Source organism: Variovorax sp. dw_954 (assembly GCF_018449755.1).
Taxonomy (GTDB): domain Bacteria; phylum Pseudomonadota; class Gammaproteobacteria; order Burkholderiales; family Burkholderiaceae_C; genus Variovorax.
Window position 1 is genome coordinate 112,888 of sequence record NZ_JAAVVD010000001.1, and the last position, 56,120, is coordinate 169,007.

54 protein-coding genes (3 of these 54 cut by a window edge) are annotated in these 56,120 nt (G+C 64.4%); 31 read left to right on the forward strand and 23 right to left on the reverse strand.

Annotated elements, in window-relative coordinates; all coding sequences use genetic code 11:
• Window positions 1–17 carry the 5' end (the start) of a LysR family transcriptional regulator gene (locus tag HB681_RS00540; protein WP_213952796.1) on the reverse strand. The gene continues 880 nt to the left of window position 1, outside the view, so the window shows 17 of its 897 coding nt (coding positions 1–17); it begins with the start codon at window positions 15–17; its stop codon lies off the left edge, out of view.
• Here HB681_RS00540 and HB681_RS00545 point away from each other — a divergent pair.
• The 3 genes in view from HB681_RS00545 to HB681_RS00555 are tightly spaced (at most 46 nt apart) and all read left to right on the forward strand, a layout consistent with a single transcriptional unit that may run on beyond the window.
• Window positions 1–1,080, forward strand: the 3' portion of a protein-coding gene (locus HB681_RS00545) for a pyridoxamine 5'-phosphate oxidase family protein (protein WP_256734776.1). The gene continues 3 nt to the left of window position 1, outside the view; 1,080 of the gene's 1,083 nt are visible here — the last part of the coding sequence; the start codon falls outside the window, past its left edge; the stop codon is at window positions 1,078–1,080. The genes HB681_RS00540 and HB681_RS00545 overlap by 20 nt on opposite strands.
• A 46-nt stretch (window positions 1,081–1,126) precedes the next feature.
• Entirely contained in the window at window positions 1,127–1,987 is an 861-nt protein-coding gene (locus HB681_RS00550; RefSeq protein ID WP_213952797.1) for a hypothetical protein, read from the forward strand.
• Window positions 1,984–2,664, forward strand: a complete 681-nt coding sequence (locus HB681_RS00555) for a hypothetical protein (protein WP_213952798.1) — start codon at window positions 1,984–1,986, stop codon at window positions 2,662–2,664. The genes HB681_RS00550 and HB681_RS00555 overlap by 4 nt, the downstream gene beginning before the upstream one ends.
• 24 nt (window positions 2,665–2,688) lie before the next feature.
• Here HB681_RS00555 and HB681_RS00560 read toward each other — a convergent pair whose 3' ends face one another.
• Window positions 2,689–3,858 carry a cytochrome P450 gene (locus HB681_RS00560; protein WP_213952799.1) on the reverse strand — a complete coding sequence of 390 codons (1,170 nt, stop codon included), beginning with the start codon at window positions 3,856–3,858 and terminating at the stop codon, window positions 2,689–2,691.
• 108 nt (window positions 3,859–3,966) lie between these two features.
• Between HB681_RS00560 and HB681_RS00565 the strand changes: the two genes are divergently transcribed.
• The 3 genes from HB681_RS00565 to HB681_RS00575 all read left to right on the forward strand — a co-directional run bounded on the left by HB681_RS00565 (window position 3,967) and on the right by HB681_RS00575 (window position 6,546).
• Window positions 3,967–4,665: a winged helix-turn-helix domain-containing protein gene (locus HB681_RS00565; protein ID WP_213952800.1), complete on the forward strand. Its 699-nt coding sequence runs from the start codon at window positions 3,967–3,969 to the stop codon at window positions 4,663–4,665.
• 121 nt (window positions 4,666–4,786) lie between these two features.
• Entirely contained in the window at window positions 4,787–6,052 is a 1,266-nt protein-coding gene (locus HB681_RS00570) for a D-amino acid dehydrogenase (protein WP_213952801.1), read from the forward strand.
• The gene (locus HB681_RS00575) at window positions 6,049–6,546 is read left to right on the forward strand and encodes a hypothetical protein (RefSeq protein WP_213952802.1); all 498 of its coding nucleotides are present in this window, start codon (window positions 6,049–6,051) and stop codon (window positions 6,544–6,546) included. Before HB681_RS00570 ends, HB681_RS00575 begins: the two co-directional genes overlap by 4 nt.
• 14 nt (window positions 6,547–6,560) lie before the next feature.
• Here HB681_RS00575 and HB681_RS00580 read toward each other — a convergent pair whose 3' ends face one another.
• The 3 genes from HB681_RS00580 to HB681_RS00590 are packed head-to-tail and all read right to left on the reverse strand — an operon-like array spanning window position 6,561 to window position 10,624.
• Entirely contained in the window at window positions 6,561–7,898 is a 1,338-nt protein-coding gene (locus HB681_RS00580; protein WP_213952803.1) for an energy transducer TonB, read from the reverse strand.
• 6 nt (window positions 7,899–7,904) lie between these two features.
• Window positions 7,905–8,909, reverse strand: coding sequence for a J domain-containing protein (locus HB681_RS00585; RefSeq protein ID WP_213952804.1), 1,005 nt, complete (start codon window positions 8,907–8,909; stop codon window positions 7,905–7,907).
• Between the two features lie 2 nt (window positions 8,910–8,911).
• A complete protein-coding gene (locus tag HB681_RS00590) occupies window positions 8,912–10,624 on the reverse strand; it encodes a molecular chaperone HscC (RefSeq protein ID WP_213952805.1) in 1,713 nt (570 codons plus the stop codon).
• 230 nt (window positions 10,625–10,854) lie between these two features.
• Between HB681_RS00590 and HB681_RS00595 the strand changes: the two genes are divergently transcribed.
• The gene (locus HB681_RS00595) at window positions 10,855–11,577 is read left to right on the forward strand and encodes a Sir2 family NAD-dependent protein deacetylase (protein WP_213952806.1); all 723 of its coding nucleotides are present in this window, start codon (window positions 10,855–10,857) and stop codon (window positions 11,575–11,577) included.
• A gap of 70 nt (window positions 11,578–11,647) precedes the next feature.
• On the opposite strand, the gene HB681_RS00600 is transcribed toward HB681_RS00595, so the two are convergent.
• Window positions 11,648–11,860 (reverse strand): DUF3820 family protein, encoded by a 213-nt coding sequence (locus HB681_RS00600; RefSeq protein WP_213952807.1) that lies wholly within the window; start codon window positions 11,858–11,860, stop codon window positions 11,648–11,650.
• A 201-nt stretch (window positions 11,861–12,061) separates the two neighbouring features.
• Entirely contained in the window at window positions 12,062–12,430 is a 369-nt protein-coding gene (locus tag HB681_RS00605; RefSeq protein WP_213952808.1) for a translation initiation factor Sui1, read from the reverse strand.
• A gap of 12 nt (window positions 12,431–12,442) precedes the next feature.
• Between HB681_RS00605 and HB681_RS00610 the strand changes: the two genes are divergently transcribed.
• Window positions 12,443–13,723 carry a DEAD/DEAH box helicase gene (locus tag HB681_RS00610; RefSeq protein ID WP_213952809.1) on the forward strand — a complete coding sequence of 427 codons (1,281 nt, stop codon included), beginning with the start codon at window positions 12,443–12,445 and terminating at the stop codon, window positions 13,721–13,723.
• On the forward strand, window positions 13,720–14,043 hold the full coding sequence (locus HB681_RS00615) for a hypothetical protein (RefSeq protein WP_256734777.1): 324 nt from the start codon (window positions 13,720–13,722) through the stop codon (window positions 14,041–14,043). The genes HB681_RS00610 and HB681_RS00615 overlap by 4 nt, the downstream gene beginning before the upstream one ends.
• A gap of 383 nt (window positions 14,044–14,426) precedes the next feature.
• Here HB681_RS00615 and HB681_RS00620 read toward each other — a convergent pair whose 3' ends face one another.
• The 6 genes from HB681_RS00620 to HB681_RS00645 all read right to left on the reverse strand — a co-directional run bounded on the left by HB681_RS00620 (window position 14,427) and on the right by HB681_RS00645 (window position 22,336).
• Window positions 14,427–15,944, reverse strand: coding sequence for an AMP nucleosidase (locus tag HB681_RS00620; protein WP_213952810.1), 1,518 nt, complete (start codon window positions 15,942–15,944; stop codon window positions 14,427–14,429).
• Between the two features lie 25 nt (window positions 15,945–15,969).
• Entirely contained in the window at window positions 15,970–16,959 is a 990-nt protein-coding gene (locus HB681_RS00625) for a glycosyltransferase domain-containing protein (protein ID WP_213952811.1), read from the reverse strand.
• A gap of 78 nt (window positions 16,960–17,037) precedes the next feature.
• Window positions 17,038–18,411, reverse strand: coding sequence for a glutathione-disulfide reductase (gene gorA, locus HB681_RS00630; RefSeq protein ID WP_213952812.1), 1,374 nt, complete (start codon window positions 18,409–18,411; stop codon window positions 17,038–17,040).
• A gap of 54 nt (window positions 18,412–18,465) precedes the next feature.
• Window positions 18,466–20,586 (reverse strand): DUF6600 domain-containing protein, encoded by a 2,121-nt coding sequence (locus HB681_RS00635; RefSeq protein WP_213952813.1) that lies wholly within the window; start codon window positions 20,584–20,586, stop codon window positions 18,466–18,468.
• 128 nt (window positions 20,587–20,714) lie between these two features.
• Window positions 20,715–21,893, reverse strand: coding sequence for a PHB depolymerase family esterase (locus HB681_RS00640; RefSeq protein ID WP_213952814.1), 1,179 nt, complete (start codon window positions 21,891–21,893; stop codon window positions 20,715–20,717).
• A 14-nt stretch (window positions 21,894–21,907) separates the two neighbouring features.
• The gene (locus HB681_RS00645; RefSeq protein ID WP_213952815.1) at window positions 21,908–22,336 is read right to left on the reverse strand and encodes a CopG family transcriptional regulator; all 429 of its coding nucleotides are present in this window, start codon (window positions 22,334–22,336) and stop codon (window positions 21,908–21,910) included.
• Window positions 22,337–22,433: 97 nt separating this feature from the next.
• Here HB681_RS00645 and HB681_RS00650 point away from each other — a divergent pair, with 97 nt between their 5' ends.
• Complete coding sequence (locus HB681_RS00650) at window positions 22,434–22,886, forward strand: rhodanese-like domain-containing protein (RefSeq protein WP_213953287.1); 453 nt, start codon at window positions 22,434–22,436, stop codon at window positions 22,884–22,886.
• 270 nt (window positions 22,887–23,156) lie between these two features.
• Here HB681_RS00650 and HB681_RS00655 read toward each other — a convergent pair whose 3' ends face one another.
• Window positions 23,157–24,137: a zinc-binding dehydrogenase gene (locus HB681_RS00655; protein WP_213952816.1), complete on the reverse strand. Its 981-nt coding sequence runs from the start codon at window positions 24,135–24,137 to the stop codon at window positions 23,157–23,159.
• A gap of 47 nt (window positions 24,138–24,184) precedes the next feature.
• Here HB681_RS00655 and HB681_RS00660 point away from each other — a divergent pair, with 47 nt between their 5' ends.
• A complete protein-coding gene (locus tag HB681_RS00660) occupies window positions 24,185–24,958 on the forward strand; it encodes a type III pantothenate kinase (protein WP_213952817.1) in 774 nt (257 codons plus the stop codon).
• 39 nt (window positions 24,959–24,997) lie between these two features.
• On the opposite strand, the gene HB681_RS00665 is transcribed toward HB681_RS00660, so the two are convergent.
• From HB681_RS00665 to argE, 3 genes are all read right to left on the reverse strand, one after another.
• On the reverse strand, window positions 24,998–25,339 hold the full coding sequence (locus tag HB681_RS00665; RefSeq protein WP_213952818.1) for a hypothetical protein: 342 nt from the start codon (window positions 25,337–25,339) through the stop codon (window positions 24,998–25,000).
• 218 nt (window positions 25,340–25,557) lie between these two features.
• Window positions 25,558–26,823 carry a DUF445 domain-containing protein gene (locus HB681_RS00670; RefSeq protein WP_345944602.1) on the reverse strand — a complete coding sequence of 422 codons (1,266 nt, stop codon included), beginning with the start codon at window positions 26,821–26,823 and terminating at the stop codon, window positions 25,558–25,560.
• Window positions 26,824–28,041 carry an acetylornithine deacetylase gene (argE, locus tag HB681_RS00675; protein WP_213952819.1) on the reverse strand — a complete coding sequence of 406 codons (1,218 nt, stop codon included), beginning with the start codon at window positions 28,039–28,041 and terminating at the stop codon, window positions 26,824–26,826.
• A gap of 223 nt (window positions 28,042–28,264) precedes the next feature.
• Between argE and HB681_RS00680 the strand changes: the two genes are divergently transcribed.
• The 3 genes from HB681_RS00680 (at window position 28,265) to HB681_RS00690 (ending at window position 31,849) form a co-directional block, all read left to right on the forward strand.
• Complete coding sequence (locus tag HB681_RS00680) at window positions 28,265–29,485, forward strand: glycerophosphodiester phosphodiesterase (RefSeq protein ID WP_213952820.1); 1,221 nt, start codon at window positions 28,265–28,267, stop codon at window positions 29,483–29,485.
• 67 nt (window positions 29,486–29,552) lie between these two features.
• A complete protein-coding gene (locus HB681_RS00685; RefSeq protein WP_213952821.1) occupies window positions 29,553–30,752 on the forward strand; it encodes a M20 aminoacylase family protein in 1,200 nt (399 codons plus the stop codon).
• Entirely contained in the window at window positions 30,749–31,849 is a 1,101-nt protein-coding gene (locus HB681_RS00690) for a DUF2817 domain-containing protein (RefSeq protein ID WP_213952822.1), read from the forward strand. The genes HB681_RS00685 and HB681_RS00690 overlap by 4 nt, the downstream gene beginning before the upstream one ends.
• A 645-nt stretch (window positions 31,850–32,494) precedes the next feature.
• Here the strand turns inward: HB681_RS00690 and HB681_RS00695 are convergent.
• Window positions 32,495–33,619, reverse strand: coding sequence for an ABC transporter substrate-binding protein (locus tag HB681_RS00695; RefSeq protein WP_213952823.1), 1,125 nt, complete (start codon window positions 33,617–33,619; stop codon window positions 32,495–32,497).
• A gap of 52 nt (window positions 33,620–33,671) precedes the next feature.
• On the opposite strand from HB681_RS00695, the gene HB681_RS00700 reads away from it, so the two are divergent.
• From HB681_RS00700 to HB681_RS00710, 3 genes are read left to right on the forward strand one after another with little or no spacing between them, the layout of a single operon-like run.
• Window positions 33,672–35,738, forward strand: coding sequence for a molybdopterin oxidoreductase family protein (locus HB681_RS00700; protein ID WP_213952824.1), 2,067 nt, complete (start codon window positions 33,672–33,674; stop codon window positions 35,736–35,738).
• Complete coding sequence (locus HB681_RS00705) at window positions 35,735–36,865, forward strand: aminopeptidase (protein ID WP_213952825.1); 1,131 nt, start codon at window positions 35,735–35,737, stop codon at window positions 36,863–36,865. The genes HB681_RS00700 and HB681_RS00705 overlap by 4 nt, the downstream gene beginning before the upstream one ends.
• A complete protein-coding gene (locus tag HB681_RS00710) occupies window positions 36,858–37,163 on the forward strand; it encodes a polyhydroxyalkanoic acid system family protein (RefSeq protein WP_213952826.1) in 306 nt (101 codons plus the stop codon). The genes HB681_RS00705 and HB681_RS00710 overlap by 8 nt, the downstream gene beginning before the upstream one ends.
• A 122-nt stretch (window positions 37,164–37,285) precedes the next feature.
• On the opposite strand, the gene HB681_RS00715 is transcribed toward HB681_RS00710, so the two are convergent.
• Complete coding sequence (locus tag HB681_RS00715) at window positions 37,286–38,182, reverse strand: AraC family transcriptional regulator (RefSeq protein ID WP_213952827.1); 897 nt, start codon at window positions 38,180–38,182, stop codon at window positions 37,286–37,288.
• Window positions 38,183–38,342: 160 nt separating this feature from the next.
• On the opposite strand from HB681_RS00715, the gene HB681_RS00720 reads away from it, so the two are divergent.
• On the forward strand, window positions 38,343–39,587 hold the full coding sequence (locus HB681_RS00720; RefSeq protein WP_213952828.1) for a CaiB/BaiF CoA-transferase family protein: 1,245 nt from the start codon (window positions 38,343–38,345) through the stop codon (window positions 39,585–39,587).
• A gap of 15 nt (window positions 39,588–39,602) precedes the next feature.
• On the opposite strand, the gene HB681_RS00725 is transcribed toward HB681_RS00720, so the two are convergent.
• From HB681_RS00725 to HB681_RS00740, 4 genes are all read right to left on the reverse strand, one after another.
• Window positions 39,603–39,857, reverse strand: a complete 255-nt coding sequence (locus HB681_RS00725; RefSeq protein ID WP_213952829.1) for an acyl-CoA-binding protein — start codon at window positions 39,855–39,857, stop codon at window positions 39,603–39,605.
• Window positions 39,858–39,885: 28 nt separating this feature from the next.
• Window positions 39,886–40,719: a hypothetical protein gene (locus HB681_RS00730; RefSeq protein ID WP_256734778.1), complete on the reverse strand. Its 834-nt coding sequence runs from the start codon at window positions 40,717–40,719 to the stop codon at window positions 39,886–39,888.
• Window positions 40,716–41,393 carry a TetR/AcrR family transcriptional regulator gene (locus HB681_RS00735; protein ID WP_213952830.1) on the reverse strand — a complete coding sequence of 226 codons (678 nt, stop codon included), beginning with the start codon at window positions 41,391–41,393 and terminating at the stop codon, window positions 40,716–40,718. The genes HB681_RS00730 and HB681_RS00735 overlap by 4 nt, the downstream gene beginning before the upstream one ends.
• Before the next feature lie 108 nt (window positions 41,394–41,501).
• Window positions 41,502–41,966: a phasin family protein gene (locus tag HB681_RS00740; protein WP_213952831.1), complete on the reverse strand. Its 465-nt coding sequence runs from the start codon at window positions 41,964–41,966 to the stop codon at window positions 41,502–41,504.
• Between the two features lie 307 nt (window positions 41,967–42,273).
• Between HB681_RS00740 and rfbB the strand changes: the two genes are divergently transcribed.
• From rfbB to HB681_RS00805, 13 genes are all read left to right on the forward strand, one after another.
• Window positions 42,274–43,344, forward strand: a complete 1,071-nt coding sequence (rfbB, locus tag HB681_RS00745; RefSeq protein ID WP_213952832.1) for a dTDP-glucose 4,6-dehydratase — start codon at window positions 42,274–42,276, stop codon at window positions 43,342–43,344.
• On the forward strand, window positions 43,341–44,231 hold the full coding sequence (rfbD, locus tag HB681_RS00750; RefSeq protein WP_213952833.1) for a dTDP-4-dehydrorhamnose reductase: 891 nt from the start codon (window positions 43,341–43,343) through the stop codon (window positions 44,229–44,231). Before rfbB ends, rfbD begins: the two co-directional genes overlap by 4 nt.
• A gap of 31 nt (window positions 44,232–44,262) precedes the next feature.
• Complete coding sequence (gene rfbA, locus HB681_RS00755) at window positions 44,263–45,162, forward strand: glucose-1-phosphate thymidylyltransferase RfbA (protein WP_213952834.1); 900 nt, start codon at window positions 44,263–44,265, stop codon at window positions 45,160–45,162.
• Window positions 45,159–45,707 carry a dTDP-4-dehydrorhamnose 3,5-epimerase gene (gene rfbC, locus HB681_RS00760; RefSeq protein ID WP_213952835.1) on the forward strand — a complete coding sequence of 183 codons (549 nt, stop codon included), beginning with the start codon at window positions 45,159–45,161 and terminating at the stop codon, window positions 45,705–45,707. The genes rfbA and rfbC (HB681_RS00760) overlap by 4 nt, the downstream gene beginning before the upstream one ends.
• 741 nt (window positions 45,708–46,448) lie before the next feature.
• Window positions 46,449–47,498, forward strand: coding sequence for a CDP-glucose 4,6-dehydratase (rfbG, locus tag HB681_RS00765; protein ID WP_213952836.1), 1,050 nt, complete (start codon window positions 46,449–46,451; stop codon window positions 47,496–47,498).
• A 30-nt stretch (window positions 47,499–47,528) separates the two neighbouring features.
• A complete protein-coding gene (locus HB681_RS00770) occupies window positions 47,529–48,758 on the forward strand; it encodes a class I SAM-dependent methyltransferase (protein ID WP_218628100.1) in 1,230 nt (409 codons plus the stop codon).
• Window position 48,759: 1 nt separating this feature from the next.
• On the forward strand, window positions 48,760–49,299 hold the full coding sequence (gene rfbC, locus HB681_RS00775; protein ID WP_345944603.1) for a dTDP-4-dehydrorhamnose 3,5-epimerase: 540 nt from the start codon (window positions 48,760–48,762) through the stop codon (window positions 49,297–49,299).
• On the forward strand, window positions 49,296–50,216 hold the full coding sequence (locus tag HB681_RS00780; RefSeq protein ID WP_213952837.1) for an NAD-dependent epimerase/dehydratase family protein: 921 nt from the start codon (window positions 49,296–49,298) through the stop codon (window positions 50,214–50,216). Before rfbC (HB681_RS00775) ends, HB681_RS00780 begins: the two co-directional genes overlap by 4 nt.
• 200 nt (window positions 50,217–50,416) lie before the next feature.
• Window positions 50,417–51,568 (forward strand): glycosyltransferase family 1 protein, encoded by a 1,152-nt coding sequence (locus tag HB681_RS00785; protein ID WP_213952838.1) that lies wholly within the window; start codon window positions 50,417–50,419, stop codon window positions 51,566–51,568.
• Window positions 51,569–51,596: 28 nt separating this feature from the next.
• Window positions 51,597–53,144 (forward strand): glycosyltransferase, encoded by a 1,548-nt coding sequence (locus tag HB681_RS00790; RefSeq protein WP_213952839.1) that lies wholly within the window; start codon window positions 51,597–51,599, stop codon window positions 53,142–53,144.
• Window positions 53,141–53,983 carry a hypothetical protein gene (locus HB681_RS00795; protein WP_213952840.1) on the forward strand — a complete coding sequence of 281 codons (843 nt, stop codon included), beginning with the start codon at window positions 53,141–53,143 and terminating at the stop codon, window positions 53,981–53,983. The genes HB681_RS00790 and HB681_RS00795 overlap by 4 nt, the downstream gene beginning before the upstream one ends.
• A complete protein-coding gene (locus HB681_RS00800; RefSeq protein ID WP_213952841.1) occupies window positions 53,980–55,479 on the forward strand; it encodes a glycosyltransferase in 1,500 nt (499 codons plus the stop codon). The genes HB681_RS00795 and HB681_RS00800 overlap by 4 nt, the downstream gene beginning before the upstream one ends.
• Window positions 55,480–55,772: 293 nt before the next feature.
• Window positions 55,773–56,120, forward strand: the 5' portion of a protein-coding gene (locus tag HB681_RS00805; protein ID WP_213952842.1) for a class I SAM-dependent methyltransferase. It continues 1,071 nt past the right edge of the window; 348 of the gene's 1,419 nt are visible here — the first part of the coding sequence; the start codon lies at window positions 55,773–55,775; its stop codon lies beyond the right edge, outside the window.

The window sequence follows — 56,120 nt, forward strand, 5'->3', positions numbered from 1 at the left end:
GCCTTGAGGCGATCCATGGCTGCATTAAACCGGAAAGTGAAGGAGTGCACTGCGCCCAGAGGGATTCATCCGAAGGGCGAAAGAAAGAAGAATGAGCCCATCTTCTTCTTCTGCGGGGCGATGAACATCATGAACACTGCCGTCTTCGAATCCGACGCGCCATTCCACGAGGGCGAGAAGGCGCTGCAGGCGCATGCCGGTTCGCGCGACAAGCTGGAGGAGGTCGGCTCGCGCGTGATCCGCGAAGCGATGCCGGACCAGCACCGCAGCTTCTTCGCGCAACTCCCGTTCCTGCTGATCGGCCTGGTGGACCCTGAGGGGCAACCGTGGGCGTCGGTGCTGGCCGCGTCGCCTGGCTTCGTGCGCTCGCCCGACGACCGACACCTGGACATTGCGGCGCTGCCGCTTGCGGGCGATGCGGGCGGCGCATCGCTGACGGAGGGCGCATCGATCGGCCTGCTCGGCATCCAGCCGCACACACGTCGGCGCAACCGGGCCAATGGCATCGTCGAGCGCGTCCGGGGCGCTGGCTTCTCGGTGCGCATCACCCAAAGTTTCGGCAACTGCCCCAAGTACATCTGGCCGCGGGAGCCTTCGTTCGCTGCGCGCGCCGGCGCAACGATCCCGCCGGAACACGCGGACCGGCTGGACGCCGACGCCATGCGATTCATCGCGCAAGCCGACACCTTCTTCATTGCCAGCGCGCATCCGCAAGCGCGCTCACCCGGTGCCGCAAGGGCGCATGGCGTGGACGTGTCGCATCGCGGAGGCCCGCGAGGTTTCGTGCATGTCGTCGACGAGCGCACGCTGGTCGTGCCCGACTATCTTGGCAACTACTTCTTCAACACGCTCGGCAACCTGCTGCTGGCGCCGCGCGCCGGGCTGCTGTTCATCGACTACGACAACGGGGACCTCCTGCAAGTCGCTGCCGGCGTCAGGATCGTGGTGGATGAGAGGGAAGTCTCTGCATATCCGGGCGCCCAGCGCCTGCTCGTGATGGACGTCATGAAGATGCATCGGCTGCCGTTAGCACTTTCGTTGCGATGGGGTCAACCCGCATCGTTGCCACTGCACCCCTGAGGTAGATTCCCGGGCGATCCAGAAGCCAATGCCCCGGGAGGAAGTCTTGAGAGTCCAACGTTTGCTGGCGGCGGTCGTGGCCTTGTGCCTGGCCGGCTGTGCCCAGTTCCACAAACCCTTGTCAGCCGAGAACCGCCAGAAGATCAAGGCGGTCGATGTGCGCGTCGTCGTGGCGCAGGACGGGTTCATGTTCAGCGCCACGGCGCCGGGAGCATCCGCCGCGCCGGGCGGGCTGATTGGCGTCCTCATCGACGTCGAGGTCCAGAAGTCCCGCCAGAAGGGCATGGCCGCCGACATCCAGGCAATGGTGGACCCCTTGCTCGACATCGACTTCCGCAAGGAAGCGCGCGTCGCCTTGAAGCAGGCGACGGAAGCCGCCTTCCCATTGCGCCTTCAATCGGCCGAAGTGCTGTCCACGATGCCGGTGCCGCGCGAGCGCGACGAACGCATCGCCGCCACGGCCAAGGGCAATGCCTACATGACCTTGCTGGTGCAGTATTCACTGGAGCCGGGCCTGGGCGCCTTCACCACCCGCACCGGCATCAACCTCTGGCAGGACGGCCAGTCCGAGCGCTCGTACTACGGGAATGCGGTCTACCAGATGCCGCTGCCCGCGGGCACGCGGGCCGAAGTCCTCGGCAAGCTGACGGCGGACGACGGCCGCCTCTTGCGTTCGTACATGCGCGAGTCGATCACCGAGACCCTGCGCATGGTCGCACTCGACATCGATGCGCAAGCCAAGCCAGCCGCCGGCGCGGCGGAGCCGAAGAAGGAGCCGTTCAAGATGGTCGCCAACGGGATGCCGGCCACCTTGTCGGGCGTGCTGGTGGACCGTCGCGGCACGCGCACGATCCGCCGGGTCGACACCGTCGGCATGTATTCGGTCGAGCAGGTGGCCCAACCATGAAGGCGCTGCACTGCCTGACGATGGCTGCCGGAGCAGCCCTCCTGCCGTGCCTCGCGCACGCGTTCGATGCCGCCGAACCGCTCAGCATGGTCTACATGGCGCCGGTCGCGTCCCCGTCCACGCAGCGTCCCAACGGCCCACCGGTTGCGGACGCGCCGCAACCGGCCCGCAATTGCGCGCTCTACCTCGGAAAGATCGAAGACCTTCGATCCAACCCCGCCACGGTGGGCGCGTTGATGTTCGGCATCCACGCGCCGATGTATGTGGAGTCGATCCGCAGCGGTGACGTGGTGAAGTGGACGCACCAGGCACTGGAGTCGACGCGTGCGCTGGGCTTCCAGCCGCAGGACGGGGTCGTGGCTGCGCCCGATGCCGGCAACCAGGTCGGCGCCAGCTTCGGGCTGCGCCTGGCGCATGCCTGGTCCGCCGGCCTGAACCTCGTGTCGCACGTGGTGATCCAGGCCAGTTTCCAGACACCGGACGGCCCCGTCACGCGCCGCTATCACGGCATGGGCACCATCGGCAACTGGAACAACGGCAATGGCGAATACATGAGCGTGTTGAACGCGGCCATGGCCAACGCGGTGCAGAACTTCGCGACCGACGCCGGCAAGCTGTGCACCGACAGGCGCGCGCTCGCCCCGGCGCCGGGGCAGCCGGTGGCGTCGACGAACTGAAGCGTCCTTCGCATGGAGCCAGGCTCAGCGCGCGGCGACGACTGACGCACCGAAGCATGGGATGCGCCCATTGACCGAGACGCGGTAGTTCCATCCCGAAGTGCGGATCGAATTGAGATCGATGCCCTGTTCGATCAGCGCCTGCACGCCGCATGCCGCGAAGGTCTGCGCCAGCGCCTGTCCCGGGCATGCGTGGACGCCCCGCCCGAAGCCGAGGTTGCGTCGCGCGACGCGTTCGAGCCGTAAGGCATCGGGCTCGGCATTCAGCGCAGGATCCCGATTGGCGGCAGCAAGGACGACGAGCAGCGCATCGCCGGGACGCAGTGCTATGCCGGCCACCGTGCAGGCATCGGCCACGAAGCGGCGCGTGTTCTGCACCGGCGGGTCGTGGCGCGCAACCTCCTGCATGAGCAACTCGAAGCCATCGACCCGCGTGCCGACTTGAGTGGCAAGGCCGGCCTCGCGCGCCAGCGCCACCACGGCCTGGCCGATCAACCCGGCGGTACTGTCGCAGGTCTGCGAGAAGAGTCCGACAAGGTTGGCCAGCAGCGTGTCGGCATTCACGCTGGCGTCTTCGTGCGCCTGCGCCAGCACGGCGGCGAGCAGGCTGTCGGGGCGAGCCCGCCGGCCGGCCAGCAGCCGGCGGAGGCGATCGCCCAGGGACAAGGCCGCTGTGTCCGCCGCGTCGAACTGCTCGCGCGTCGACAGCGGCGACAGGCAGGCCGAGAAGGCGCGTGCATCGGCCACGATGCCCGGCCCGTCCTCCCCGTTGAATCCCAGCAGGTGCGCCAACGCGCGCAGCGGCATCGCGAACATCCATTCGTCGAGCGGACCACCGGGCAGGCGACGAGCCACGCGCAGGACTTCGTTGCGTGTGCCTTCCGGGTCCAACCCCGCCAGCGCCTTTTGCAGCATCCGCCGATGCACGGCATGCAGCGCGCCATCGTTCATGCGCACCAGTCGCCCGAACACCTCGCCCGCCGGACCGCCGGCGATCCCGCGCGGCACCGGCTCGGTCACCGGGCGTACGCGCAGTGCGGGATGCTCCAGCACCTCGGCCACGACGTCGGCGCGACTCGCGACCCACAGTTGCAGCGTGTCGTCGAAGGCGAGCGGCGGGCCTTGCCGCAGGGTCGCGTAGTACGGGTAGGGATCAGGATGCGTCACCGCATCGATGGCATTGGCAGGACTCATTGGGTAACCTCCGCGCTGCGGTGCGAGCGCCTTCGAAGCGGCCGGGCGGCGCTCATGGCGCGCATGATGCAGTTGTACCGGATTGCATGCTTCGGCTACCATCGAATCATGGATGACGATCCGGACGATCAAGCCGACACCCATCTGGCCCGCGTGGCCGCCGCGATCGCGGAGCCGGCGCGCTCGCGCATGCTGTGCAGCCTCATGGACGGCCATGCCCGCACCGCGACCGAACTGGCCACGGTCGGCGGCGTCGCGCCCTCGACAGCGAGCACACACCTTGCGCGGCTGCGCGAGCAGAAGCTGATCGAGTCGGTGGCGCAGGGCAAGCACCGCTACTTCCGCCTGGCCGGTGGCGACGTGGCCGCGGCGCTGGAAGGCCTGCTCGTCGTCGCCGGCGCCACGCGCAGCACCTTCAAGCCCAACACGCCCACGAAGCTGCGCGCCGCGCGCACCTGCTACGACCACATCGCCGGCGCGGCCGGTGTCGCGCTGCACGACCAATTGCTGGCGCAGGGCTGGATCGAGGCGGTAGCGCAGGGCGGCGCCTACGAACTCACCGCCAACGGTGCGCTGGCCCTCGAAAGCCTGGGCCTGGACATCGCCGCCGCGCGCCGGGGGCGTCGCCGCTTTGCCTGCGCCTGCCTCGACTGGAGCGAGCGCCGCCCGCACCTGGGTGGCGCGCTGGCCGCGGCCTGGCTGCAACTGTCGCTGCGACGCGGCTGGGTGCGGCAGGCGCTGGACGGACGCGAGCTCACGGTCACGGCCAAGGCACATCGGGAGATGCCGGAGTTGTTCGGTGAATGAGCCCCTCTACACTGGGAATGTGTGAACGAATCCGCCACGCCCGCGCATCCCGCCCGGGCACGCCGGCCTCATTCGCACCTTCCGACCCAACGCCCTCCCCGAGGCGCACCAAAGGAATCGAATGAAGGTTGTCGTCCTCGGCAGCGGCGTCATCGGCGTGACCGCGGCCTACCAACTCGCAGTAGCGGGGCACGAGGTGACGGTGATCGACCGCCAGCCCGCCGCCGCGCTTGAAACCAGCTATGGCAATGCCGGCGAGGTGTCGCCCGGCTATTCGGCGCCCTGGGCCGGGCCCGGCGTGCCGGTCAAGGCGATCAAGTGGCTGCTGATGCATCACCGTCCGCTGGTGGTGCGACCGCACCTGGATCTCGGCATGGTGCGCTGGGGCATGTCGATGCTGCGCAATTGCACGGCCGCGCGCTACGAGGTCAACAAGGGCCGCATGGTGCGGCTGGCCGAATACAGCCGCCAGTGCCTGGAAGAACTGCGCGACCAGACCGGCATCCAGTACGACCAGCGCATGCAGGGCACGCTGCAACTGTTCCGCACGCAAGCCCAGCTCGATCACACCGGCGCCGACATCGAGGTGCTCAAGCGCTACGGCGTTCGCTTCGAACTGCTCGACCGCGACGGCTGCGTGCGCCAGGAGCCCGCGTTGCACGGCGTGCGCGACAAGTTCGCGGGCGGCCTGCTGCTGCCGGGCGATGAAACCGGCGATTGCTTCAAGTTCACGCAGGCGCTGGCCGCGATGGCCGTCCAGCAGGGCGTGCAGTTCCGCTATGGCACGCGCATCCAGCGGCTCAAGTTCGCGGCGCAGCAGATCGATGGCGTGGTCACCGATGTCGGCACCGTCAAGGCCGACGCCTATCTGATCGCGCTGGGCAGCCACTCCCCGTTGCTGCTCGCGCCGTTGGGCATCCGCATCCCGGTGTACCCGGTCAAGGGTTACTCGATCACCGTGCCGATCATCGACGCCACCGGCGCCCCTGAATCCACCGTGATGGACGAGACCCACAAGGTCGCCGTCACGCGCCTGGGCGACCGCATCCGCGTCGGCGGCACGGCCGAGCTGGCCGGCTACACCCTCAAGCTGCACGAGGCGCGCCGACACACGCTGGAGCATGTGGTGACCGACCTGTTCCCGAACGGCGGCGACACCCGGCGCGCCGAGTTCTGGTGCGGCCTGCGTCCCATGACGCCCGACGGCACGCCCGTCATCGGCGCCACGCGCCTGTCCAACCTCTACCTGGCCACCGGCCACGGCACGCTCGGCTGGACCATGGCCGCCGGCACCGGCCGCGTGATGGCCGACGTGATCTCGGGCCGCAAGCCGGGCATCGACATGAAGGGGCTGACCATCGACAGATATCCAGGAGCCTATCGATGAGACGAGGTGAATTGCGGTTGGCGCTGGCCGCGTTGACGCTGGCGGCCACCGGCCTGCTCGGCGCCTGCGCCAGCGCGCCGCCGCAGTTGACGCCGGAACTGGTGGCCCACATCGGCTACCAGTCGCTCGGCCCGGAGATGAAGCTGAGCGACCAGATGCTGACCGTCTGGGTGCCCGCGCCGGCTCCGCCTGCCGACGGCACGCCGCCGCTGTCGCCAGAAGCCTTTGCCGCGCTCGTGGCCGCGTCGTCGCCGATGGTGTCCGACCTCGCCCTGGTCATGGCGCGCGGCGCCAGCGAGCCGATCAACCTCGCCATCGGCGGACCCGACAGCGCACTGGCCGCGCAGATCCTGCTGCGTGCCTTCCGCGCGCTGCCGGCGCCTGTGCCCTACCTGCGCATCGCCTTCGTCGGCAGGCCAGTGGAGGTCGGCGAACTGGCCGCGACGGCGTCGATGAAGGGCGCGGCATTGCGCTTCGAGATGGCGCCGCTGTAGCTTGCCGTTGCGCGCTACTTCCTGTCCTGCGTGAAGTTGATCGGCACGATGAACCAGGCGTTGATGGGCTGGCCATCCGGACCGCGCGCGGGAACAAAGCTCGCACCGCGAACGCCGTCGAGCGCGGCGCGATCCAGCTTGTCGTGGCCCGATGTCTGGAACACCTCGACCTCGCCGGGCGCTCCGTCGCGGCGGACCATCACCCGGATCAGCGCCTTGCCCGTTTCACCCAGACGCTGCGAGGCTGCCGGGTAGTCCACGGCCGGGGGACGTTTGTATTGCGCCGGCGCCATCGCAGCCGAGATCGCCTCCATGCCCGCCTTCAGGCCCTGTTCGCGCGCCACGTCCGCCGGGGTCCGAGGCTTGTTCGTGGTGGCATGAGGCGCCGCGGCCCCGGGCGCTCCGGCCGCTGGCATTCCGGCGGGTGCGCCAGCCACAGGCCTCTCCGGGGCCTTGGGCGCCGTGAACAACAACAGCACGAACGCAAGCGCCAGCATGGCAAGCAGGATCAGCCCGGGCCTGCGATCCACGATGCGCATCAGCCAATGCTGGGGTTTTTCCGGCGCTGGCGCGGGCCGCGCCGCGATCGCCTGCGCCTCCCATTCCCGCCACTGCTGGATGTTCCGCGGGTTGGTGATCACATGGACCAGGTGGGGGTACGCACGCGCGATGTGCTCGACGAACTGCATGTGCGTCATCAGGAACTGCACCTCCGGACGTTCGGTGCCTCGCAGCAGGCGCATCACCTTGTCCAGCGACAGGCGCAGGTCGGGCGCGTGCTGCTCGTACAGGTCGAGCTCGGTGACCACGCCGTCGACGACCTGCCCCGCCCGGCCGAATCCCTGCAGCCGCGAATGCTCCACGCGCCAGCGAAAGATCTCGATCGCGGCCGGCACGAGGAATTGATGCCCGGGCTGCCAGCCTTCGGCGATCAGCACCGCGATGCCGCCTTCGAACATCCAGCGTGCATCGAGGTCCAGCAAGCGCGGGTCGTCCAGCGCGGCATGCAGGCGGTCCTGCGCCATCCGGAGGTTGACCAGCGGCTGCGCGACCATCGAATGCGACAACGCGTGAAGCATCTCCTGCGCCGTGGCCGACGGGTCGGCGCGGGCCACCTCCGGCGCCATGACGGGCGCCATGACCGGCGGCGCGAACATCGGCTCTTCGCGCGGGCTGCGGACCCAATTCAACGCGGCTTCATACGCATCGCGCAGGGCCTGGAAGCCGCGCGGGTCGGCCTCCTGGTCGATCTGCTTGAGGCGTTGCGCATAGGAGCGGCGCACGTCGCGCTCCTGCGCGGCCGGCGACAATTCGAGTGCGGCAAGAAAGGAGGGAAGCGTTTCGCTGCTCATGCAAGCCTACCTGGCGACTTCACCGCGCGATGCGGGCGGCGTCTCCTGCGGTCCCTGCACCATCCGACCCTGCGCATCGTCGGCTGGAGGCGCGCCGACGCCCTGCGGCCGCGCCTCGCCTTCGGACAGCAAGGCCCATCCCAGCACGCCTGCCACCAGCAGCACGAGCAGGCACAACCCCACGACGCCGGCCCGCTTCCTGAACCTTTGCCAGGCCTCGGTGCGCGAACGGCGCGACGCCGCGAGACCGTCTTCCTGCCACAGCGTCAGGTTTGCGGTGTGCGTCACGACATGGAGCCAGTTCGGATAGCTTGCGACGACCTGCCGCATGAACTCCGTGCTGTAGCTCGCGTCGCCGCGCTTTGGCGGGGTCTCCCTGCGCAGGTCGCGGATCACGTTGCGCTGTTCCTCGCGCTGCGCGGGCGGCTGCGTCTGGTGGATTTCGAGTTCGCCGATGGCCTTGTCGATGATCGTGCCCGAGTGGCCGTAGGCCTTCAGCCGCGGACGGTCGGTGCGCCATTCGAAGCAGAGCACGGCCGGGCCGAACAGGTGCTGGTGGCCCGGCCGCCAGCCGTCCGCGAGCAGGTTGGCAATGCCGCCTTCGAAGGTGAAGCGCGCGTCCAGGTCCTGCAGCCGCGGATCGTCGAGCGCGGCGCGCAGGCGCAGGCGCGCGTCCTCGGTGTCCCGGGGCGGCTGTCCGCTCATGGAGACCTTGAACTCCTCCAGCATGGCGCGTGCGGTCGCCTGCGCATTGGCATGCTGCGACTGCCGGGCGCCCTCGGGCGTGGCGGGTTCCGCGAGTCGCTCGGGCTGCACCTCCTCGGCCACCCAGTGCAATGCGAACTCGTAAGCCTCGCGCAGTTCCTGGAAGGCCTCGGGCTGCGCCGCGGGCTCGATCTGCTTGAGCTGTCGCGCATAGGCGCCGCGGATCTCGCGCGCGCTGGCGTCGTTGTCCAGGCCCAGCACCTGGAGGAATTCCGGTGTCTCGCCCTCCAGGCGTCGAGTGGCCACGGTCAGTCGACGTCCATGATGTAGCCGTCCCGCTCGATGCGGTTCAGGTGTTCCTCGAGCTGCCGTTGCATCGACGCGATGGCGCGCTGCTGCTGGCCGGCGAGGGCATGCTCGAAGGTCGTGATCTGCGCGCCCAGCCATTCGCGCACCTCGCCACGAAGCTGCTGGTAGATGCGCTCGGCCCTCGCCATCAGGGTGCGGTTCTCCAGCGTGTCGCGCGGGTGGATCTTCAGCTGGGCCAGCGAGCGCAGGCGCTCGGCGATCTCCTGTTCGGTGAGCAGCCCGGGGTTGCCCTCGATCACCAGGCTCGATGTCTTCTGCGTCTTGCGCAGCGTGGCTTCCACCTGCAGCAGGCCGTTGACGTCGTAGGTGAAGCGTACCTCGACGCCGGCATCGTCGGTCGCGCCGCGCGGCATCTCCACGCGCAGGCGGCCCAGGTGCACGTTGTCCTTCACCATGCGCGCCTCGCCCTGGAACACGTTCAGGTCGACGAACTGCTGGCCCTGGGTCATGGGCAGGTAGGTCTTCACGCGGCTCACCGGCACCGGCGTGTTGCGCTCGATGATCGGGTCGAAATGGCCATGCGCGGCAATGGATTCGGACAGCCGGCGGCTGATCTCGACGCCCAGGGAGTAGGGCGACACATCGGTCATTACCACTTCCTTGAGCGCCGCGTCCCGCGCCTTCAGGCCGGCCTGCACGGCGGCGCCCAGCGCCACCACTTCGTCCGGGTTGAAGTCGATGGCCGGGAAGCGGCCGAACATGGTGGTGACCAGCCGACGGATCATCGGCATGCGCGTCGCGCCGCCGGCCAGCACGATGTTGTCGAGCTGGCCGCCGCGCAGGTTGGCATCGCGCAGCGCCCGCTCGACCGGGGTGCGCAGCCGCTTGAGCAGCGGCGCGCAGGCCTGTTCCAGCAGGGGCTCGTCGAGCACCAGCGTGATCGTTTCGTCTTCCACCCGCACCGACATCGACGCACGCGGCTGGCTGCTGAGTTCCCGCTTGGCCGCCTCGGCCTGCGCGACCATCCGCTGCATGAACAGCGCGTCCTTGCGCAGCGACGCCGGCAGCGACTTGCGTTCGAAGAACAGGTCGACCAGGCAGTGCACGAAGTCCTCCCCGCCGAGGAAGTTGTCGCCGGCCGAGGCGCGAACTTCCATCACGCCCTCGAACAGTTCGAGGATCGACACGTCGAAGGTGCCGCCGCCCAGGTCGAACACTAGGAAGCGCGTTTCCGTGCCCATCCGGTGCATGCCGTAGGCCAGCGCGGCGGCGGTGGGCTCGTTGAGCAGGCGGTCCACGCGCAGGCCCGCCATCTGCCCGGCGGCCCGCGTGGCCTTGCGCTGGGCATCGGAGAAATAGGCCGGCACGGTGATGACCGCCTCGGTCACCGGCTCGCCCAGCATGGCCTCGGCGTCGGCCTTGAGCGACTTGAGCACCAGCGCCGACAGTTCCTCGGGACGGAAGTCGCGCTGGCCCAGGCGCAGCGTCCTGTCGCTGCCCATGTAGCGCTTGAAGACGGCGGCGGTGCGGTCGGGATGGGTCTGCAGCCGCTCGCGCGCGGCGCGGCCCACGAGCACGGTGTCGTCCTCGTCGATGCTGATGCACGACGGCGTCAGCACCTGGCCAAGACTGTTCGGGATCAGGACGGACTGGCCATCGCGCCACGCAGCCACCAGGCTGTTGGTTGTACCCAGGTCAATGCCGACAATCATCCATCCGTCCCCACATGCGCGTCATGACAGCGATCGTAGGTGCTGCCGGGGAAATCCGTACCTAGCCGAAAGTTCAAAAGCAAGTGCAAACGTGTCTTTTGCTTCGGGGCCGAGTACTGCGACGGAGTCGATGCCGGGTCCGTGGCGCCTTGTCGTTCTTGCTTGCTCGCTTGCGGGCCGGCCAGCCCGCCGGATATGCTGGCCGCCCATCATTGGAAGCATACGCAATCATGCCCAGCCACGACCCTCGCCGGATCGTCATCTTCTCAGGTTCCGGCGTGAGCGCCGAGAGCGGGTTGCCCACGTTCCGCGACTCGGGCGGACTCTGGCGGCAATACGCATGGGAGGAGGTGGCCAGCCCGGAGGGCTGGCGCAAGCATCCCGGGGTGGTCCAGGCCTTCTACAACGAGCGCCGTCACCAGGCCGCCGAGGCACAGCCCAACGCAGCGCACCGGGCCATCGCGGCGCTGGAGAAATCCTTCGACGTGGTCGTCGTCACGCAGAACGTGGACGACCTGCATGAGCGCGCCGGCTCGACGAAGGTGGTGCACGTTCATGGCGAGTTGGCCTTTGCCCGGGGCGAGCACAGCGGCCTGCGCCAGCGCGTCGGCGCTGCGCCGATCCACATGGGCCAGCGCTGCGCGCAGGGCAGCCAGCTCAGGCCGGACATCGTCTGGTTCGGCGAGTCGGTGCAGCATCTAGAGGAAGCGAGGGCCTACTTTTCTGAGGCCGGACGCGTGCTCGTGGTGGGCACCTCGCTGTCGGTCTTCCCGGCCGCATCGCTGGTGCATGCCGCGCCGGCCGCGGCCGACAAGGTGGTCGTGGCGCCCGAGCTCGACAGCCCGCCCGCCGGCTTCGACTGGATGCGCGGCAAGGCGACCGAATGCGTGCCGCAGGTGGTGGCCCGCTGGCTGCGCGAGGGCGCTGGCGCGTCGCAGGGCCAGCCGGAGTAAACCGGCCGGCAACTTCCCAACGACCGCGACACGCTCTTCCACCGGCTCGAGCCGCAGTTCGAAGAGGCGCCTATCGCCTGCGCAATGGCGCGAGCAGGCCCTTCAGCCCGTTGTGGTCGATCTCGTGCATCAACTGCAGCAGCCGGCCGATCTCGCCCTTGGGGAAGCCTTCGCGCGCGAACCACGTGAGGTAGTTGCCGGGCAGGTCGGCGATCAGCACGCCCTTGTGCTTGCCGAAGGGCATGGGCATCGAGACGAGCTTCTCGAGGTCTTCGGGGGTCATGTCAGTGGGCTTCGGGTATTGGGTGGGAGCCGGAAATTCGGGCAGCCGAACGCAGAGGGCGCAAAGGTTTCGCAGAAGTCGCAAAAGGAAATCCAGGATTTCTTTCTTGAGATCCTTCTGCGACTTCTGCGACTTCTGCGTGCTTTTGTCTTTCTTCTGCGTTCGGCAGTCCGCTCCCCGCGCCTTCACGCATGTTGATGTTCAGCCGCCGGCGCGCTTCACCGTCATGCCTTGCTTCTGCAGCGCGGCAATCACGGTATCGCGATGATCGCCCTGGATTTCGATCACGCCGTCCTTGGTCGTGCCGCCCGAACCGCAGGCCGACTTGAGCTGCTTGCCCAGCAGCGCGAGCGCCGCCGCGTCGAGCGCCACGCCCTTGATCACGGTCACGCCCTTGCCTTTGCGGCCCTTGGTGTCCAGCGACACACGCACAATGCCGTCTGTGACGGGAATTGCCGTCTTCAATTTGCACGTGCAGGCCGCAACCGGTTGGCCGCACCCGGGGCAGACCCGGCCGGTCTCGGTGGAGTACACCAGGCGGCTGCCGCTGTCCGATTTGTTCATCGCCATTCATTGCCCTTCATGCCATTTCCATCACTCGGCCTCGCGCCCGCTCTCTCGCAAGCCGCCACTGGCGCGGGCTACCTCGCGCCCACGGAGATCCAGGGCGCCGCCATCCCGGCCATCCTGCGCGGGCAGGACGTGCTGGGACTGGCGCAGACAGGCTCCGGCAAGACGGCCGCATTTTCGCTGCCCTTGCTGCAACGCTGGGCCGAAGCGCCCCGGCACCGCTCGCGCCGCACCGTGCATACGCTGGTGCTGGTGCCCACACGGGAACTGGCGGCGCAGGTGGGCGAGACCCTGCGCATCCTCGGCCAGCACCTGCACGAGCGCCCGAAGATCGCCGTCGTGTTCGGCGGCGTCTCGGTCAATCCGCAGATGATGGCCTTGCGCGGCGGCGCCGACATCGTGGTGGCCACGCCGGGCCGCCTGATCGACCTGCTCGATCACAACGCCTTGAAGATCGGCAATGTCTCCGCCCTGGTGCTCGACGAGGCCGACCGCCTGCTGGACCTGGGTTTCGCGGAGGAACTGCAACGCATCCTCGCGCTGCTGCCGGCCCAACGGCAGAACCTGTTCTTCTCCGCCACCTTCGTGCCCGCCGTCGAGGCGCTGGCGGCGCAGTTGCTGAACGACCCGCTGCGCATCGAGGTCGAGGCCACCGAGGCCACGGTGCCCGACATCGCCCAGCGCGCCATCGAGGTCGACACCAGCCGCCGGACGCAGTTGCTGCGCCATCTGGTGCAGGACCAGAAGTGGACCCGCGTGCTGGCCTTCGTCGCCACCAAGCATGCCGCCGAGATCGTCGCCGACAAGCTGCGCAAGGCCGGCATCGAGGCCGAGCCTTTCCACGGCATGCTGAGCCAGGGCAAGCGAACGCAGGTCGTGGCCGACTTCAAGGCCAGCCGCGTGCAGGTCGTCGTCGCCACAGACCTGGCGGCGCGGGGCATCGACATCGCCCAGTTGCCGGTCGTGGTGAACTTCGACCTGCCGCGTTCCGCCACCGACTACGTGCACCGCATCGGCCGCACCGGTCGCGCGGGAGAAAGCGGACTGGCGGTCAGCTTCGTGCCGGCCAGCAGCGAGGCGCATTTCCGTCTCATCGAGAAGCGCCAGGGCCTGAGCGTGCCGCGCGAGCGCATCGTGGGCTTCGAGCCGGTCGAGGTCGCGATGGCCGCATCGACGACGCCGCTGACGGCGCCCGGCGCGCAGTCGCCCAACGGCGGCATCAAGGGCAAGCGCCCGAGCAAGAAGGACAAGCTGCGCGAAGCCGCCGCACGCGCCGCGGCCGGCAAGCCATGAGCCAGGCGATGCCCTTGCGCTGGCTCGATTTCGACTACAGCGAAGGCTCCGACGACACGGGCGTGTTCGATGCGATGGCGTCGGTGGAGTTGGGCAACGCGACCAAAGTGGAGGCCGAGATCGCCAGCGTGCTGGCATGGGCAGAAGCCGCGTTTCCGGGCCAGCGCGCCCCGATGGAAGAGGGCGGCGAGTGGGACTGCGACGTCAGCGTCACAGACGAACCGGGCGCGGTGCCCCGCCGGTGCCTCAGCTTCTCGATCAGCGGGACCGCTGCCTTCTGCGATGCGTTCCGCGAGCGCTTCGATCCAGAGACCGACTGACCGCAGATGGGGCGAGCAGAAAGCGTCACCGCGCATCGATCACCCCCAAGCCCGGTGTGCGATACCCGACGGCCGCCGCCTCTGTGCCGCCGAGGAGCGCAGCGATTCGCGGATCAGGGCTCGCAGCTGTTTGAGCGGAGTGCAACGCAGCGAGTTCTGCGAGACCCCGCGAATCGTGACCACCGCAGGGGAGCCGCGCAGCGGCCGGCAAAGTGAAGGCGACCGGCGGGTATCGCACACCGGGCGGTCTTCGAAGCGATAGCCCAGCGACCCCCCACAAAGCAGCAACCAGCGCGCCCGTCAAAGCGACCCGCGCCCGTCGAATCGGCGACCAGCGCGCCCGTCAAAGCGACAACAAATGCCGTCGACGCAAGGGCAGCCGGCTACTGGAACGCCACCTCCGCAAAACTGCGCAATTTCCGGCTGTGCAGCCGACCCGCCCCCTCGCGCCGCAGGATCTCGATGGCCGCCATGCCGATGCGCAGGTGCTGCTCCACCCGCTCGCGATAGAAGTGGTTCGCCATGCCGGGCAGCTTGATCTCGCCATGCAGTGGCTTGTCGCTCACGCACAGCAGCGTTCCATAAGGCACCCGGAAGCGGAAGCCGTTCGCCGCAATCGTCGCGCTCTCCATGTCCAGCGCCACCGCGCGGCTCTGGCTGAAGCGGCGTTGCGGGCGGTTGTCCGGCAGCAGCTCCCAGTTGCGGTTGTCCGTGCTGGCCACGGTGCCGGTGCGCATGATGGTCTTGAGTTCGGGCCCGTGGAAACCCGTCACCTCGGCCACCGCCCTCTCCAGTGCCAGCTGGATCTCCGACAGCGCCGGGATCGGCACCCACAGCGGCAACTCCTCGTCGAGCACGTGGTCTTCGCGCACATAGGCGTGGGCCAGCACATAGTCGCCCAGCTGCTGCGCATTGCGCAGGCCCGCGCAGTGGCCCAGCATCATCCACGCGTGGGGCCGCAGCACCGCGATGTGGTCGGTGATCGTCTTCGCATTGGCCGGCCCCACGCCGATGTTCACCATCGAGATGCCGCTGTTGTCCTCGCGCACCAGGTGGTAGGCCGGCATCTGCGGCAGGCGCGGCGGTGGCGTGCCCTGCGTGCCGTCGAGCAGATGGGCATAGGCGCCGGCTGCTTCCGGCGCCAGCCCGCGCCGGCGCGTGACCACGTTGCCTGGCTCGATGAATGCGATGTACTCGCTGTTCTCGTCCATCATCGCCTCGTGTCCCAGCCGCACGAACTCGTCGATGTAGAACTGGTAGTTGGTGAACAGCACGAAGTTCTGGAACCACTCCGACGCCGTGCCCGTGTAGTGGCGCAGGCGATGCAGCGAATAGTCCACCCGCGCGCCGGTGAACAGCGCCAGCGGTTGCGGCTCGCCGGCGCGCGCCTCGTGCGTGCCGTTGGCGATGCCGTCATCCATCGCGCCCAGGTCGGGCAGGTCGAACACGTCGCGCATCAGGGCGCGGCGCTCGGCGCTCATCGTGCCTTCGATGTGGTCGTTTTCCACGAACGAGAAATGGATCGGTATCGGCTGGCTGCTGGTGCCGACCTCGAGCTCCACCTGGTGGTTCTCCAGCAGCAGGCGGAACTGCTCCGCGTAGTAGCGCGCGAACAGGTCGGGCCGCGTCAGCGTCGTCTCGTAGCGGCCCGGTCCCGCGACGAAGCCGTAGCTCAGGCCGGCGTTCTCCGGCGGCGTGTGGCGCGACACCGTGTGCGTGTGCACCCGCACGAAGGGATAGCAGGCGCGCATGCGCCCCGGCAGTGACGCGCCGGCCACGAAGCGCTGCATCGCATCGCGCAGGTGTTCCAGGCCTTCGTCGTAGATGGCGCGCACGCGGGCCAGCGCCTCGGTTGCGTCGCTGAAGCGGGCAGGCGGGGTGAAAGGGGGCATGTAGGGCATGGTTGATTGTGCAGTGCAGGGTGTGTCAGGCAATCCAGCGCTTGATCTGTCGCAGCGGTGCGGCAAGCTTCCAGCTGTTGCTGGAAAGGATCGCGGCGAGCGTTGCATCGGAGGCGCGCCACGTGCTTTCCAGGTTCTGCCGCAGCTGCGAATTGTCGCGTTCGAGTTGCGCGCGATGCGCCAGGGCCGCCTCTAGCTCGCGTTGCGCCAAGTCGCGCGCAATCGCTGTCGACTCGGACTCGCTTCGCGCCGCTTGCCTGGCTGCGACCAGTTGTTCTTCCAGCAACCGGATCTGCACGTGCGGCGGCGCGTGCGATGCCAGCGGGCTGCGAGGGCCCGCAAGGCGGTCGCGCCCGGGGACGTGCGGCCAGGTATGGAACCACGACTGCCGGTTGTCGATGTCCCATCGCTGCGGCGTCAGGCCGACGTCGCGAAGGGCGGCGTTGAAGGACAACTGGTCACGCCTCGAATAGCGCAGTACGTGGGACGCCCAGTGCTCCATTGCATTTCGCACCAGCGGGGCCGAGTGATGGCGCAACAGGACGGCCGTCCAGTGCGGCTTTTCGGCCAGGCTCGGTTCGCCCTGCGTCAGGTAGTGGTTGAGCTGCTCGAAGATCCGCGCCTGCTCATCGAGTCCAAGGCGGGCCACCTGGACGAATTCGTCCATCACGCTGTCGCGAAAACTGTGCGTCGGAAGCCCGATGCCTGCCGTGGTTTCGTAGCGGTCGATGATCTCTTCCGGCGTCGCGGTCAGGATGACCGAGTTGTCGATGTAGAGCGAGCGGTCGAAGCCGGCGAGTGCCTCGACCCCGTGCGGACAGATCTTCAGCAGGCGCTGGCTGCGGATGGGGTCCATCGGGAACGCGGTCGGGACGCGCACGACTTTCCAGGTCGTGCTCGAGAGCGTCGGATCGTCCGTCAGGCAAATGAAGGGGATGCGGGACTGCCCGGCAACAGCTTGTTCATTCAGGGCCTCATACCCGCCAACGAGGACGGTGTAAACACAAGTTTTCATTTCGATCGTCGTGGCTGCAAGAGTCATCAATTGCGTCTGTGCATAGTTTGCCCCGACATCGAAAGTGCCTGCGCCGTCCTACCCCGGCGAGGGCTCCCGCATGGTCACGAATTCTTCCGCCGCCGTCGGATGGATGCCGATGGTGCTGTCGAAGCAGGCCTTGGTTGCGCCGGCGCGCATCGCCACGGCAAAGCCCTGGATGATCTCGCCGGCCTCGGCGCCGACCATGTGGATGCCGACCACGCGATCGGTCTTCTTCTCGACGATGAGCTTCATGAACGTGCGCTCGGGGCGGCCCGACAGCGTGTGCCGCAGCGCCTTGAACTCGCTGTTGTAGATCGTGACCTCGCCGAACTTCTGTCGTGCACCGGCCTCGGTGTAGCCGCAGGTGCCGACGTTGGGGTGTGTGAACACGGCAGTGGGCGTGAACTCGTAGTCGACCTTGCGGCGCGACCTGGCGGGCTGCTTCGGGTCGGGGAACAGCGCGTCGACCACCACCATGGCCTCGGCCAGCGCGACCGGCGTGAGCTGCAGTCGCGTCGACACATCGCCCAGCGCGAAGATCGACGGCACCGAGCTGCGGTACTGCGCGTCCACCACGATGGCGCCCTTGTCGTCCAGCGCCACGCCGGCGTTCTCCAGCCCCAGCCCCTGCGTGTTGGCCACCCGGCCGGTGGCGCCGAGCACCACGTCGGCCTGCAACTGCATGCCGCGTTCGAGCATCACGTCCAGGCCGTCGGCGCCGCGCTTGACCGAGCTGATCTGGGTGTTGAAGCGGATGTCGATGCCGGCCTTCTTCATTTCGGCCGCAAGGAAGGCCCGCGCGTCCTCGTCGAACTCGGTGAGGATGTGGGTCTTGCGTTGCAGCAGCGTGACCTGCGCGCCGAGGCCGTTGAAGATCGATGCGAACTCGCACGCGATGTAGCCGCCGCCGATCACGACCAGCCGCCTGGGGAAGGGCTCCAGGTCGAACATCGCATCCGACACCACCACGTGCTCGCGGCCGACGAACGGCGGCACATAGGGCATGCCGCCGGTGGCGATGATGATGTTCTTCGCGCTGTGGCGCTTGCCGTCGACCTCGACCGTGTGCGCATCGACCAGCGTGGCCCAGTCCGGCAGCACGGTGACGCCGGGGCCGTCCAGCAGTGCGCGGTAGGTGTCGTTGAGGCGCTTGATCTCTGTGGAGCGATGCTTCTTCAGTGTTTGCCAATCGAAGCTCGGCTTGGGCACGTTCCAGCCGTAGCCGGGCGCCTCCTCGAATGCCTCTGCATAGCCGGCGGCATAGCTGTAGAGCTTCTTGGGGATGCAGCCGACGTTGACGCAGGTGCCGCCGAGTTCGGCCACCTCGGCCAGCGCCACGCGGGCGCCGCGGGCCGCCGCCATGCGGGCGGCGCGGACACCGCCGCTGCCGCCGCCGATCACGAAGAGATCGAAGTCAAAAGTGCGCATCGGGAACCTCCGCTGCCGACTGTAGCCGGCAGCGGGGCTTGCCGTCGCGCACCTTCAGGGACCGTCGCCGCCGGACTGGCCCGGCAAGCGGCGCTGCCGCGACCCATCCCGTATTTCACCGGGCAGGCCCTGCGGCGACCGCTGCTGTTGCTGTTGGCCGGCCTGCTGTTGCTGGTGTTGTTGCTGTTGCGCGGCTTGCTGCTGTTGCATCTGCTGGGCGCGCTGCTGCATCGCCTGCTGTTGCTGCTGCATGGCTTGCGCCTGCTGCTGGGCCAATGCCTGATGCTGGGCGATCGCCTGCTGCTGCGCCAGGGCCTGTTGCTGCGCTTGCGCCTGCACGGCGCGTTGCTGCATCTCCTGCTGCTGGCGCAAGGCCTGCTGTTGTTGGATCTGTTGTTGCTGCTGCAGTTGTGCCTGGCGCAACTGTGCTTCCTGCTGCTGGCGCAGCGCCTGTTGTTGCTGCTGCTGTTGCTGCACCTGGAGTTGTTGCTGTTGCACCGCCTGGTTCTGGCTCGCGCGCTGCTGCAACTCCTGTTGCTGGCGGACCGCTTGCTGCTGTTGCACGGCCTGCTGGTATTGCTGCAACTGCAATTGCTGCTGGGCTTGCATCTGCTGCTGCTGCATCTGCTGCTGCTGCACTTGCTGTTGTTGCAACTGCTGTGGTGCCGGGCCGGCGAGGCCGCGCTGCGGCGCTTGGCCCGGCTGATGTTGTTGTTGTTGTTGGAACGCCTGCGGCTGGCGCCATTCCTGCGGCGGACGGTAGCCGGACTGTTGTTGTTGCTGCCGATCCCGTTGCTGCCATTGCGGCGGTGGGATGGCGGCAACGGGGCGGCCCACGAAGCCTGAAGGCGCGCTGCCGATGCCCGGTGCGAAATGCTGGGGCGGTGGCGCCACGCCCGGCGCATTGGCCACCGGCACCCCGGCGAACGCGGCCTCCGGCATGCGGATGTGGTCGCGGCGGGCGATCGGGCCGCGGCCGAACACATCACTCGGCACCACGGTCACGGCCTGCTGGCGCTGGTTGGCATAGAAGTCGCTGCGTTGCTGCGCCCGGTTGTAGAGCGCCATGCGATTGGCCTGCTCCACATAGCGCTGGCTGGCGTGGTAGCCGGGTCGCCAGGCTTCCCCAGGCGCCAGCGGAAACCAGCCGATGCCGTTGCGTCCCCCGCCGATGGCAACCTGCGCCGCGCCGCCTCGCCCGCCGCCGACGAAGCCGACCAGCGCTGGCGAATACACCGGCCGCGACTGCTGCCGCCCCGGCACCCAGCCCCAGCGCGTGCCGACCTGCGCCCAGCGCCCGTAGTGAAACGGCGCGAAGCCCCACGGTGCGTTATCGACCCAGGTCCAGCCCCAGGGCGCGACGCTCACCCAGTAGCCATCGCTGTAGGGCGCCCAGTCGGCGGCGACGTTGCGCGGATACCAGACGGGGCCCAAGTCGCTGTCGTTCTGCCAGTCGCCGAAGCCGTCGAGCTGCTGGTAGCCGACGGTCTCGCGCGACACGTAGCGTGCCGAAATCGACGCGTCCTCGGCCCGGCTGCGTTCGGCGACCCAGCGCTCGAATCCGTCGTCGAGCGGCATCGGCCCGGTGCCGGCATTGGCCAGGTTGCGGCCGTTCACGATGATCTGCTGGCGCGCCGACACGCTCGTCGATTCGCCGTTCTCGCCGTAGGCCACGCCAGCGCCGCTGGCCACCATGACCTGCGTGAGGTCGGCTTGCGGATCGACCTGCACGCGGTAGTCGCCCGGTTGCTGGATGACGAAGGCGAGATTCCCGGTGTCGAGCTCGACCTGCTGCCCGCTCAGGTCGTCGCGCACCCGGAGCTGGGCGGCGCCTTGCTGGACGGTGATGCGGATGGCCTGGTCGGTGACCTCGGTGAACTCGACGGCGGTGTTGCCGTCGAGTCGAAGCGCCGCAGAGCCCACGAACAATTCGGCGCGGGAATTGCGGTCCGACCAGAGCCTGTCGCCGGTGGTCAGCGGCCGGTTGGGGATGACGTCGTACCAGGAATCGTCGCCGGCCGGGGAGAAGCTCACGGTGCCCTGCTGCGCATTGAGGCGGGCCACCCGGCCCGGTGGATCTTCCTGCGCCATGGCGTGCAGGCCGAAGCAGGTGAGGGCGAGGGCCAATAGCCAGCGGGCCATCCGGGACGGGAAAGATGTGTAAGAAAGGGTCATGAAGTGGATGCCGGTCAGCAGGGCGTCATGGATCAACGCGCCAGCATCGCATTCGGCTGGCCGCCGGCGCGCAAAGAAATGTCAACCTGTGGCGGTTTGGGTCACAGGATGTAGGGGAGGTGCCGTGCTCAGCTGCGGGAATGGGCCAGGAAGAAGCGCAGCATTTCGGCGCTGGCGTCGATGCCGTTCGGGTCGGTGAAGCTGCCGCTGCGGCTGCCGCCCGACCAGGCGTGGCCGGCCCCGTGAAGCTGCCAGTGCTCGATGTAGGCCCGGCCATTGGCGCTGGCATGGGTGGTCCGGGTGAATCGCTGGTTGCCGGCGGACTGGCCCTGCGTGACCTGCGGTGCCGCACCCGCGCCGTTGTACCCGCCGCTCGCCGCAGCCACGATGGCGGCGCCGTTCCTCGCATTCACGGTGGCGTCGGCGTCGCCATGGAACACGATCACGGGCAGCGCCTTGCCCTCATGGGGCGCCGACGCTGCGCCGCCGCCGTGCATCGCGGCCAGCGCGGACATCAGGTCGCTCGCCGCGCCCATCGGCAGGCCCGAATGCACGCCGACCGCCGCGAAGATGTCCGGATAGCGGCGACCCAGGATGTCCGCCATCGCGCCGCCGGCCGACAAGCCCGCGACGTAGACGCGCGCCGGGTCGATGGCATGGTCGGCCATCACGGTCTGCGTCAGCGCGGCGAGCAATGCAGGCTCGCCGCGGCCGCGTTGCTGGTGCTGCGTCTTGAACCAGTTCCAGCAGCCTTGCGCGTTCTCCCGCTGCGTCTGGGCCGGGTAGAGGACGGCGAAGCCCTGGGCACGCGCCAGGTCGTTCATGCGCGTGCCGGCTGCGAAATCGGCCGGGTTCTGGGTGCAGCCGTGCAGCATCAGCACCAGCGGCATCGGCTTGGCCGCCGCGGCTGCCGTGCGGGGCGGCAGGTAGAGCTTGTAGGCCAGCGTGCGCCCGTCATGCGCGAAGTGGCCATCCGTCCATTGCTCGGGCTCGGGTATGTCGCGGACGATCACCGGTTCGTCGATCTCGTCGATCTCGTTGATCTCGACGGGCTGGACGACCTCGGCCGGCTCCGCACGGGCGAACGCGGTTGACGGCTGCGGGTCGATGATCACGCGGACTTCGGCTTCGATGACATCGCCTTCGGCCGCGGAGGGTGTCGGCGGCGGCGTTGTCGTTTCCCCGGCGGCGGGGCGCGCCTTGCCGATGTGTAGCGCGCGCTGGATCGCCGCGGTCGCCGCCTGCAGGTTGCCACTGCGGGTGAGCCGCGTGGCCTCGTTCATCAGGCGTTGGAGTACGGGGTTCATGGAATGGTCCTTGTTCAGTGGATTCGACTGGCCAAAGCGGCCTTCACGGCGGGACTGGCCTGCAGCGCACCGAGCACGGTGATGGATTGAATGGTGGCCAGCGCCAGTTCGACCGACACGTCGGGCGCGATGCTCGCCAGGCCCAGCACGCGGATGTCGAGCTTCTGGCCGGCCGCGCGCGCCGCCTCGAGTTCCGCCACGCCAAAGTTCTGCAGCCCCAGCACCAGCGTCTTGCGCGCCACCACCTGCTTGACCGCATCGCCGTGGGTGGTGAGCTGGTTGCGGATGGCGGTGCGGATGAAGTCGCTGCGATTCGAATAGAAGCCCTCGGCCACCAGCAGGTCGACCTGGCCCAGGTCGATGTAGCCGAGGTTGATGGTGATCTTTTCGGAATCGCCGGGCGGCTTGGCGCGGAGTTGCGTGGAAAGGCTGGAAGAAGGCATGGACGCATCGTACACCATCCATATGGATGGCGAATGGATGTTAATTGGATGGTTTTTTGTCGAATCACAATTTGCCGGCGAGTGGCAAAATTTGTGCATGACTGCCCCGACCTCTCCTTCAAGTGCAAATTCCACGCCCCTGGGCGACGTCCGGCCCGCGACAGGCTACGCGGGCGACATCAGCCCCATGCTGGCCGCCCAATGGGTGGCCAGCGGGGAAGCCGTATTGGTGGACGTCCGCAGCGACGCCGAGCGCGAATGGGTCGGCTATGTGCCCGGCAGCCTGGGCCTGGCCTGGAAGCAATGGCCCGGCATGGTGCCGAACGCGGATTTCGACGAAGGCCTCCGAGCCGGCGTGCCGCAGGGGCGCAAGGCCGTCATGCTGTGCCGCAGCGGCGTGCGTTCCATTTCCGCAGCGAAGCGCGCGACCGAACTGGGCATCGAGGCGTACAACATCCTCGAAGGCTTCGAGGGCAATCCCGACGAGCATGGCCAGCGCGGGCACGTCGGCGGCTGGCGCTTCCGTGGCCTGCCGTGGAAGCAGAACTGAAGAAGTTGTGAATCTTTCTACTGCGGACGCCGATCTCGGGCCTGCGGTCCTCACCGTACTGGAGTACGGCTCCGGTCCTCGGCCCGACCTCGACGCCCTCGCTACGAAATCTTTACACCTTATGAGCTTGCGCGGCCTGCCGTGACTGAGCAGGCGCTTGGCCGGTCTTCAGCGGGCCGTGAATCCCCTGCCGGGGCGGTCTGCGGCCCGGCGCCCCATCTCAAGCGGGGCGCGCCCTCGCGGCGGACTCGAAGCAGCCCGAGGCCGGCTTCAGCCCGCGGTGAGCACGATCTTCCCGGCGCGGCCCGGCACATCGCTCGCGGCGGCGGCCTCGGCAGCCCGCGCAATGTCGAAGGCAGCTTCCACCGGCAATTTCAGGGCGCCGGTCGCCACGGCCTTCATCAACTCGCCGATCAGCCTCGCCAGTTCGGCGGGCGGCGTGCTTTCGCTGCGCTTTGCGCCCCAGAAGCCCTTGACCGTGGCCTGCTTGAAGATCAGGTTGTCCGCGCCGATGACCAGCGGCTTGCCCGACATCGCGCCAAAGGACACCAGCGTGCCGCCAACCGCCATGATCCCGGCGATCTGGTTCGCCGCATCGCCGCCGATCGAATCGACCGCGCGCAGGATCGGCGCATCGCCGGTGATTGCCTTGACGCGCTCCTGCCAGCCGGGCTGCTCGGTGGAGACGGCATTGGCAATGCCGAGCGCTTCCAGTTCGGCGATGCCCGCGTCGCGCCGCACCAGGTTCACGACATGGATGCCGCGCGCCTGGGCCAGCCCCGCGACGGTCTTGCCGACCGCGCCGTTGGCTGTGTTCTGCACCATCCATTCGCCGGGCTTGAGCTGCAGGTCTTCCAGCAGCATCGCGGCGCTCAGTGGCATCGCGATGAGCTGGCAGGCCGCCTCGTCGGGCAGGGCATCGGGCACGGGGATGAGCTTGGCCGCGGGTGCCAGGAAGTACTCGGCCCAGGTCGCGCTGGCACCGGCCATCATCACGCGCTGGCCCTTGGCGGGTGAGGTGACACCCTCACCGAGCGCATCGACGATGCCGACGGCCTCCGTGCCCGGCGTGGCTGGCAGCGGCGGCTTGTAGCCGTACACACCGCGCACGATCGCCAGGTCGTGGTTGTGGATCGGCGACATGGTCATGCGCACGCGAACCTGGCCGGGGCCGGGCTCGGGCAGGGGGCGCTCGCCCAGTGTCAGCACCTCCTTGGGGTCGCCGAACTTCTCGATGATCACGCTTCGCATCGCTTGTGTCCCTGTGTGAATCAAAAGGGCTCAGCATAATGCCGCGCATGACATTCCTCGCCATCGACATCGGCAACACGCGCCTCAAGTGGGCCATGTACGATGCGCCGCGTCCCGGCGCCAACCTGCTCGGGCACGGGGCCGAGTTCCTGGACCACATCGAAAGCCTCGCGGAAGGGGCATGGGCCGAGCTGCCGCAGCCCGCTTCGATGCTGGGTTGCGTGGTGGCCGGCGACCAGTTGCGGCGCCGCGCCGAGGAGCAGATCCACGAGCGCTTCGACTGCGCCGCCCGCTGGGTCGTGTCGAGTTCGGCCGAGGCCGGCATCATCAACGGCTACGACCATCCGACGCGCCTGGGCGCCGACCGCTGGGTGGCAATGATCGGCGCGCGGCATCGCATGCTGGCGGAAGGTCCGGCGCGGCCGATGGTGGTGGTGCTGATCGGCACGGCCGTCACGGTGGAGGCCATCGACACCAACGGCAAGTTCCTGGGCGGGCTGATCCTGCCGGGGCACGGGATCATGCTGAAGGCGCTGGAGTCGGGCACGGCGGGGCTGCACGTGCCGACCGGTGAAGTCACCGATTTCCCCACCAACACGAGCGATGCACTCACCAGCGGCGGCACCTACGCGATTGCCGGCGCCGTCGAGCGCATGGTGGAGCATGTGCGCAAGCACTGCGGCGCGGAGCCGGTGCGCTACATGGCCGGCGGGGCTGGCTGGAAGATGGCGCCGTCGATGGTGTCGCCGTTCGAACTGGTCGAGAGCCTGATCATGGATGGGCTGCTGGTGATTGCGCAGGAGCGGATGCTGGCGAACTGAGCGCTGGCAGCCGGACCCTGGCGCGGGAGGCCCTTGCCTTCAGCCCGCCAGCGAGCCGTTCACCGTGTCGGCAGCGGGCCGGTCGTTCAATTGCTGCGATGCCTTGCGCAAGCTCATGACCCAGAGGCGGGCGTGGCGTTGTTCGCGGCTTTCAAAGAACTCGGCAAAGCGCCGGATCGCGGGCTTCTCGATGGCGGCCATCGTCATCCAGTCGGTGCTCCTGAACCCCTCAGATTCCGTACTGCGGCCGACCAGGGCAGGGCGCAGGGTCACCACCCATTCGGTCGGAATACGCGGGTCGCCATCCAGCATTCGCAGGGCGATCTTGGCGGCTCGTGGCGTGAGCGCGTCAATCTTCTGAACATGAAAATCCAGGTCCATCGAGCAGCCTTTCTCTCTGTCACATAAAGATACACATGTATCCCGTTTGGCGCAATCAGGTCGAAAGTACTGCTTGATCAGGCCGGGGGAGAAGGCGTAAAGATTTCGTAGCGAGGGCGCCTGCCAGAAAGCCGGTACGCGGACCGGAATCGCACTCTCGTGCGGTGAGGACCGCAGGCCCCGGCTCGGCGTCCGCAGTAGAAAGTTTCACGCCTTCTTCAGCCGCGGACCCAGTGCGTCACTGCATGGATGACCAGCCCCACGAGCCCGCCGACCAGCGTGCCGTTGACGCGGATGAACTGCAGGTCGCGGCCGATGTGCTGCTCCAGTTCGCGGGTCATCTCGTGGGCGTTCCATTGGCCGACGCGCTCGATGATGTAGCGGCGGATGTCTTCGCGGTAGCGCTCGATGGCCAGCGGCGCGGCGGCTTCGATCTGTTCGTTGATCCACTTCCGGATCTCCGTGTCGGACTGCAGGCGTGTGCCGAGCGCCGAGGTCAGTGCGGCAATCCGCTGGCCGATGATGGAGTCGGCGCGGCCGAGGTCTTCGCGCAGCCAGCCGAGCAACTCGTCCCACAGGCCGTGCAGGTACTCGCCGAGAGCAGGGTGCGCCATGAGCTCGGCGCGGATTTCCTCCCCGCGCTCGTGGAACGCGGGATCGTGCTGCAGCCGGGCAATGAAGTTGGCCATGGCGCCGTCGAAGCGCGCGCGCAAAGGGTGGTCGGGCTCGGCCGCGATCTCGGCCAGGCTCCTGGCGACGGCGGACACCACCTTCTTCGTGCCAAGCCGCGCGGCGACCTGGTCCAGACCGACAAAGCGCAACGACTTGACCTCGCGCGCAATGGCCTCGGTGATCTGCGCCTGCGCGGTCTCGCCTTCGAGCAGTTCGGAGATCTGGGCCAGGGCGTCGTTCAGCAGGGTCTGGTGGCGGCCGCCAGCGGTCAGGGCTTCGAGGGCTTGCCCGGCGGCACGGGCGATGTCGAGTTGGGCAATGCCCGCCTTGGCGATGTTGCCGAGGAAGTCGCGCACCCGCGCGTCATCGAAGGCGGACAGCCCGTAGCGTGCGGCCAGCACGCCCCATTCGCCGAGCTTGTCCGCGCTGGCCGGCCGCGCCAGCCAGTCGGCCAGCCGGCCCGCGGCGTCGAACTCGCGCAGCTTTACCAGCACCTGCTCCGTGCCGAGGAAGTTGTTGCAGATGAAGCCGGCCAGCTTGGCGCCGATGCGATCCTTGTTGCTGGGGATGATGGCCGTGTGCGGTATCGGCAGGCCGAGCGGATGGCGGAACAGCGCGACCACCGCAAACCAGTCGGCAATGGCGCCCACCATGGCCGCTTCGGAGAATGCCGCGACGTAGCCCCATGCGCCCCCTGCCGCGCCAGGGTAGCGCGCACCCATCACGCTGGACAGCGCATAGAGCAGCGCCGCGCCGCACAGCAGGGCCAGCGCGACGCGCTTCATGTCACCGGAGGCAGAACCACTTTGCACTCACCCGATCGCCTTGGTGGTCGCCAGGCCGCGCAGGAACTCCTCGCAGCGAGCCAACTGGTCCAGCGTCACGAACTCGTCGGGCTGGTGCGCCTGGTGGATGCTGCCGGGGCCGCACACCACCGTCGGGATGCCGGCGCTCTTGAAGAGCCCGGCCTCGGTGCCGAAGGCGATCTGCGTCACGCGCGATTCGCCCGACAGCCGTTGCGCCAGGCGCGTGACCGGGTCGTTGGCCGAGCCCATGAAGCTGGGCACTTCGCAGATCGTCTCGAAGCTGAAGCCGGCCTCCGGCGCGACCTTCTTCATTGCCACCTCGGTCTTCGCGGCAAAGGCCAGGACCTCCTTCTGCATGTCCTGCGCATCCGCCGTCGGCAGGTTGCGGAACTCGTAGCGGAACTCGGCGTCGCGCGGCACCACGTTGTCGGCGATGCCGCCATGGAACTGGCCCACGCTGGCGGTGCTGTAGGGCACGTCGAAGCCTTCGTAGCGCGGCTCGTGCAGTTCGAAGGCCTCGGCCATGTCGCCCAGCTTGCCGATCACGCGGGCGCCCATCTCGATCGCGTTGACCGAGTTCGGCGTGAGCGAGGAGTGCGCTTCCTTGCCGCGCACGCAGCACTTGTAGCGGTACACACCCTTGTGCGCGATCGCCGGCACCATCCCGGTGGGCTCGCCGATGATGCAGGCCAGCGGCTTGATGCCGGCCTCCTTCATGTCGGCGATCAGTTCCTTCACGCCGAAGCAGCCGACCTCCTCGTCGTAGCTGAAGGCGAAGTGCACCGCGAACGGCGAGTTGCTTTCGACGAAGCGCTCGGCATTGGCCAAGGCGATCGCGATGAAGCTCTTCATGTCGGCCGCGCCGCGGCCATACAGGCGCGGCACCGTGTGCTGCACGTCGCCGTCCTCGGCCACGCCCTCGGGCCAGGCCTGCACGATGCCCGAGAGCGGATCAACGCTCCAGTCCTGTCCGTCCCAGGGCACCGTGTCGGTGTGGCCCGAGATGATCACGCCAGCCGGCTTGCCCGCGCCCAGCGTGGCGAACAGGTTGGCCTTGCTGCGGTCGGCATTGCGGGTGATGCGGCTGCGCACGCCGATGCCGGCCAGGTGGTCGCGAATGAAGTCGATCAGTTCGAGATTGCTCCTGCTGCTGACGGTGTTCATCCGCACCAGGGTTTGCGCGATGTGCAGGCTGCGGCTGGAGAGGACGTGTGGCGTGGGCATGGGTTCATTCTCACGGATGTGGGGGCGCTTCGGCGCTCGCTTGGAACGCCCGGCAGCCGCGTGTGAGTTCGTTCTCGAATTCAATGTCGTCCATGTGCCATGTCATCCCCCATGCAGTGGAGATGCAACACGAAAACCCACGCAACGGGTGCGTTGTGACAAGTACTGACACACGGGGCGGGTAGGCTGGAGATCCACTCAACAGCGAGAGAAGGAGAAAACCATGCACGCGATCCTTTCCCCATTCCCCGCCGCACGCTCGGTATCCATGAGCTTGTCCGCCGCGGCGCTTGCTGCGCTGGGCGCCTGCACCATGGGCGGCGTCGGCCAGCGACCCTTGCCCACGCTCGACGGGCGCCCGCCGCTGGTGGTGGCGCACCGCGGCGCCTCCGGCTACATCCCGGAAGAAACCATCGAGGGCTACAAGCGCGCCATCGAACTCGGCGCCGACGTGATCGAGATGGACCTGATCGTCACCAAGGACGGCGTGCTCATCACGCGCCACGATCCCAACCTCGCGATCAACACCAACGTGGCCACGAAGCCGGAGTTCGCCTCGCGCAAGAAGACCATGCAGGTCGATGGCGAAACGCAGACCGGCTGGTTCAGCCAGGACTTCACGCTGGCCGAGATCAAGACGCTCGGTGCGATCTCCACCGACCCCGAGCGCCCGCAGCAGTTCAACGGCCTCTACAAGATTCCGACCTTCCAGGAGATCCTCGACCTGGCGGCCGCCAGGCAGAAGGAAACCGGCCGCCCCATCGCCATCTACCCCGAGACCAAGAACCCCACCTGGTTCCGCGACATGGGCCTGCCGATGGAGGACAAGCTCATTGCCATGCTCGACAAGGCCGGCCTCAACAGCAAGTCGGCGCCGGTGTTCGTGCAGTCCTTCGAGCCCGGCAGCCTCAAGTACATGAAGAGCAAGGGTCTGAAGACGAAGCTGATCCAGCTCATCGACGGCGACGGCATCGACCCCAGGACCGGCGCGATGACCTACGCCGTGCCGGTGGAGCGCCCCTATGAATGGACCAAGGCCGGCGACAAGCGCAACTTCGACGTGATGGTGACGCCGGCCGGCCTGGCCGAGATCGCCACCTACGCCGACGGCATCGGCCCGTGGAAGCGCTACATCATCAGCACCCGCGGCACCATAGGCGCGGACGGCAAGCAGGTCGACATCAACGGCGACGGCAAGCTCAACGATGCCGATTCGACGTCGATGGCGCCGACCACTCTGGTGGCCGACGCGCACAAGGCCGGCCTGTTCGTCCACCCCTTCACTTTCCGCAACGAGAGCCGGCGCCTGGCCAGCGACTACAAGGGCGACCCGAAGAACGAGTACCTCGCGTACTACCGGCTTGGCGTCGACGGCCTGTTCACCGACTTCACCGACACCGCGCTGGCGGCGCGCGCGGCATGGCTGAAGGACATGGGCCGCTGAGTTCCTGCGGGGGTTCGAGGCAGGGGCTTTGCGAGCAATCGCCGCAAAGCCTAGACTCGTCCTCACCATGAAACTCATCGATTCCCTCGTCACCCAGGCGGCCGGCATTGCCGCGGTCCGACGCGACCTGCATGCCCATCCCGAACTGTGCTTCCAGGAGGTGCGTACGGCCGACGTGGTCGCGGCCAAGCTCACCGAATGGGGCATCCCGATCCATCGCGGCCTCGGCACCACCGGCGTCATCGGCATCGTGAAGAACGGCACCAGCGACCGCGCCGTCGGCCTGCGCGCCGACATGGACGCGCTGCCCGTGACCGAGCTCAACACCTTCGAACATGCCAGCAAGCACCACGGCAAGATGCACGCCTGCGGCCACGACGGCCACACCGCCATGCTGCTCGCCGCCGCGCAGCACCTGGCGAAGAACCGCAACTTCGACGGCACTGTCTACCTGATCTTCCAGCCCGCGGAGGAGGGCGGCGGCGGCGCGCGCGAGATGATCAAGGAGGGCCTGTTCGAGCAGTTCCCGATGGAGGCCGTGTTCGGCATGCACAACTGGCCCGGCATGAAGGCCGGCCAGTTTGCCGTGAGCCCTGGCCCCTGCATGGCGTCGAGCAACGAGTTCCGCATCATCATCCGCGGCAAGGGCGGCCACGCGGCGCTGCCGCACACCGGCATCGACCCGGTGCCGATCGGCTGCGAGATGGTGCAGGCCTTCCAGACCATCCTCACACGCAACAAGAAGCCGACCGATGCGGGCGTCATCTCGGTGACGATGTTCCACGCGGGCGAAGCGGTCAACGTCATCCCGAACAACGTCGAACTGCGCGGCACGGTGCGCACCTTCACGCTCGAGGTGCTGGACCTGATCGAGTCGCGCATGAAGCAGATCGCGGAGGGCCTGTGCGCGGTGCACAACGCGGAATGCGAGTTCGAGTTCGTGCGCAACTACCCGCCCACCATCAACACCGCCGATGAAGCGAACTTCGCGCGCCGCGTGATGGCCGGCATCGTCGGCGAGGACAACGTGCTGCCGCAGGACCCGGCCATGACCGCCGAGGATTTCTCCTTCATGTTGCAGGCCAGGCCCGGCGCCTATGCGTTCATCGGCAACGGCGACGGTTCGCACCGCGCCATGCACCACGGCGGCGGCCCGTGCACGCTGCACAACGCGAGCTATGACTTCAACGACGACCTGATCCCGCTCGGCGCGACCTGCTGGGTGAGCCTGGCTGAGCAGTTCCTGAAGCCTGGTGGTGCAGCGTGATTGGAGTGGTCGAGGCCTTTTCGCCCAGCTACGCCGAAGCCCGCCGCAAGTTCCTGCAAGGCTGCGTTGCCGCGGGCCTCAAGGTCGATGCGCATCCGCATCCCCTCAAGGGCCGCAACGGCGAGGACCTGTCGATGGATGTGGCGCTCGACGGTTCTCCCGACGCGAAGCACTTGCTGATCGTGAGCAGCGCCTGCCACGGTGTCGAAGGCCATTGCGGCAGCGGTGTGCAGAACTTTGCGCTGCATGACGCCGAATGGCGCGAGAAGGCCGGCAAGCCTGGCGTGGCGGTGTTGTACCTGCATGCGCTCAATCCCCATGGCTTCGCGCATGGCCGGCGTGTCACGCACGAGAACGTCGACCTGAACCGCAATTTCGTCGACTTCAGCCAGCCGCTGCCGGTGAACGCGGGCTATGCCAGGCTGCATCCGCTGTTGTTGCCCGCCGAATGGCCGCCCGCGCCGAAGAACCAGGTCGAGATCGGTGCCTGGATCGAGAAGCACGGCCTGCCGGCCTACCAGCTGGCCATCAGCGGTGGCCAGTACCAGTTCGATGATGGCTTGTTCTTCGGCGGCAAGGCGCCGACCTGGAGCAACGCCACCTTTCGCCAGGTGCTGCGTTCGCAAGCGCAGCAGGCCCGCAAGATCGCCTGGATCGACCTGCACACGGGCCTGGGTCCGAACGGCATCGGCGAGCGCATCTTTGCCTGCCGCGACGACAAGGCCGCCTACGCCCGCGCCAATGCCTGGTGGGGCGCGGACAAGGCGCCGGTCACGTCGATCTACGATGGCTCATCGACCTCGGCCCTGCTGACCGGCCTGATGATGAACGCGGTCTACGAGGAGTGTCCGCAGGCGGAGTTCACCTCGATCGCGCTGGAGTACGGCACCTTGCCGTTGCTCGACGTCATGGGGGCGCTGCGCGCGGACCATTGGCTGCACGCCCATCAGAAGGCGGCGCCGGACCTGGCCGACGCGATCCGTGCGCGGATGATGGAAGCGTTCTATACCGACACGGACGCGTGGAAGGGGCAGGTCATCAGCCAGGCGCGGCAGGCGATGTTCCAGGCGGTGGATGGGTTGACGGCGGGCGGTTGAACTGCGTCGTTCGCAGCTGATTCGGCAGTCGTGCCTGTTTGCCTGGGAGCGGGTTGGTTGCTGTTTGGTCGCGGCTGGGTTTGTGGCTGGGTTTGTGGCCGGGGCGCGTCGTCGGGCGGCATGCGGTACGGCGCGTGCGACCCTACTGCGCCGATCGCTGCGCGACTCCCCTGCGCTGCTCGCGTTTGGCGGGGTCCACATGAACTCGCTTCGCTCAAACAGCATGTGGCCCTGATCCGCCAAACGCTGCGCTGCTCGGCGGCGCAGAAGGGTCACCCACCCCGCACCGCATACCACCCGCCGCCGTGGACACCCGGTGGTGCATTCCTCTTGCTCCCTCTCCCCTCGGGGAGAGGGCTGGGGTGAGGGCAGCAGCCTCCCAAGAGGACGAGGCTCTCGATCGCCCCAAAGCCCGGTACGCGGTACGGGTTGGTCGATCCCTTCTGCGGCGCTGAGGAGCGCAGCTTTGGGCGGATCAGGGCCACATGCTGTCTGAGCGAAGCGAGTTCATGTGGACCCCGCCCAAAGCGAGCACCGCAAGGGAGCCGCGAAGCGGCCGCCGCGGTAGGGTCGGCCGGCCCGTACCGCGTGCCGGGCGCTCTCCGCAGAGGGAATGGGACTGAAGCGAACCCGAGCCGAACCCAATCAGGTCCGAACCCGCCCATCCCCCGTAATCATCGACAGCTCGACAAACTTCGAAGCCACATGGTTCTTCGACGAAAACGACACGTCGAACCCACCGAACTGCTGCTTGTCGATCGCTTCCAGCCCGGCGATCAGGCTCTCGCGCGTCGGCTTGCCGCTGCTGCGCTTCAGGCCCTCCGTCAGCACCTTTGCCGCCAGGTAGCCTTCCATGCTCGAGAAGTTGGCCTTGGTGTTGCCGCCGCTCTTGCGCACCGCCTCGGTGAACTCGCGCGTGATCCCGTTGGCCGGGTTGTACGGGGAGGGCACCACCTGCGACACCACGACGCCCGCGCCATCCTTGCCCAGCTCGTCGGCCAGGGCCTGCGTCCCCACGAACGACACGTTGAAGAACGTGCCGCCATAGCCCGCCCTGCGCGCTTCCCGGATGAACGCCGCACACGCCTTGTACGCGCCGATCTGCACGATCGCATCGGGCTGTGCCGCGACGATATTCTTCACGGCCGCGGCCACCTCCACCGAATTGCGTTCCACCGTTCCCAGCGCCAGCGGCTTCAACTCCTGCTGCCCCAGCGCCAGCGTGACGCCATCGAGCCCCGCCTTGCCGTACGCGTCGTTCTGGTAGAAGACCGCGATCTTCTTCAAGCCCAGGTACGTCAGCTGCCGCACGATCAGCGCCGTCTCGTCGTTGTACGACGCGCGCAGGTGGAACACGTTCTTCTGGAAAGGCTCGCGCAAGGCCATTGCGCCGGTGAACGGCGCGATGAACGGCACCTTGTCCTTCACCGCCATCGGCAGCGCGGCCAGGCTGGTCGGCGTGCCGATGTAGCCGAACAGCGCGAACACGTCGTCCTCGATCAGCTTGCGCGTGTTGGCCGCCGTGCGATCGGGCTCGTAGCCGTCGTCCAGGAAGCGCAACTCCACGTCGCGGCCCGGCTGGGCGTTGTAGATGTCCAGGTACAGCTTGGCGCCCTGGTAGAACTGGATGCCCAGTTGCGCCGCCGGGCCGGTGAACGGCGCCGACTGGCCCAGCAGGATCGGCGTCTCGCCCTGCGCCCGCGCGATCTGGAAATTGCCCAACGCTGCCGCGCCGGCTGCCGCCATGGAAAACTGTCTGCGATTCAACATTCCGGAACCCCTCTGCACGCAGGGTGCGCGCACAAATCACTAGACTCGCCCGATGCTTGATGCCCCGGCGCCCACCGAAAAAACCAACACCGCCACCGTGCTCGGCGCCTGCCCGCACGACTGCCCCGACACCTGCGCGCTGGTCACCACCGTGCGGGACGGTGTCGCCGTCAAGCTGCAGGGCAACGCGGACCACCGCCACACCGCCGGCGTCCTCTGCACCAAGGTCTCGCGCTACATCGAACGCAACGACCATCCCGAACGCCTGACGACTCCGCTGCGCCGGACCGGCCCCAAGGGCTCGGGCCAATTCGTCCCTGTCTCGTGGGACGAAGCGCTCGACGCCATCACCGCGCGCCTGCAACAGGTGAAACAATTAGAAACTATTCTGCCCTACAGTTACGCGGGAACCATGGGCTTGGTGCAGGGCGAGTCGATGGACCGTCGTTTTTTTCACAAGCTCGGCGCGTCGCTGCTGGACCGCACGATCTGCTCGACGGCAGGTGGCGAAGCCTTAAGTTTTACTTTGGGCGGCAAGGTCGGCATGCGGGTCGAATGCTTTGCCGAAGCCAGGCTGATCCTGATCTGGGGCAGCAACTCGATCGGCAGCAACCTGCATTTCTGGCGTCATGCGCAGGCGGCCAAACGCAACGGCGCGCGCCTTGTCTGCATCGACCCGCGCAAGACCGAGACCGCCGACAAGTGCGACGAGCACATCGCGCTGCTGCCGGGCACCGATGCCGCGCTGGCGCTCGCGCTGATGCACGAACTCATCGTGCACGACTGGCTCGACCACGACTACATCGCCAACCACACCTTGGGCTGGGCGCAGTTGCGCGAACGCGCGCTGCAGTGGCCGCCGTCGCGTGCAGCCGCGGTCTGCGGCGTGCCGGAGGCGCAGATCGTTGCGCTGGCGCAGGCCTACGGCACCACCCGGCCGGCGGCGATCCGCATGAACTACGGCATGCAGCGCGTGCGCGGCGGCGGCAACGCGGCCCGCGCCATCGCCTGCCTGCCGGCGCTGACGGGCGCCTGGCGCCATCGTGCGGGTGGCGTGCTGCTGAGCGCGACAGGTTTCTTCCCGGTCGATCGGGCCGAGCTGCAACGCCCCGACCTGCTCGCGGGGCGCACCCCGCGCACCATCAACATGTCAGCCATCGGCGATGCCCTGCTGGACTCGGCGAGGCCGGTCGACGTGCTCGTGGTCTACAACAGCAACCCCGTGGCCGTTGCGCCCGATTCCGGCAAGGTGGTCGCGGGCTTCGCGCGCGAAGACCTGTTCACCGTCGTGCTCGAACAGTTCCAGACCGACACGGCCGACTACGCCGACTACGTGCTGCCCGCCACCACGCAACTCGAGCACTGGGACATTCACACCAGCTACGGCCACACCGACGTGTTGTTGAATCGCCCGGCCGTGGCGCCGCGCGGCGAGGCGCGCAGCAATGCCTGGGTGTTCCGCGAACTGGCGCGCCGAATGGGTTTCACCGAGCCATGTTTTGCCGATGACGACGAGGCGCTTTGCCGGCAGGCCTTCGCGGCCGGCGTGATCGACTTCGGCGAACTGGAGACGCAAGGCTTCACCAGCCTGGAGCTGCCCGAGGCGCCGTTTGCCGACGGCGGCTTTCCCACGCCATCAGGCCGGTGCGAATTCTTCAGCGCGCGCCTTGCCGCGATGGGGCAGGACGGCCTGCCCGACCATGTGCCGAACTACGAGCCCGCCGGCAGCTCGCGCGATTTCCCGTTGGCCATGATCTCCCCGCCGGCGCGCAACTTCCTCAACTCGAGCTTCGTCAACGTGCGCAGCTTGCGGGCGATCGAGGTCGAGCCGCTGCTCGAGATCCATGCCGACGACGCAGCCGCGCGCGGCATCGAGGACGGCGCGACGGTGCGCGTCTTCAATGCGCGAGGCGAATACCGCTGCCGGGCCGAGGTGTCGCGCCGCGCCCGAGCCGGCGTCGTGCACGGGCTGGGCATCTGGTGGCGCAAGCTCGGCATGGACGGCACCAACGTCAACCAGCTCACCAGCCAACGCCTCACCGACATCGGCCGCGGCCCGACCTTCTACGATTGCCTGGTGCAGGTCGAGCGCGACGACAGGCACGCCGTCGCATCATGACGCGCCGGCGCAAGGCCGCGTGGCTGCTGCTGGCCGTGGTGGCCGGCACGGTGGCGTCGCTCTCGGGGTGTAGCAACCTGGGCTATTACTGGCAGTCGGCCAACGGGCACCTCGACCTGATGCGTTCGGCCAGGCCGGTGCCGCAGTGGCTGGCCGATCCGGCCACCTCCGCCGCGCTGCGCGACAAGCTGGCGTTAACGCAACGCATGCGGCGCTTCGCCGTGACGGAGCTCGGGCTGCCCGACAACGCCAGCTACACCGAATACGCCGACCTGCATCGAGGCGCCGCCGTCTGGAACGTGGTGGCCGCGCCGCCTTATTCGCTCAAGCTGAAGACCTGGTGCTTCCCGGTGGCGGGCTGCGTCGGCTACCGGGGCTACTACCGCGACGCCGATGCGTTGGCGGAGGCCGAGGTGCAGCGCGCCGAAGGATTCGAAGCCGGCGTGTACCCGGTCCCGGCCTACTCGACGCTGGGCTGGCTCAACTGGGCCGGCGGCGACCCGTTGCTGTCCACCTTCATCGGCTACCCCGAGGGCGAACTGGCCCGCCTCATGTTCCACGAACTGGCCCATCAGGTGCTCTATGTGCCGGGCGACACGGCCTTCAACGAGTCCTACGCCACGGCGGTGGAGCGCATCGGCGGCGCGCGCTGGCTCGCCACCGAGGCCAGCGAAGCGGCGCGCAGCGAATACGCGCAGTTCGACCAGCGCCGTCAGCAGTTTCGCCAACTCACCCTGGAAACCCGCCAGCAACTGGAAGCCATCTATGACGCCAGCGACGCGATGGACGCCAGCCCTGCCGGCGACCGCGACAGGCAGGCGCTGGACGCGCGCAAGAAGGCCGCGCTGGACGACTTTCGCGCGCGCTATGCGGCTCTGCGCGCCGGTTGGAGCGGCCCGCAGCAGGGCGCATACGATCGATGGGTCGCGCGCGCCAATAATGCGATGTTCGGCGCACAGGCGGTTTACGATGACCTGGTGCCGGCATTCGAGGCGTTGTTCGAACGCGAAGGACGAGACTGGCGGCGCTTCCATGCCGCCGCCGCAAAGCTCGCCGCGCTGCCGAGGAACGAACGCGAGGAGGCCCTTAAAAACATGACTCAACAGAACGGAAAGCCCGGTGTCTGACATCCACATTGAACGCAATCACACCTTGGGGCTGGAACAGGCGCGCGAGGTTGCGCGAGGCTGGCTCGAGAAGGTCGAGAGCGAATACGGCATGGACTGCAAGTACTCCGAAGGCTGGGTGAGCGACATCGCCAGGTTCTCGCGTCCTGGCGCGGAAGGCTCGCTGCGCGTGACGGAGGACAACTTCACCCTGCGCATGACGCTGGGCTTCCTGATGGATTCCTACGCCCGGCAGATCGAGGAGCAGATCACGCGCAACCTCGACGAGCTGCTAGGCGACGCCGACAAGTCCGGCTAAAAAGGTGTGAATATTTCTACTGCGGACGCCGATCTCGGGCCTGCAGTGCTCACCGCACGGGAGTGCGGTTCCGCGCCGCAGACCCGACCTCGGCGCCCTCGCTACGAAATCTTCACACCTTTTTACGCAGCGGAGTAGCCGCCCTCGGAAGACGCAGCCACCTGCATCCTGTGATGCCGCCGGAACTTCGATGGCGGCATGTTTTTCTGCATGAGGAACTGGCGGTTGAAGTTCGACAGGTTGTTGAAGCCGACGTCGAGGCACACATCCAGCACCGGCCGCTCGCTGTGCGCCAGCAGTTCGCAGGCACGGCTGATGCGCAACTCGTTCACATAGCGCACGAAGGACTGGCCGGTGTGCTTGCGGAAGGCCCGCGAGAACGCACTCGGACTGCGCCCCACGAGCCCTGCGAGCACCGGCTCGCGCAGTTCGGTATGCAGGTTCTGCCCGATGTGCGCCAGCACGTGGTTGATGGCATGCGACATGAAGGACCGTGCCTCCGGCTTGTAGTTGGCGCTGGCCAGGCGTCGTCGCTGGGTGTCGGCGTACAGCAGTTCGAACAGCGACAGCAGCAACGCCACCCGGCGCAGGCCGGTCGCGCCGACCAGTTCCTCCATGACCGGCCTGGCCGCCGCCGCGGTTGACGGGCTGAACGCGAGGCCGGCGTTGGCCTCGCCGAGCAGCGGGGCCAGCTTGCGGAACTCCGGAAAGGTGCGCACCATGCCGTCGGCGAGCGAAGCGCCGAACTGCACCATGATGCCGCGCTGCTCCGCAGTGCCTTCCGCGGGCAGGTCGCTGATCCAGTTGTGCGGCAGGTCGGGGCCCATCATCACCAGGTGGCCGGGCTGGAAGCGGCCGATGTGATCGCCTACGAAGTAGACCCCCTCGGTCTCGGCGACCAGGTGGATCTCGAATTCAGGATGAAAGTGCCAGCGCGCGGCTGGACTCGGGTAGTCCACCACCTTCGCGGTGAAAGACTCCTCCCGGGACAAATTCACGATTTCTCTGTCTGGCAGCATGCCGATGTCCTCCCTAAGTGCCTCCGCGTGCGAGCGCGGTATCAAGGAACTGTAGGGATGAGTGCCAAACGTCACAAGTCGCACGTCACTAGGTGTTTTCCCTTCGTGAAGACTTTGAGGCTACACACCGCGGGACTTGCCCGCATGCACACTCTCGACCATGCAAGGTATTGCCACACCGTCCATCGATATTCCGGCCGCCGGTCCCCTGGCGGGGCTGCGCGTGATTGAACTGGGCCAGCTCATCGCCGGGCCCTTCGCTGCCCGCACGCTGGCCGACTTCGGCGCCGAGGTCGTCAAGATCGAACCCCCCGGCGCCGGCGATCCGCTGCGCCAGTGGCGCATGCTGAAGGACGGCACTTCCGTCTGGTGGCAGGTGCAGTCGCGCAACAAGCGCTCGCTGGCCCTCGATCTGCGCGAGCCGGAGGCGCAAGCCATCGTGCGGCAGCTCGCGACCGAGGCCGACGTGTTGATCGAGAACTTCCGGCCGGGCGCGATGGAGGGCTGGGGCCTGGGCCCGGAAGCGCTGCATGCATTGAATCCCTCGCTGGTCATGCTGCGCATCAGCGGCTATGGGCAGACCGGCCCCTATCGTGATCGGCCCGGCTTCGGCGTGGTGGCCGAAGCCATGGGCGGCCTGCGCCACCTGACAGGAGAGCCGGGCCGCGTGCCGGTGCGCGTGGGCGTGTCGATCGGCGACACGCTGGCATCGCTGCATGGCGTGATCGGCGTGTTGCTGGCCTTGCAGCATCGCCACGCGACGACGAGCCCCGCGATGCCGAAGGGCCAGGGCCAAGTCATTGACGTGGCGCTCTACGAGGCCGTGTTCAATTGCATGGAAAGCCTGTTGCCTGAATACAGCGCATTCGGCGCGGTGCGTGAGGCGGCCGGCAGCGCATTGCCGGGCATCGCGCCAACCAACGCCTACCGCTGCAGCGACGGCTATGCCATCGTGGCCGGCAACGGGGACAGCATCTTCCGCCGCCTGATGCAGTGCATCGGCCGCGCCGACCTCGCGGCCGATCCGGCGCTGGCCAGCAACGCCGGACGCGTGGCACAGGTGCAGATGATCGACGCGGCCATTGGCGATTGGGCCGCTTCACGGACTGTGGCGGAGGTGCTCGCCGCACTCGAGGCAGCACATGTGCCGGCCGGCCGCATCTACACCGTGGCCGACATCGCGGCCGATCCGCACTACGCCGCGCGAGGCATGCTGCAGCCGACGCCGCAAGCGGATGGCAGCGCGCTCATGCTGCCGGGCTTCGTGCCGAAGTTGTCGGCCACGCCCGCGAGCCATCGGCGCGCCGCGCCGGCCCTGGGCGAGGACTCCGATGCCGTGCTGCGCGAGATGGGGTTGAACGACGAGCAGATCGCGAGCTTGCGCTCACGTGGCATCGTCGCTTGATGCGAGCCAGGGCCCTCAGCGCAGCGACTCGATCAGGTCGATGTAGCCCTGCTTCGCGTCGTCCGCGCTCATGCCCTTGCGGGTGGTCCATGCCTCCCACTTGGCGCGGGCCACGAAGTCGCTGAAGGCCGGCTTCTTCTCGACGTTGTCGCCGGCGGTGGCCTGCTTGTACAGGCCGTAGATCTTCAACAGGGTGGGGTTGTCCGGACGTTCGGAGAGCAGTTTGGAGTTGGCGTGGGCGGCTTCGAAGCGGGTCTGGAGATCGGTCATGCGGCGCATTCTCTCAGCGGGCCGTGCATCAATCTTCCAGCCCCGCGCGCGCCAGTTCCACTTCCAGCCGCTCGCGCGCATCGATCGGTTCGATCGCGGCGGCCTTTTCGTAAAGGCGGGTCGCCTCAGGCAACTGGTGGTCGCCTTCCAGCATGAGCAACCCGCGCGCGTACTCCATCAGCCCGACGGCGGAGTCGGGGTGGAGTTCCAGGCCGCGCTCGAACAGCCGGAGTGCGGCGTCGGCACGCACGCCGTAGGTCATGCGCGCGACGAGCGGGCCGACCTTGTCGATGACTTCCGCATGAAACACCCCGAGCTGGATGTGCGCGTCGGCATGCTGGGGCTGCAGTTCGATCACGCGCTCCAGCATGTGCTTGACCTTGCTGCCGAGTCCCTGGGCCAGGGCCCTCGCCACGCTGATGCCCTGGCTGTAGTGGGCCAGGGCGTAGGCCTGCCAATAGAGCGCCTGGCAGCTGTCCGGTTCCTGCGCCAGCTGGGTCGCGGCACGGTCGGCGACTTCGCGGAACAGGGCCAGCCGGGTGCCTTCGCGTGGCTCGACGTAGTTGGCATAGATGGCGGTGGCCTGGTTGGCCAGCGCATGGCCTTCCACGCCATGCGCCAGGCCCGCCGCGGCCGCGCGCTCGAAATCACCGCTGTGGTACAGCGCCCAGCCTTCGGCCAGCGGCCCCGGCGCCGGCGGCGGCAAGCCCTGGCCGGCGTGCAGCCGTGACCAGTGCAGATGCAGGTCGCCGGCCTCGAAGCGCGCGACATCGCTGTAGGGCAACGGCGCCCACGGTCGCGCCGCGGGCCCGGCAGGCGTCAACAGCGATGGGGCGCGGATGTTGGCGGGAGGAGTGGTCAAGCTGTCAAGGCCTCGTCTTCGTCGGGGGCATAGGCATCGCTCAAGGTCAGGAGATAGCTGCGCTGCAACGGCGCCAGGTAAGGCGCCAGCAAGTGCAGTGTGTGGAGGCCACCGCGCAGCAGGGCGGCCTGGGCATGCGCCGGCTCCAGCGCCTCGCGCGGATTGCGCACGTACTCGTAACTGAGCCAGTACGTCAGCACCACCACCATGCTGCGCGACAGCGCTTCCACCTCGCGCAGGTCGATCTCCAGGTTGTCGGCGCGCGCCATGCCGGCCAGCAGCGTGCGGATGGCACGGGCCTTGTTGTCGAGCACGAGTTGGAAGCGCGTTTCCAGCAGGCGGTTCTTGCTGAGCAGGTCGTTCAGGTCGCGGTACAGGAAGCGATAGCGCCAGATCAGTTCAAACAGGCTGTGCATGAAGAACCATGCGTCCTCCACGTCGTTCACGCCTTCACTGGCATGCAGCAGTTCGTTCAGTTCAAGCTCGTAGTCCTCGTACAGGCGGTTGATCAGCGCGTCCTTGGCCGGGTAGTGGTAGTACAGGTTGCCGGGGCTGATGCCGAGTTCGGCCGCGACGAGCGTGGTCGACACGTTCGGTTCGCCGAAGCGGTTGAACAGGTCGAGCGACGCCTCCAGGATGCGTTGTGCAGTGCGGCGTGGCGCCTTCTTGGCCATGTCGTAGCCCCGGTTTTTGACTCTGGGGCGACTCTAGCGCAATCCGCCTCGCGTGCGGGGCGGGGCACGCCGGGGAATCCCGGATGCGCCCCGCCCGTCAGTCGGCGGTCAGCGATCGGCTGGACCGCTGCGCTTGACGCGCCGGCGCGGGACTTTCTTCGCGGCTGCGATGGACGCGCTGGCCGGCGCATTGCGGCTGGCCAGTTGTGCTTCGAGTTCGGCCACGCGCGCCTTCAGCGCCGTCAACTCGCTGGCCGAGGGCATGCCGAGCTTGTCGAGCGCGCGCGCCACGCGCTCCTCGAAGATGTTCTCGAGCTTGCCCCATTGGCCCACCGCCTTGGCGCCAAAATCGCTGGCAAAGCCGGCCATGCGGGTCTGCGCCTGCGCGAGCGTTTCCTCGGCCGCCTGCTGCGTCTTCTTCTGCAGGCCGGTGCCGTCCTTCACCAGCGCCTCGAACGCCTTGGCGCCTTCCTGCTGGGCCTTGGCAAAGGCGCCCAGGCCAGCCAGCCAGATCTGCTGGGCGGAGTCCTTGATGCGGTCGGTTGCGTTGTCGTCGTCTTTGGGGGTCGCCATTTGTCCAATTTCCTTCAGGGGCGGTTGTTGCAATACTTGGTGCGCTCCGGGCCGCCGCCGTGGGGCAGGGCCCTCGCCATGGTACGCATGCAGCTTGCGCAGGTGGTGGTCGATTGTGCTTGTGCAGTCGTTGTCCAGGGGCGTTTCCTGCCGGCCGATCAGCCTCAGGCGAACTCGAAACATTGTGTTCGCGAACGCATGAACCCGTGGCGATGAGCCGCGAGGAAGCGCATGAAGGGCAGGGATAATCCCCTGCTCGACGGCCGGGAGACGGCCGCTTTCAATTTTTTCGCACCCAGGGGTTCACATGATTCTGGTTACCGGCGGCGCCGGCTTCATCGGCGCCAATTTCGTTCTCGACTGGGTCGGGCAGGGCGACGAACCCGTCGTCAATCTGGACAAGCTGACCTATGCCGGCAACCCCGAGACGCTCGCCTCGCTCGCAGGCAATCCGCGGCACGTGTTCGTGCAGGGCGACATCGGCGACAGCGCCCTGGTCGACCGCCTGCTGGCCGAGCACAAGCCGCGCGCGGTCGTGAACTTCGCGGCCGAGTCCCATGTGGACCGCTCGATCCACGGCCCGGAAGATTTCGTGCAGACCAACGTGCTCGGCACCTTCCGCCTGCTCGAGTCGGTGCGCGGCTACTGGTCGGCATTGCCGGCGGAGCAGAAGGCGGCGTTCCGCTTCCTGCATGTCTCCACCGACGAGGTCTACGGCTCCCTGTCGGCCACCGACCCGGCCTTCACCGAAGACAACAAGTACGAGCCCAACAGTCCGTACTCCGCCAGCAAGGCCGCGAGCGACCACCTGGTACGAGCCTGGCACCACACCTACAAGCTGCCGGTGGTCACCACCAACTGCTCCAACAATTACGGCCCCTTTCACTTCCCGGAAAAGCTCATCCCGCTGATTATCGTGAACGCGCTCGCCGGCAAGCCGCTGCCGGTGTATGGCGACGGCATGCAGGTGCGCGACTGGCTCTACGTCAAGGACCATTGCAGCGCCATCCGCCGCGTGCTCGAGGCGGGCCGGCTGGGCGAGACCTACAACGTCGGCGGCTGGAACGAGAAGCCCAACATCGAGATCGTCAACACCGTTTGCGCGCTGCTCGACGAGTTGCAGCCGCGCGCCGACGGCAAGCCCTACGCGGCGCAGATCAGCTACGTCACCGACCGTCCCGGCCACGATCGCCGCTATGCCATCGACGCCCGCAAGCTCGAACGCGAACTCGGATGGAAGCCGGCAGAGACTTTCGACACCGGCATCCGCAAGACCGTCGAGTGGTACCTGGCCAATGGCGAATGGGTGCGCAACGTGCAAAGCGGCGCTTACCGCGAGTGGGTGCAGAAGCAGTACGACACCAAGGCATCGGCATGAAGGTGTTGCTGCTGGGCAAGGGCGGGCAGGTGGGCTGGGAGTTGCAACGCAGCCTCGCGCCTCTGGGTGAACTGGTGGCCCTGGGCACCGGCAGTACCGAGTTCCACGCCGACTTCAGCCGCCCCGACGAACTCGCCGAGACGGTGCGCGCGGTGCGCCCCGACGTCATCGTCAATGCCGCCGCGCACACGGCCGTCGACAGGGCCGAGAGCGAGCCCGAACTCGCGCGCAAGCTCAACGCGACCTCGCCCGGCGTGCTGGCCGAGGCGGCGGCGCAGGTCGGCGCGCTGATGGTCCACTTCTCCACCGACTACGTCTTCGACGGCAGCGGCACGGCGCCATGGCGCGAGGACAACGCCACCGGCCCGTTGAGCGTCTACGGCAAGACCAAGCTCGAAGGCGAGCAACTCGTGGCGCTGCACTGCAACCGGCACCTGATCTTCCGCACGAGCTGGGTCTATGCCGCGCGCGGCGGCAACTTTGCCAAGACCATGCTGCGGCTCGCGAAGGAGCGCGAGCGCCTCACCGTCATCGACGACCAGGTCGGCGCGCCAACGGGGGCGGAACTGCTGGCCGACGTCACCGCGCATGCCATCCGCGACACCCTGCGCGACCCGTCCAAGGCCGGCCTCTATCACGTCGTGGCCGGCGGCGAGACGAGCTGGAACGGCTATGCGCGCTTCGTGCTGGCGCAGGCGCAGGCCGCGGGTATCGAGTTGAAGGCATCGCCCGAGGCGGTCGACCGCGTGCCGACCAGCGCCTTCCCAACGCCGGCGACGCGGCCGCACAACTCACGGCTGGACACGGGCAAATTCCGCTCCACCTTCGGCCTCGAGCTGCCGCACTGGCAGGCGGGCGTGGCGCGCATGCTGCGCGAGACACTTTGATAAAAATGAACCTGGGACAACGCGACGCACCATGACAACAACGACAACCAAGCGCAAGGGCATCATCCTGGCCGGCGGCTCCGGCACGCGGCTGCATCCGGCCACGCTGGCCATGAGCAAGCAGCTATTGCCCGTGTACGACAAGCCGATGATCTACTACCCACTGAGCACGCTGATGCTCGGCGGCATGCGCGACATCCTGATCATCAGCACGCCGCAGGACACGCCGCGCTTCCAGCAACTGCTGGGCGACGGCAGCCAGTGGGGTATCAACCTGCAGTACGCGGTGCAGCCCAGCCCCGACGGCCTGGCGCAGGCTTTCATCATCGGCGACAAGTTCCTGGGCGATGCCCCGAGCGCGCTGGTGCTCGGCGACAACATCTTCTACGGCCATGACCTGGTCAACCTGCTGGCGGATGCCGATGCCAAGGACGCCGGCGCGACCGTGTTCGCCTACCACGTGCAGGACCCCGAGCGCTACGGCGTGGTCGCCTTCGACGCGAATGGCAAGGCCAGCAGCATCGAGGAGAAGCCGCTGCAGCCGAAAAGCAACTATGCAGTGACGGGCCTGTACTTCTACGACAGCGATGTCGTCGACATTGCCAAGGCGGTGAAGCCGAGCGCGCGCGGCGAACTGGAGATCACCGCCGTCAATCAGGCCTACCTTGACCTGCAGAAGCTGAACGTGCAGATCATGCAGCGCGGCTACGCGTGGCTCGACACCGGCACCCACGACAGCCTGCTGGAGGCGGGGCAGTTCATCGCGACGCTGGAGCACCGGCAGGGCCTCAAGATCGCCTGCCCCGAAGAGATCGCCTGGCGCAACGGATTCATCGACAGCGAGCAACTCGGCAAGCTCGCCGGCCCGCTGGAGAAGAGCGGCTACGGCAAGTACCTGAAGCACCTGCTGAACGACGAGGTGCGCTCGTGAAGGCCACGCCGACCGCGATCCCTGAAGTCATCGTCATCGAGCCGAGGGTGTTCGGCGACGAGCGCGGGTTTTTCTATGAGAGCTTCAACCAGAAGGCCTTCGACGAGGCGGTGGGGCAGCACGTGGAGTTCGTGCAGGACAACCATTCGCGCTCCGCGAAAGGGGTGCTGCGGGGGCTGCACTACCAGATCCAACAGCCGCAGGGGAAGCTGGTGCGCTGCGTGCGGGGGGCGGTGTTTGACGTGGCGGTGGATATACGCAAGTCGTCGCCTACTTTTGGCCAGTGGGTGGGGGTGGAGTTGAGCGAGGCGAATCACAAGCAGCTTTGGGTGCCTGTGGGGTTTGCGCACGGGTTTCTGGTGTTGAGTGAGGCGGCGGAGTTTTTGTACAAAACATCCGAATACTACGCGCCACAATACGAACGCTGTTTAGCGTGGGATGATCCCACCTTGGCCATATCTTGGCCGAAGATAGGCAATCCGATTCAACTGTCCTCCAAGGATTCAGCTGGCCGTACGCTTCTGGATGCGGAGATCTTCGACTAGAAGGATCGCGGAGCGAAAGCGCATCGAGTCACGGTAGTTGATCTCGACGGTCAAGGGATCTCGCGCCACGGGTGCAATCTCTATTAGACACGGCGGCATGTCGGCAATGAAGTCGGGCACCTGCTGAGGTTTGGATCTGCTGGTTCAAAACTGCCTGTGGTACTCGTTCATCGCGTGGATCGGGACACGTTTTTCGTCAAGTCGATGCCAACTGTCGCAGTCATCCGTAACGGGGCCTCTGCTCGGTTGGGTGATTCACTAACGGTTCCTCCGTCGCACGTCCCCCGCTTCGACCAGGCTGGGGGCGTCCGTTGGAGTGCTTGACGCCGGGGCTCACGCGTGGCTGCCTCGATGACCGGTCGTAGCATCTCCCTTCTGCACCCCTTGCCGCTTGCTCATTGCACTCCGGTCGCTCAACGGCACAACCGACGCGAAATCTGCATACGCATCATCAATCGCTGCCGCGAGCAACGCTGGCGCTGCGTTGCTACAGCGGCGGGGATGCCCTAGTATCGACAGAACCAACATCGGCAACAAAGCTTGCAACATTGTCATTTTTTTTCGGTTCACCAGAATCCTCGTGGTAGGATTTCTTATGGTTAATTCTTTTGAGTTAAGTGTGAGCGTCGAGTATCACCGCGCACTGGACGCCCTGCATGCTGTTTAGAAGCTTGAACTTATCCCTTAAACCCGGGTGGTGCAGTAAAAGCGCCGACCGTAGCTGAAAAGGAAGTTCAATCAATGCGTTCCTTCTGGTTTCATAAAAATGTTCTTGTAACTGGGCAAACTGGGTTTAAGGGATCATGGCTTTGTCTTTGGCTCGAGTATTTGGGAGCTCATGTGTCGGCCTTTGCGCTGCCGCCTGCGACGGAGCCAAGCCACTATTCGCTTTTATCGCCTTGGGACAAGCAAAGCCATTCGATCGTCGACATTAAAGATGCGAAAGGCGTTGCGGACGCTGTGGCGGCCGAGCAGCCGGAAATCGTTTTCCATATGGCCGCGCAAGCTCTTGTTCGTACTTCGTATCAAGATCCGTTAGAAACGTATGCTGCAAATGTCATGGGCACGGCTCACTTACTCAATGCATTACGTTCCGTAAAACATTTGCAGGCGGTTATCATTATCACGACGGACAAAGTCTATGAAAACGAAGGGCGTGGTCATGCCTTCGTTGAGGCAGACAAACTTGGGGGCAAGGACCCGTATAGCAATTCAAAGTCCTGTGCAGAATTGGTGACCCAGTCCTTCCGCGCGGCCTTCTTCCAAACTGGTGCGAAAGTCGTAACTGCCCGAGCGGGGAATGTGGTCGGCGGGGGTGACTGGTCGGCTGAACGTCTCGTACCCGATGTTGTGCGCGCTCTAATCAAAGGCGAGCCTGTCGCCCTGCGTTACCCGCGATCCGTGCGTCCTTGGCAGCATGTTCTGGAACCGTTGCGGGGTTATATGCTGCTTGCAGAACGCCTCTGCGAGCAGCGGGAACAGGTTCCTACAGCTTTCAATTTCGGGCCAGATCACCGGTCGACAATCACGGTCGCGGAAGTTGTAAGTATTTTAAGCAAAAAGCTGGGGATGCAGCAAGATTGGGTCCCGATGCCGGGCGTTCACCCACCTGAAGCGGAGACTCTTTCTCTCGATTCAACTCTTGCTCGAGACGTATTGGGATGGACTCCGAAACTATCTATGCAGGAGACCATTGACTGGACTGCTGAATGGTTCAGTCAGTGGCGCGAAGGAGTGAATCCGCGTGAGCTTTCTCTTTCTCAAGTCCGCCGCTACGAAGCCCTTCTCTAATAAGGGACCTTTATCTTGTCAAGTCTGCCTATGATTCATTGTCGATTCTGTAAGACTGAGCTGCGACTCACGTTAGTTGATCTTGGTTCGCAACCATTGGCCAATAGCTATCTCTCGGCAGACCACCTCTCGCAGTACGAGCCAAAATATCCGCTTCACGCCCGTGTATGTGAAAATTGTCGATTAACACAAGTCGAAGCCGCGACCGCCCCATCGGAAATTTTTGGACATTACGCATATTTTTCGTCTTATTCGTCGTCATGGGTTGAGCATGCACGCCACTTTACGGAGATGGCCCGCAGACGTTGGAATTTGACGACCGCGAGCAAGGTCGTAGAAGTTGCTAGCAATGACGGGTATTTGCTCAAGCATTTTGTGGCAGCCGGCGTGCCCGTTTTGGGTGTCGAACCTGCAGCAAATGTGGCTGAGGTGGCTAGGGCAATCAATGTGCCAACCGATGTATCATTTTTTAACGAGGAAACAGCCAAGCGCCTGATCCGTGAAGGACATGCCGCTGACCTGATTGTCGGAAACAATGTATTTGCTCATGTCCCCAATCTGAATGATTTCGTGGCAGGCCTTTCTGTTTTGCTCAAACCCGATGGTGTTATTAGTCTTGAGTTTCCGCACCTTTTACAGTTAATTCGCCATGTTCAGTTTGATACGATTTATCACGAGCATTTCTCTTATCTCTCGCTTCTCACCACTGAGCGCGTTCTTGCGGCCTTTGGTCTTCGTGTATTTGACGTGGAAGAATTGCAGACCCATGGAGGTAGTTTGCGGGTGCTGGCTTGTCACGAAAACAGTCGTGCTCATGCTACTGGAGCTGGTTTGGAAAGGATCCGCGCAGAGGAATCTCAAGCCGATTTGAATTCCGATCGCGGCTACGAAGGTTTTGCGGCAAGAGTCAGCGCAGTGCGCGACGAATTGCTTGCTTTCCTTCACAAAGTGAGGGCCGAGGGCAAGACGGTTGCTGCTTATGGAGCCGCGGCCAAAGGCAACACTTTGTTTAATTATTGCAATGTCGGAACAGAGCTCGTTTCCTTTGTTGTCGACCGCAATCCACACAAGCAAAATCTTTATTTGCCTGGCAGCCGTTTGCCTATTTATGATCCAGCAAAGATCCGCGAGACCAAGCCCGATTATGTGTTGATTCTGCCGTGGAACTTGAAGGCCGAAATCATCAGGGAGATGGCAGATGTGAGAGCGTGGGGCGGGAAATTTGTCACCGCTGTCCCGCAGTTGAATATTCTGGAATGAGGTGGCGGTTTTGCGGTTTGTACCAACCAAAATCGGTGGTCTGTTCGAAGTTGAGATCGATGCCCGCCGGGATGAGCGTGGATTGTTTGCGCGAACCTACGACGCCGCCACGTTCGGCTCGGCCGGGCTCGTTACAAATTGGCCGCAATGCAACACGTCATTCAATGAGAGACGAGGCACTTTGCGCGGCCTTCACTATCAGGCTGAGCCACACCCCGAGCCAAAACTGGTGCGGTGTACGCGGGGGCGCATCTTTGATGTAGCGGTTGACCTACGCCTGCAATCCCCCACGCGTTATCAATGGGCCGGCGTTGAACTAAACGCCGATCACCGGAATGCGTTCTACATTCCGGCGGGTTTCGCTCATGGCTTTCTGACTTTGGAGGAGGATGTCGAAGTCTTTTACCAGATGGGAGCGAACTATGTTGCCGAGTTGGCGCGCGGCGTTCGGTGGAACGATCCGGCTTTTGCCATCACATGGCCGTTTTCACCTTCCTTTATATCTGCGCGTGATGCGAACTACCCTGATGTGACTCTATGACTCGTATTTTGATCACTGGCGCAACAGGCTTTATTGGCGCGCACATTTTACAGCTAGCGATCGGAACTCAGGCAGGGGAGATTCACGCTGTCAGTACAGAAGCGAAGGACCGATCCACTACAGGAGTCAGATGGCATCAGGCTAACCTCTGTTCTGTGAGCGATGCAGTAGGCTTGATTGAGCAGGTTCGCCCTACGCATGTGATTCACGCCGCCTGGATCGCTACCCCTGGCGTCTACCTCCACGCGCCCGAAAATTTCGACTGGCTTGTGGTCAGTTTGGCCATGGCGCGCGCCTTTGGAAAAAATGGTGGACGAAGATGGGTGGGACTTGGATCATCCGCGGAATATGCGCCGGATACTGGGCTGTGCCAGGAAGAGAAAACGCCGTTAGTTCCGGCGAGTATCTATGGCAAGTGTAAGTTGGCTTGTTGCCAAGCCACTCTCGCAGCTGCGCAAGAGGGCGACTTTTCTGCTGCGTGGGGGCGGATCTTCCTGCCTTATGGCCCCGGAGATTCGACGCGTCGGCTCATTCCATCGCTCATGGCTGCGATGAAGGACGGACAGCCGGTTTCGACCACCGAGGGAAAGCAGTTGCGTGACTTTGTTATGTCGTCAGATGCCGCAAATATGCTGTTCCGATTGTTGTGGAATGACGAGAGTGGTGCGTTCAATATTGGAACTGGCGTGGCAACGCCGGTGCGGGTTGCAATGGAGTCTCTCGCAAATTATTTTAACGCACATGATTTGCTGCAGTTCGGTAGGCGGCCGATGGCACTAGACGAGCCCTCTTATCTAGTTGCCGATATGGCTAAGACAAAGCGGGTTTTAGGAGAACTGAAGGTTCAATCCCTTGCGGAGGGATTGCGCCAGACTGTACATCAGTTTTTAGCCGTCCAGAACAACCATACAGAATAGTAAAGTAGATCGTATCAGGCTCTTTGTTTGCCTCTATTGAATGCCTGAGCGACGCATCCATGAGCGCGGAAGTCGTGAGGCGTCACTGTCGTTTGTTGCGCGAGGAAAATTAATGGCGTCTGAATTTCTTAAGAGCACTTTAGCCAATAAATGCCGGGTATAAGTTTGCAAACAAGCGGAGAATAAATTTGCGGATATTCATGGATGCCTTCGTTTTGCGCTTTCCCCGCACGGGTATCGTCAATGTAGTTTTTAATATTCTTGATCGACTGAGCCGCGACCCTGGCTGCGACCTTACAATTTTATTGCAAGATTACCAATTTGCTCGCCCTGAACTGGCGCAGTTCGCGCAATCTCTCAAATCTAAAATTGTTGAAGAAACCTCTCTTGATCGCAAAATCTACCGCTTGCGACGGTTCGCGATGGACAGAGGATTGACGGCAAAGCTGCCATTGTCCTGTCAAATTCGACGAGCAATCGATAGATGCGATATCTATCATTGCACTGACTGGTATTATTTTCCGTCACGTAAGGCGCACAAGAACGTCATTACAGTTTATGACATGACCACGCGGCTTTTTGCGCAGCATCACGAGCGGACAAACATTGTTAAAGAAGCGCGCAAGGCCCGCAATCTTAGAGATTTTGACAAGGTCATCGCTATTTCTGAGTCCACACGTCGCGATGTCATCGAGTATACGAACGTAAAGCCAGAAAATGTTGTCACCATTCCCCTTGGTGTCGATGCGACCTATGAAGCCCCCCATGTCATTAATCGGGACGACTTGCTCGATTACTACCGTATTCCGCGCGAACGGCGCTATATATTGAGCGTTTCGACCATTGAGCCTCGCAAAAATGTTGTTGGACTATTGGACGCATTCCGGCTGTTAAAACAATCGAGCCAAGAATACGACGATGTTTTGCTGATTTTGATCGGCCCCATGGGTTGGGGCAATCATGAATTAACTCGTCATATCAAAGACTATCCTTACAAGGATCAAATTTTCTTTCCGGGTTATGTTGCTCTTGCTGACATGCCTTCGTTTTATCGGCATGCTTCGTGCTTTGCCTATTTGTCCTTCTATGAAGGATTTGGCATTCCTATTTTGGAAGCAATGAAATCATCGTGTCCTGTGGTCTGTTCCAACGCATCTTCAATGCCCGAGGTCATTGGTGACTGCGGTGAACTTGTCACGCCTTCGGAACCGTGTGAGGCGGCTGAAGCTCTTCGTAGGATATTAGATCGGACATCCTATGCCGACGATTTACGGACACGTGGTCTGAAGCGCAGTCTCACGTTTACTTGGGATCGCTGTGTCGAACGATTACTTGAAATATACCGAGCTTAATTTTTTGCTTGAGATTACGAGGTAAAGCATGTTTGACTATGACAATTATGTCGTGGAGTATGACCGGCACGCTGCTTTGGAGCAGCGCGAAGTGCATTGTCATATTCAGACAATGTGTTTTCGTCCGAATTTCATTGTTGTTATCGAAAATGGATCTGTCGACGATATCGCTACAACGCGTGCCACCTGTGTCAATCAAGTCTATCCGGTCACGTTTATTGCTCATTCTTTGGAAAAAGCCGCAGCGGCCGAATGCGGTAACGCGTATCTCATTTGGCTGCAAGCTGGAGATCGCTTGCATTTTCGCGCGCTCTATGAATTTGCAAGCCGCTTAAATGCCGACCATTCCTGCCAGCTGCTTTATTGCGACGAAGATACGTGGGGAAGCAGCGGGCGCTGTGATCCATTTTTCAAGCCGGAGTGGAGTCCCGATTACTTAGAGGCGACGAATTACATTGGATCGTCGGCGTGTTACGCACTCAGTCTGGCAAAAGAACTTCTTGCTACGGTTGACTGTCAATACGATCTTGTTTTGCGCGTTTGCGAACGGGCGACGTGTATAGCGCATATTCCTCAGATATTGCTGCATCGCCGTGCTGCCTTGGACGCCCCTCTCGATGAATCGATGCAGGCGAAGAATGTCGCCGCGCTCACCGGGCGCTTGAGCCGAACGGGCCGGACCGGACATGCGGAGGCGGTAATAGCGGGCCGTTCTTGCTATCGCATGGCGGTCGATTTGAAGTCGCTTCCGCTCGTTTCAATTGTGATTCCGACAGCGGCTAAAATTGTACTGATCAATGGGCGACCGCGTGATTTGATTGCGGCTTGCTTAAGTTCCATCGCGGCAATGTCGACGTACGCGAATATTGAAGTTGTTGTGGTCGACAACGGTGATCTGGATCGAAATCGACTCGCCCATATCAAGGCATTTCCAATCAGATATGTCACCTATCGCGACAGCCAAGTAAACATCTCTAGAAAACTCAATATGGGAGCGGCGTGTGCTGCCGGAGAAATCCTGTTGTTGTTGAATGACGATACGGAAGTTTTGACGTGTGATTGGATTGAGAGGTTGCTCGTGCACTTTGAGAAGCCTCACGTAGGCGCCGTCGGCGCCCGCTTGCTTTATCCTGATATGACGATTCAACATGCGGGCGTGGTTTCCATTCTTGGGCATCCCGATCATGTGACGAGATGGATTTCGCGCCGTGATTCTGGGTACTTCTTCAGCAACGCTGGTGCTCGCAATTATTTGTCGGTGACCGGGGCATTGACTATGACCACGGCACGTTACTACCGAGAGGTAGGCGGATATGACGAAAATTTGCCACTATGTTTTAATGATATTGATCTTTGCTACAAACTCGTTGAAAAAGGTTTGACGGTTGTTTACGAGCCGGGCGCTGAGCTTATTCATTTTGAGTCCGTATCGGCGAATAATCCATACCGCATTGAGGATCGCGATATTTTTATGAATCGCTGGGGGCATCGCGTTGTTGATCCATATTACAACGCGCGTTGGTTATCACAAATCCGTGCAACTTTCGCTTTTTCTAATAATTGCAGGTCAATATGATTATGCTGGATCGAAAAGATCAAAGTGTTGAAGTGGCCGTCGTGTACCTTGCTTGGGGGCGGGCAAGAAGAATGATAAATCCGTATCACCGTTTTTTCGAATCATATTGTACGTACCTTGCTGGTATCGATCATCGTCTCTATATCATCTTCAAAGGGTTTGATAGCGCTGCGGCCTGTGTAAATACGCGCAAGATTTTTGACAGCGTAGAATACACGCCTATTTTTACTGGTGACGAGGGGTTGGATATAGGTGCATATTTTGAGGCCGCTCCCCAAATTTCCTGCGAATATCTGTGTTTTCTCAACACGTATAGTCGCGTAAATGGTGACGATTGGCTGAAGAAACTTTATGTCAATTTGAGGCTTCCCGATGTGGGTCTGGTGGGCGCAACCGGATCATTCGAGATGAGTCCGCATCCTAGCGTAGAAAATAACGGCTATCCAAATGTCCATGTCCGGTCCAATGGATTTATGATGCGCCGACGCGATTTTTTATCAGCGCGCCGAGGCCGTGCTCTTGTAACAAAAGAGGATACCTATTTGCTGGAAACAGGCTCGGGCAGTTTCACCAGCTACATTTTACAGCGCGCGCAAGATATATTGGTGGTTGGGAAAAACGGCCGAGGATATTCACCCCCTTTTTGGCCGGTCAGTGACACGTTTCGTCAAGGCAATCAAAGCAATCTTCTAATTCTCGATAACAGGACTGACGATTTTGCGCTAGCCGACGCGGGAACAAAGCAATCACTATTCAAACGGACCTGGCAGAGCGGCCACGTTCGGCCCGATCTCGCGGAACGGGGCAATCTCCTTGGCGTCAGAGATCTGTCGCGATGAAAATTGGTATGTTAACTGAGCGTATGCTCCTCGGCTTTGGTGTTGACCTTGTCGTCCATGAGCAAGCAAGGCGCCTTGGTGGGCTCGGCCACGATGTGAGCGTCTTCGTAATGCGGGCAGATCCTTCTGCCAAGGGAGATCACTACGGTCTGCATGTTTTGTCAGATGCCGCGCCCGACGTTAGCGACTATTCTTCGCCATCTGGGGCGCGAAAACTTCTGCAAAGTATTAGAGCTGAAGACTTCGACGTTTGGATATTGCATACGCCTCCGTTTTACGGATGGATACGTTTTCTAGAACGGCCAGTTGTGTTAGTCGAATATGGTAGCCCTCCGAGTCATTTCTTCAACGTTGACGTCGCCTATGGTTTATGGAAGATGGTCTCTGAGCATTTCAGAAATAATTTCAGCTTTTTACGCTCGTCGGATGCAATCGTCTCAATCTCTCACGACATCCATAGTTGGTTGCCTGAATCCGTTCAACGTTATTCCAAGGTGGCTTTGCTCGGTGCGGATCATTATGAAAGCGTTGATCGTCAATCTGCTTTAGCATTCCGCCGTTCTATTGGCGTTGATGAAGGCGAGTGTTTGATCTTATGGGTAGGGCGTATGCAGTTTGCCGCAGACGAGCAGCCTTACAAGGGGTTTCTGGAATTGCGCGAGGTGCTTCCTGACATTAAAACGATTGCGCCACATGTTAAAGTTGCGCTTCTCGGTAAGGTTCACGAGAAGGAGCGGCAGCACCTTGACGCGCTGGGTGTGATTGCATTACCTAATCATCCTGCGTCGGAAATGGGTGTGGCGTATGCCGCTGCCGATGTTTTGTTAAATCTTTCTAAGTGGGAAGGATTTAATCTGGCGCTGGTTGAGGCGCAGTACCAGGGAACTCCTGTGGTTGCATATGATGTGGGGCCGCATAGCGAGATTACATGTCAGGGTGTAACCGCCATCCTGATTAAATCGGCCGACGAGATTGTGCCTGCGCTTACCTGCTTGGTGGAAGATGTCAAGCTTCGTCAGGACATGTCTGAGAAATGCCGGAACTTTGTCCAAGGCCTAACTTGGGACAGAAATGTTGCGCAGATCAACCTCGTTTTGCAAAATTGCTGCGATTTGTATAATACCGCGCCGCCAGCATTGCGGGCTGGTGACTTAATCGTACCGCCCGCGTCTCCTCCTCGTCCGATCGAGCGGCTTACTCTTGACCGAATTTTGTCATTGAACGGGTGTGAATTCGTTGCGGCGTGCTATCACACTCTGCTTCTTCGGCATCCTGATCCTGGTGGCGAACTGCACTTTCTAGGTCGATTGCAATCGGGAGCGAGAAAAATACGAATTTTGTTCGAAATAGCGCAATCTGAAGAAGGACAAAGGTGCAATTCCGCTCCGAGGCGCCTGCGGTTTTACATCCGATTTGGCCGTATTGGTTGGTTTTTAGCTCCTCATGCTGAAGTTTTCCGCAGAGGATTGCGCGCGGTTGTTATACGGGGTGAATGACTCTAGCAGAGTGCTTCGACTAGGATATATGACTTGTTTGGGTCCGTCTGCTAATCGTTCGTTCCCGCTAGAACTGGATCTGTTTTTTTTTTGTGGTCAGCGCCGTGGTGCCGACGTTCGTTCTAAATTTACTGTTTCATTGGGGCGGCTCGTGACATTTTTTCGAATTAATTGGGGTGTTCCTATCCGCCTGCGGAGTCCATACTGTGTCTAATAGCGTCAACCGCCTTCCTAGCTGCGAGGATGTCGTTCGTGGGCACCGCGGAAAGCTTTCGGACAAGTGGAGCAGCTATTTGCCGATCTACGAGGCGTACTTTGATGCGTTGCGGAGTGATTCGATTTCGCTCTTCGAAATTGGAGTCCAGAATGGCGGATCGTTGGAATCTCACGCAGCCTATTTTCCAAATGCGAAATGTATCATTGGCTGCGATATTAATCCCGATTGTCGAAATCTTGAGTTCCGCGAAGAAAATATTCACGTCGTCGTTGGAGATGCCGGTGCGCCAGCCACCAAGCAAGAGATTTTAGATATATGCGGTTCGTTCGACTTCATTATTGATGATGGCTCGCACAAGTCAGATGACATTGTTCGGAATTTTTCACTTTATTTTCCGTGTCTAAAGGCTAATGGGATCTTTATT

Bases quoted from the DNA above. Each gene is read 5' to 3' on its own strand.
- HB681_RS00555 (WP_213952798.1), top strand. From the start codon at position 1,984: ATGAAGGCGCTGCACTGCCTGACGATGGCTGCCGGAGCAGCCCTCCTG.
- HB681_RS00560 (WP_213952799.1), bottom strand. From the start codon at position 3,858: ATGAGTCCTGCCAATGCCATCGATGCGGTGACGCATCCTGATCCCTAC.
- HB681_RS00565 (WP_213952800.1), top strand. From the start codon at position 3,967: ATGGATGACGATCCGGACGATCAAGCCGACACCCATCTGGCCCGCGTG.
- HB681_RS00570 (WP_213952801.1), top strand. From the start codon at position 4,787: ATGAAGGTTGTCGTCCTCGGCAGCGGCGTCATCGGCGTGACCGCGGCC.
- HB681_RS00575 (WP_213952802.1), top strand. From the start codon at position 6,049: ATGAGACGAGGTGAATTGCGGTTGGCGCTGGCCGCGTTGACGCTGGCG.
- HB681_RS00580 (WP_213952803.1), bottom strand. From the start codon at position 7,898: ATGAGCAGCGAAACGCTTCCCTCCTTTCTTGCCGCACTCGAATTGTCG.
- HB681_RS00590 (WP_213952805.1), bottom strand. From the start codon at position 10,624: ATGATTGTCGGCATTGACCTGGGTACAACCAACAGCCTGGTGGCTGCG.
- HB681_RS00595 (WP_213952806.1), top strand. From the start codon at position 10,855: ATGCCCAGCCACGACCCTCGCCGGATCGTCATCTTCTCAGGTTCCGGC.
- HB681_RS00600 (WP_213952807.1), bottom strand. From the start codon at position 11,860: ATGACCCCCGAAGACCTCGAGAAGCTCGTCTCGATGCCCATGCCCTTC.
- HB681_RS00605 (WP_213952808.1), bottom strand. From the start codon at position 12,430: ATGGCGATGAACAAATCGGACAGCGGCAGCCGCCTGGTGTACTCCACC.
- HB681_RS00610 (WP_213952809.1), top strand. From the start codon at position 12,443: ATGCCATTTCCATCACTCGGCCTCGCGCCCGCTCTCTCGCAAGCCGCC.
- HB681_RS00615 (WP_256734777.1), top strand. From the start codon at position 13,720: ATGAGCCAGGCGATGCCCTTGCGCTGGCTCGATTTCGACTACAGCGAA.
- HB681_RS00620 (WP_213952810.1), bottom strand. From the start codon at position 15,944: ATGCCCTACATGCCCCCTTTCACCCCGCCTGCCCGCTTCAGCGACGCA.
- HB681_RS00625 (WP_213952811.1), bottom strand. From the start codon at position 16,959: ATGAAAACTTGTGTTTACACCGTCCTCGTTGGCGGGTATGAGGCCCTG.
- gorA (WP_213952812.1), bottom strand. From the start codon at position 18,411: ATGCGCACTTTTGACTTCGATCTCTTCGTGATCGGCGGCGGCAGCGGC.
- HB681_RS00635 (WP_213952813.1), bottom strand. From the start codon at position 20,586: ATGACCCTTTCTTACACATCTTTCCCGTCCCGGATGGCCCGCTGGCTA.
- HB681_RS00640 (WP_213952814.1), bottom strand. From the start codon at position 21,893: ATGAACCCCGTACTCCAACGCCTGATGAACGAGGCCACGCGGCTCACC.
- HB681_RS00645 (WP_213952815.1), bottom strand. From the start codon at position 22,336: ATGCCTTCTTCCAGCCTTTCCACGCAACTCCGCGCCAAGCCGCCCGGC.
- HB681_RS00650 (WP_213953287.1), top strand. From the start codon at position 22,434: ATGACTGCCCCGACCTCTCCTTCAAGTGCAAATTCCACGCCCCTGGGC.
- HB681_RS00655 (WP_213952816.1), bottom strand. From the start codon at position 24,137: ATGCGAAGCGTGATCATCGAGAAGTTCGGCGACCCCAAGGAGGTGCTG.
- HB681_RS00660 (WP_213952817.1), top strand. From the start codon at position 24,185: ATGACATTCCTCGCCATCGACATCGGCAACACGCGCCTCAAGTGGGCC.
- HB681_RS00665 (WP_213952818.1), bottom strand. From the start codon at position 25,339: ATGGACCTGGATTTTCATGTTCAGAAGATTGACGCGCTCACGCCACGA.
- argE (WP_213952819.1), bottom strand. From the start codon at position 28,041: ATGCCCACGCCACACGTCCTCTCCAGCCGCAGCCTGCACATCGCGCAA.
- HB681_RS00680 (WP_213952820.1), top strand. From the start codon at position 28,265: ATGCACGCGATCCTTTCCCCATTCCCCGCCGCACGCTCGGTATCCATG.
- HB681_RS00685 (WP_213952821.1), top strand. From the start codon at position 29,553: ATGAAACTCATCGATTCCCTCGTCACCCAGGCGGCCGGCATTGCCGCG.
- HB681_RS00695 (WP_213952823.1), bottom strand. From the start codon at position 33,619: ATGTTGAATCGCAGACAGTTTTCCATGGCGGCAGCCGGCGCGGCAGCG.
- HB681_RS00700 (WP_213952824.1), top strand. From the start codon at position 33,672: ATGCTTGATGCCCCGGCGCCCACCGAAAAAACCAACACCGCCACCGTG.
- HB681_RS00705 (WP_213952825.1), top strand. From the start codon at position 35,735: ATGACGCGCCGGCGCAAGGCCGCGTGGCTGCTGCTGGCCGTGGTGGCC.
- HB681_RS00715 (WP_213952827.1), bottom strand. From the start codon at position 38,182: ATGCTGCCAGACAGAGAAATCGTGAATTTGTCCCGGGAGGAGTCTTTC.
- HB681_RS00720 (WP_213952828.1), top strand. From the start codon at position 38,343: ATGCAAGGTATTGCCACACCGTCCATCGATATTCCGGCCGCCGGTCCC.
- HB681_RS00725 (WP_213952829.1), bottom strand. From the start codon at position 39,857: ATGACCGATCTCCAGACCCGCTTCGAAGCCGCCCACGCCAACTCCAAA.
- HB681_RS00735 (WP_213952830.1), bottom strand. From the start codon at position 41,393: ATGGCCAAGAAGGCGCCACGCCGCACTGCACAACGCATCCTGGAGGCG.
- HB681_RS00740 (WP_213952831.1), bottom strand. From the start codon at position 41,966: ATGGCGACCCCCAAAGACGACGACAACGCAACCGACCGCATCAAGGAC.
- rfbB (WP_213952832.1), top strand. From the start codon at position 42,274: ATGATTCTGGTTACCGGCGGCGCCGGCTTCATCGGCGCCAATTTCGTT.
- rfbD (WP_213952833.1), top strand. From the start codon at position 43,341: ATGAAGGTGTTGCTGCTGGGCAAGGGCGGGCAGGTGGGCTGGGAGTTG.
- rfbA (WP_213952834.1), top strand. From the start codon at position 44,263: ATGACAACAACGACAACCAAGCGCAAGGGCATCATCCTGGCCGGCGGC.
- rfbG (WP_213952836.1), top strand. From the start codon at position 46,449: ATGCGTTCCTTCTGGTTTCATAAAAATGTTCTTGTAACTGGGCAAACT.
- HB681_RS00770 (WP_218628100.1), top strand. From the start codon at position 47,529: ATGATTCATTGTCGATTCTGTAAGACTGAGCTGCGACTCACGTTAGTT.
- HB681_RS00780 (WP_213952837.1), top strand. From the start codon at position 49,296: ATGACTCGTATTTTGATCACTGGCGCAACAGGCTTTATTGGCGCGCAC.
- HB681_RS00785 (WP_213952838.1), top strand. From the start codon at position 50,417: ATGGATGCCTTCGTTTTGCGCTTTCCCCGCACGGGTATCGTCAATGTA.
- HB681_RS00790 (WP_213952839.1), top strand. From the start codon at position 51,597: ATGTTTGACTATGACAATTATGTCGTGGAGTATGACCGGCACGCTGCT.
- HB681_RS00795 (WP_213952840.1), top strand. From the start codon at position 53,141: ATGATTATGCTGGATCGAAAAGATCAAAGTGTTGAAGTGGCCGTCGTG.
- HB681_RS00800 (WP_213952841.1), top strand. From the start codon at position 53,980: ATGAAAATTGGTATGTTAACTGAGCGTATGCTCCTCGGCTTTGGTGTT.